At 57.2% G+C, this 44,602-nt stretch carries 36 protein-coding genes and 3 tRNA genes; 21 read left to right on the forward strand and 18 right to left on the reverse strand.

What is annotated here, in order from left to right; genetic code table 11:
* Positions 1-265: 265 nt before the first annotated feature.
* Positions 266-1,870 carry an Asp-tRNA(Asn)/Glu-tRNA(Gln) amidotransferase subunit GatA gene (gatA, locus tag P8Z34_08100; GenBank protein ID MEJ2550630.1) on the reverse strand — a complete coding sequence of 535 codons (1,605 nt, stop codon included), beginning with the start codon at positions 1,868-1,870 and terminating at the stop codon, positions 266-268.
* Positions 1,867-2,211, reverse strand: a complete 345-nt coding sequence (locus P8Z34_08105) for an aspartyl/glutamyl-tRNA amidotransferase subunit C (GenBank protein ID MEJ2550631.1) — start codon at positions 2,209-2,211, stop codon at positions 1,867-1,869. Before P8Z34_08105 ends, gatA begins: the two co-directional genes overlap by 4 nt.
* A 107-nt stretch (positions 2,212-2,318) precedes the next feature.
* Here P8Z34_08105 and P8Z34_08110 point away from each other — a divergent pair, with 107 nt between their 5' ends.
* The 13 genes from P8Z34_08110 (at position 2,319) to P8Z34_08170 (ending at position 18,840) form a co-directional block, all read left to right on the forward strand.
* A complete protein-coding gene (locus P8Z34_08110) occupies positions 2,319-3,506 on the forward strand; it encodes an acyl-CoA dehydrogenase (protein ID MEJ2550632.1) in 1,188 nt (395 codons plus the stop codon).
* A 227-nt stretch (positions 3,507-3,733) separates the two neighbouring features.
* Positions 3,734-5,713, forward strand: coding sequence for a glycosyltransferase family 39 protein (locus tag P8Z34_08115; GenBank protein MEJ2550633.1), 1,980 nt, complete (start codon positions 3,734-3,736; stop codon positions 5,711-5,713).
* Between the two features lie 60 nt (positions 5,714-5,773).
* The gene (locus P8Z34_08120; GenBank protein MEJ2550634.1) at positions 5,774-7,867 is read left to right on the forward strand and encodes a glycosyltransferase family 39 protein; all 2,094 of its coding nucleotides are present in this window, start codon (positions 5,774-5,776) and stop codon (positions 7,865-7,867) included.
* Between the two features lie 146 nt (positions 7,868-8,013).
* Positions 8,014-9,045, forward strand: a complete 1,032-nt coding sequence (locus tag P8Z34_08125; protein MEJ2550635.1) for a zinc-binding dehydrogenase — start codon at positions 8,014-8,016, stop codon at positions 9,043-9,045.
* A 37-nt stretch (positions 9,046-9,082) separates the two neighbouring features.
* Positions 9,083-9,442 carry a hypothetical protein gene (locus P8Z34_08130; GenBank protein ID MEJ2550636.1) on the forward strand — a complete coding sequence of 120 codons (360 nt, stop codon included), beginning with the start codon at positions 9,083-9,085 and terminating at the stop codon, positions 9,440-9,442.
* Positions 9,439-10,989, forward strand: coding sequence for an acyl-CoA carboxylase subunit beta (locus P8Z34_08135; protein ID MEJ2550637.1), 1,551 nt, complete (start codon positions 9,439-9,441; stop codon positions 10,987-10,989). Before P8Z34_08130 ends, P8Z34_08135 begins: the two co-directional genes overlap by 4 nt.
* A 90-nt stretch (positions 10,990-11,079) precedes the next feature.
* On the forward strand, positions 11,080-12,588 hold the full coding sequence (gene accC / locus P8Z34_08140) for an acetyl-CoA carboxylase biotin carboxylase subunit (protein MEJ2550638.1): 1,509 nt from the start codon (positions 11,080-11,082) through the stop codon (positions 12,586-12,588).
* A gap of 58 nt (positions 12,589-12,646) precedes the next feature.
* Complete coding sequence (locus P8Z34_08145; protein ID MEJ2550639.1) at positions 12,647-13,144, forward strand: biotin/lipoyl-binding protein; 498 nt, start codon at positions 12,647-12,649, stop codon at positions 13,142-13,144.
* A gap of 109 nt (positions 13,145-13,253) precedes the next feature.
* A complete protein-coding gene (locus P8Z34_08150; GenBank protein MEJ2550640.1) occupies positions 13,254-13,856 on the forward strand; it encodes a class IV adenylate cyclase in 603 nt (200 codons plus the stop codon).
* Positions 13,857-13,871: 15 nt separating this feature from the next.
* Positions 13,872-15,533, forward strand: a complete 1,662-nt coding sequence (locus tag P8Z34_08155) for a methylmalonyl-CoA mutase family protein (protein MEJ2550641.1) — start codon at positions 13,872-13,874, stop codon at positions 15,531-15,533.
* A 340-nt stretch (positions 15,534-15,873) separates the two neighbouring features.
* A complete protein-coding gene (gene mce, locus P8Z34_08160; GenBank protein MEJ2550642.1) occupies positions 15,874-16,428 on the forward strand; it encodes a methylmalonyl-CoA epimerase in 555 nt (184 codons plus the stop codon).
* 181 nt (positions 16,429-16,609) lie between these two features.
* Positions 16,610-18,070, forward strand: coding sequence for a methylmalonyl-CoA mutase family protein (locus tag P8Z34_08165; protein MEJ2550643.1), 1,461 nt, complete (start codon positions 16,610-16,612; stop codon positions 18,068-18,070).
* 38 nt (positions 18,071-18,108) lie between these two features.
* Positions 18,109-18,840 carry a hypothetical protein gene (locus P8Z34_08170; GenBank protein MEJ2550644.1) on the forward strand — a complete coding sequence of 244 codons (732 nt, stop codon included), beginning with the start codon at positions 18,109-18,111 and terminating at the stop codon, positions 18,838-18,840.
* Positions 18,841-18,913: 73 nt separating this feature from the next.
* Here the strand turns inward: P8Z34_08170 and P8Z34_08175 are convergent, their stop codons facing one another.
* Positions 18,914-19,222 (reverse strand): hypothetical protein, encoded by a 309-nt coding sequence (locus P8Z34_08175; protein ID MEJ2550645.1) that lies wholly within the window; start codon positions 19,220-19,222, stop codon positions 18,914-18,916.
* A 268-nt stretch (positions 19,223-19,490) separates the two neighbouring features.
* Here P8Z34_08175 and P8Z34_08180 point away from each other — a divergent pair, with 268 nt between their 5' ends.
* Positions 19,491-20,693 carry a 6-phosphofructokinase gene (locus P8Z34_08180; GenBank protein MEJ2550646.1) on the forward strand — a complete coding sequence of 401 codons (1,203 nt, stop codon included), beginning with the start codon at positions 19,491-19,493 and terminating at the stop codon, positions 20,691-20,693.
* Between the two features lie 34 nt (positions 20,694-20,727).
* A complete protein-coding gene (locus P8Z34_08185) occupies positions 20,728-21,663 on the forward strand; it encodes a radical SAM protein (GenBank protein MEJ2550647.1) in 936 nt (311 codons plus the stop codon).
* Between the two features lie 95 nt (positions 21,664-21,758).
* On the opposite strand, the gene pfkA is transcribed toward P8Z34_08185, so the two are convergent.
* The 7 genes from pfkA to P8Z34_08220 form a co-directional block, all read right to left on the reverse strand.
* Positions 21,759-22,739 carry a 6-phosphofructokinase gene (pfkA, locus tag P8Z34_08190; GenBank protein ID MEJ2550648.1) on the reverse strand — a complete coding sequence of 327 codons (981 nt, stop codon included), beginning with the start codon at positions 22,737-22,739 and terminating at the stop codon, positions 21,759-21,761.
* On the reverse strand, positions 22,736-26,572 hold the full coding sequence (locus P8Z34_08195) for a DNA polymerase III subunit alpha (protein ID MEJ2550649.1): 3,837 nt from the start codon (positions 26,570-26,572) through the stop codon (positions 22,736-22,738). Before P8Z34_08195 ends, pfkA begins: the two co-directional genes overlap by 4 nt.
* A 277-nt stretch (positions 26,573-26,849) precedes the next feature.
* Positions 26,850-27,893, reverse strand: coding sequence for a hypothetical protein (locus P8Z34_08200; protein ID MEJ2550650.1), 1,044 nt, complete (start codon positions 27,891-27,893; stop codon positions 26,850-26,852).
* Between the two features lies 1 nt (position 27,894).
* Positions 27,895-28,440, reverse strand: coding sequence for a zf-HC2 domain-containing protein (locus P8Z34_08205; protein ID MEJ2550651.1), 546 nt, complete (start codon positions 28,438-28,440; stop codon positions 27,895-27,897).
* Positions 28,418-29,020, reverse strand: a complete 603-nt coding sequence (locus tag P8Z34_08210; GenBank protein MEJ2550652.1) for a sigma-70 family RNA polymerase sigma factor — start codon at positions 29,018-29,020, stop codon at positions 28,418-28,420. The genes P8Z34_08205 and P8Z34_08210 overlap by 23 nt, the downstream gene beginning before the upstream one ends.
* Before the next feature lie 140 nt (positions 29,021-29,160).
* Positions 29,161-31,092: an ABC transporter ATP-binding protein gene (locus P8Z34_08215; protein ID MEJ2550653.1), complete on the reverse strand. Its 1,932-nt coding sequence runs from the start codon at positions 31,090-31,092 to the stop codon at positions 29,161-29,163.
* 173 nt (positions 31,093-31,265) lie between these two features.
* Positions 31,266-32,573, reverse strand: coding sequence for a CapA family protein (locus P8Z34_08220; GenBank protein ID MEJ2550654.1), 1,308 nt, complete (start codon positions 32,571-32,573; stop codon positions 31,266-31,268).
* A 400-nt stretch (positions 32,574-32,973) separates the two neighbouring features.
* Between P8Z34_08220 and P8Z34_08225 the strand changes: the two genes are divergently transcribed.
* A complete protein-coding gene (locus P8Z34_08225) occupies positions 32,974-33,513 on the forward strand; it encodes a GIY-YIG nuclease family protein (GenBank protein MEJ2550655.1) in 540 nt (179 codons plus the stop codon).
* A gap of 12 nt (positions 33,514-33,525) precedes the next feature.
* Positions 33,526-33,912: a cyclophilin-like fold protein gene (locus P8Z34_08230; protein ID MEJ2550656.1), complete on the forward strand. Its 387-nt coding sequence runs from the start codon at positions 33,526-33,528 to the stop codon at positions 33,910-33,912.
* Between the two features lie 41 nt (positions 33,913-33,953).
* Here the strand turns inward: P8Z34_08230 and P8Z34_08235 are convergent, their stop codons facing one another.
* The 7 genes from P8Z34_08235 to P8Z34_08265 all read right to left on the reverse strand — a co-directional run bounded on the left by P8Z34_08235 (position 33,954) and on the right by P8Z34_08265 (position 41,742).
* Positions 33,954-34,688: a hypothetical protein gene (locus P8Z34_08235; GenBank protein ID MEJ2550657.1), complete on the reverse strand. Its 735-nt coding sequence runs from the start codon at positions 34,686-34,688 to the stop codon at positions 33,954-33,956.
* Positions 34,685-35,962, reverse strand: a complete 1,278-nt coding sequence (locus P8Z34_08240) for an FAD-dependent oxidoreductase (GenBank protein ID MEJ2550658.1) — start codon at positions 35,960-35,962, stop codon at positions 34,685-34,687. Before P8Z34_08240 ends, P8Z34_08235 begins: the two co-directional genes overlap by 4 nt.
* A complete protein-coding gene (locus P8Z34_08245; GenBank protein ID MEJ2550659.1) occupies positions 35,959-36,408 on the reverse strand; it encodes a 4Fe-4S dicluster domain-containing protein in 450 nt (149 codons plus the stop codon). The genes P8Z34_08240 and P8Z34_08245 overlap by 4 nt, the downstream gene beginning before the upstream one ends.
* Positions 36,409-36,431: 23 nt before the next feature.
* A complete protein-coding gene (locus tag P8Z34_08250) occupies positions 36,432-37,952 on the reverse strand; it encodes a glutamate synthase-related protein (protein ID MEJ2550660.1) in 1,521 nt (506 codons plus the stop codon).
* A 24-nt stretch (positions 37,953-37,976) separates the two neighbouring features.
* On the reverse strand, positions 37,977-39,113 hold the full coding sequence (locus tag P8Z34_08255; protein ID MEJ2550661.1) for a glutamine amidotransferase family protein: 1,137 nt from the start codon (positions 39,111-39,113) through the stop codon (positions 37,977-37,979).
* Positions 39,114-39,314: 201 nt separating this feature from the next.
* Entirely contained in the window at positions 39,315-39,926 is a 612-nt protein-coding gene (locus P8Z34_08260; GenBank protein ID MEJ2550662.1) for a GAF and ANTAR domain-containing protein, read from the reverse strand.
* Between the two features lie 214 nt (positions 39,927-40,140).
* A complete protein-coding gene (locus P8Z34_08265; protein ID MEJ2550663.1) occupies positions 40,141-41,742 on the reverse strand; it encodes a tRNA uridine(34) 5-carboxymethylaminomethyl modification radical SAM/GNAT enzyme Elp3 in 1,602 nt (533 codons plus the stop codon).
* Positions 41,743-41,758: 16 nt separating this feature from the next.
* Here P8Z34_08265 and P8Z34_08270 point away from each other — a divergent pair, with 16 nt between their 5' ends.
* From P8Z34_08270 to P8Z34_08285, 4 genes are all read left to right on the forward strand, one after another.
* A complete protein-coding gene (locus P8Z34_08270) occupies positions 41,759-42,472 on the forward strand; it encodes a methyltransferase domain-containing protein (GenBank protein ID MEJ2550664.1) in 714 nt (237 codons plus the stop codon).
* A 111-nt stretch (positions 42,473-42,583) separates the two neighbouring features.
* A tRNA-Ser gene (locus tag P8Z34_08275) sits at positions 42,584-42,668 on the forward strand.
* Positions 42,669-42,679: 11 nt separating this feature from the next.
* Positions 42,680-42,773: transfer RNA gene (locus P8Z34_08280), tRNA-Ser, on the forward strand.
* Positions 42,774-42,799: 26 nt separating this feature from the next.
* Positions 42,800-42,876, forward strand: a tRNA-Arg gene (locus tag P8Z34_08285).
* Between the two features lie 90 nt (positions 42,877-42,966).
* Here the strand turns inward: P8Z34_08285 and P8Z34_08290 are convergent.
* Entirely contained in the window at positions 42,967-43,785 is an 819-nt protein-coding gene (locus P8Z34_08290; protein ID MEJ2550665.1) for a hypothetical protein, read from the reverse strand.
* Between the last annotated feature and the right edge of the window lie 817 nt (positions 43,786-44,602).

A 44,602-nucleotide genomic window follows, 5' to 3' on the forward strand; every position in this document is an offset into this window, starting at 1 on the left:
GATCCCACTGCGTCGTCTTCTGCCCAACGAGCGCACAAGCTGTCAGTGTAAGGGCGAAAATCCCGGCAATCACAAGCCTTCTGACCATCATTATCCTTTCCATCTTTTTCAATATCACGATACCCTCCAAAGGAAAATCGTTTTGATTGGTTAACAAATGGCCTCCAGAGAACTCCGAAAGTCTACTTGTTTGAGTCAAACTATCCGAAGCAGCTAAAAATAATCGTCCACGCAACGAATTGCAGCATGGCTGCCGAATTTATGATTAATTGACTTCGGATTTCATTAGAGTCGGCCTAACTTTACGCCAAGCCGATTCCGCCGTCGCCACCTCGAACGCCCGACCGATACGCAGCAGTTTTGCCTCGTCGAAATCCGCGCCGAGGAATTGGACGCCGATCGGCAATCCCTGGGAATCGAAACCGGCCGGGACGGATAGCCCGGGGATGCCCGCAAGGTTCGCCGGGACGGTCAGCAAATCCGCGTACTGCATCAACACCGAATCCCCATATACGGCGCCCAATTCGAACGCCGTCGTCGGAGTAGTGGCCGTAAGCAAAGCGTCCAGGGCATATTCACCCTGCGGATCGAAAATGCCGTCGAAATCGCTGCGGATCAGCGTACGCACCCGCAGCGCTTTGTCGTAATATCCCTTTTCGTACTGTTCTGCAGACACGTACATGCCCATGAGGATGCGCAATTTGGGCTGAGATCCAAACCCGCGACCCCGGCTGCGTCGATACAATTCGCGTAAATCTGCGACGGGCTGTGAATAGCGGTAGCCGTACTTCACGCCGTCGTAGCGATGAAGATTGGAGGCGGCCTCCACGCGCGACACCACGAAGTACACGGGAATCCCGTAGCGGGTGTTCGGCAGCGGAACGTCCTCGACGATCTCCGCGCCCATTTTAGCCAGAGTCTCGGCCGCATTTCGAACGCTTTGCTCGATTTCCGGAGCGACCGGCTGCTCCCGTAATTCTCCGGATTGTGGATCGGGATACTTGAGCCGGAAGTAATCGGGAGAAAGCCCGATGCGCATACCTTTCACGCCGTCCTCGAGTGCCACCAGATGGTCCGCCACCGGGGTGGCGACCGCCGTGGCATCATGAGCGTCCTTGCCGGCGATGACGTTCATCATTAACGCCGCGTCCCGAACGTCTCGCGTGACCGGGCCGGGGCAATCGAGGGAAGAGGCAAAAGCGATCAAACCGTAGCGCGAAACGCGTCCGTAAGTGGGTTTCAAACCCACAACGCCACAAAAAGCGGCCGGCTGCCGAATCGAACCGGCCGTGTCGGTGCCCAACGAGATTACGGCTTCGCCCGCAGCGACAGCCGCCGCGCTTCCACCCGAAGAGCCGCCGGGCACCCGCCCGGGATTCCACGGGTTTCTCGGCGAAGGTTGGAATGCGGATGATTCATTCGACGATCCGAAGGTAAATTCATCCAGATTGACCTTGCCCAAGGTAACCGCGCCCGCAGCCTCCAGCCGCTCCACCGGTGTAGCGCTGTAGGGAGCCACGAAGTTTTCCAAAATCTTCGAACCTGCCGTCGAAGGTGTGCCCTTCACGCAAAATATATCTTTCACGGCAAGGGGAATCCCGGCCAGCGGGCCGGGGTCATCACCGTTCCTCAGGGCGCGATCGACGCGCTCTGCCTGCGAACGAGCGCGCGCTTCCGTCAACGTAATGTAAGCGTGAATTTTCTCGCCATCGTGTGGTTCCTGCGCCTCCAGGCTCGTCGTCGGAGGGGAGCCTTCCACGCTGCGGATGCGATTCAACGCAGCTTCCAAAATGTCTGCGGCGGTGCATTCACCCTCTTTCAACTTGCGCACGAGTTGATGCGCCGTTAAATCGCAGAGTGAAACGGTCATGTTATGTCCTCGTGCGGGATGTCCGGTACGACGATCGATCGCCCCTCAACTTCCGGAGCCTGCGTCAATATATCGTCGGCCGCAGCGGACGGCTCGATACGATCCTGGCGCAGCGGCAAGCGCATGGCCGGAGAATAAGGAACGCCGTGGGATGTGATCGGAACTTCCGCAGCGACGTCGATGGCGTCGAGTTCCCGAATGGCTCTGAGTTGGCCGTTCAATTCTCGGCGCAGGTAGGCAGCCTCCTCGTCCTCCAGGTGGAACGCTGCCAAATCGACGAGATGGCGGAATATCGCTTCGCTGATCTCATCCAGGGCTTGGCTTTCAGATTCCTGTGACAAAATGACCTCCCCGTGTAGCCTGCGAACATTGTACCCGCTGGTTAAACCACGGTCAAAGCACCATGCTATAATCGCTGCGCATACGATCCGATCAAGGAGAGCAACGAATGGCAGCTGCTGAATCACCGGAACAATATATGAGCCTCTCACTCACAGCCGAACACCAGATGATTCGCCAGGCTGCACGTGATTTTGCCCAAAACGAGATCGCGCCTATCGCGGCCGAGTTCGACGAGAGCGGCGAATTCCCGTACGAAACCATCCGCAAGATGGGTGAAATGGGTTTCATGGGCATCGAAATCGCCGAGGAGTACGGCGGCACGGGCATGGATACCATCGCCTACGTGCTGGCGCTGGAAGAAATTTGCAAAGCCGACGCGGCGCACGGAACGATCATGTCGGTCAACAACTCATTGTATTGTTACGGCATCGAACGCTTCGGGACGGAAGAACAGAAGCAGAAATTTCTCGTTCCCGTCGCCTCCGGTGCGGCGATCGGCGCCTACTCGCTCACCGAACCCATGTCCGGCTCGGACGCGGCGACGATGCGCTCGCGCGCCGTCCGCCAGGGGGACGTGTACCTGCTCAATGGGAGAAAGTCGTGGGTCAGCAGCGCACCCAAGGCAAATTTCTTCGTCGTCTTCATGATGACCGAACCGGAAAAAGGTCACAAAGGAATTAGCGCTTTTCTCGTCGATCCCCGGGATGACGGATTCAGCCTGGGAAAGACCGAACCCAAATTGGGCATACGCGCCTCCGCCACCAGTGAAATCCTCTTCGAAAACTACCGCTGTCCGCTGGCGAACCGCCTCGGGGAAGAAGGGGATGGATTCAAAATCGCCATGGCCGTCCTCGATGCGGGACGCATCGGCATCGCCGCACAAGCGTTGGGCATCGCTGAAGCCGCATATGCAGCCAGCGTCGAATATGCCAGAGAACGTGAAGCCTTCGGGAAGAAGATCGGCCAGTTCGAGGGAATCAGCTTCAAGATCGCCGACATGAAGACACGCATCGAAGCCAGCAGGCTGTTGATCTATCAGGCCGCGCTGGCCAAACAACTCGCCAAGGAAACGGGGAAGCGCTACACGCTGGAAGCCTCGATGGCGAAACTGTTCGCCTCGGAGACGGCCATGTTCTGCGCCCACGCCGCGGTGCAAATCCACGCCGGCATGGGGTATTCGAAGGAATTGCCCGTCGAGCGCTATTTCCGCGACGCCAAGATCACCGAAATATACGAAGGCACCAGTGAAATCCAACGCCTGGTCATCTCGAGGAACGAGCTGCAGCTGCGCTGAAGCCGTTACGCGGCGCGAAACGGTCCATTCGCGAGACGGCCATTCGGAAGAGGTTACCCCACACTCCAGCCAAACTCATCCCCCCACGCAACGAGCAGCCCCTGAAGGAAGTTGGGGAGCTTTCAACGAAATCGAGAAAACCGTACAATATCCAGCGAATTGAGGCCTCTACACCGGCGAGCAGCGTTGCCTGCATCCACGATTTCATCGATTCTCTGGAGGGAGACATGACGGAAAATCTCGACCAAAATCATCCCGAGCGAGAATCATCCGCCTCCCTGGAAAGCACGCTGCTGATGATCGGCGGATTGCTGATCGTCTTCCTGGGCCAATACCTGGCGCAGCTCAGCCCGCACAAGCTCATCACCACAACCTTACTGGTCGTCGGGGCTTGCGCCTTTCTCATTGGCGTCCTCGCCTCCAACTCCACAGCCATTGCAGCGATGCTGCAGCAATCACTCGGAAAACCTGCGTCACGCCTGGGCGTCTCGAAGACTCAGGTGCTCCTGTTGGTCTTCGGTTTTTCACTCTCCCTGGCATCCCGGGCGGCGGCCGGCAATTCCCTCCAGGCGCACTCGCCCTGGCACGTTTTAATCTGGATCGCTGGCTGTCTCGTAGTCATTGCGGGCTGCTGGCGAGGTTCGTTGAAGGAATCCTTGCGGGGCATCGACCGCTGGGATTGGGTCCTGATCGGCGTTCTGGCAGCGATCGCCCTCGCCGCGCGGCTCATCCAGCTCGACCAGCTGCCTTATACGGTCAGCGGCGACGAAGGCTCGGTCGGGCTGATGGCCTGGGATTATAAAACCGGCGTGCGAAACAACTACTTCATCATGGGCTGGTTTTCGTTCCCCGCGCTCCAGTTCTGGCCGGCGTCGTTCATGCAAGAGATATTGGGACGCAGCGTGCTGGCCATGCGGATTCCCTCCGCAATCGGAGGCGCGCTTGCGATCTTGGCCGTGTATTGGAGCGCGCGTTTGATGTTTGGCCGTCTCACCGCCGTCATCGCCGCGCTGTTCCTCACCTTCTTCCATTATCACCTGCTTTTCAGCCGCATCGCACTCACCAACGTCTGGGACGGATTCTTTCTCATGCTGATGATCGCTTCGCTTTACGCTGCCTGGCAGGAAAACCGGCGCCTCGCTTTTCTCAGCGCCGGCCTCGCCATCGGCCTGGGGCAGTTCTTTTATACGACCGCGCACTTGCTGCCCATTTACGCGCTCCTCTGGCTCTTGATCCTGTACAAATCCCGACCGAAAGCAGATCGCCTGCCCGGAATCGCTTGCACGATACTGGTCGCAGCGGTCATCGTTCTCCCACTCGCCCTTTTCTATTTCGAGAATCCCAACGAACTATCGGCGCCGCTCAACCGCGTCTCAATCCTGAAAGGGGATTGGATCCGGGACACATCGCTGACCACGGGCGATTCGGTTTTCATGATCTTTGCCAAGCAGTTCTGGCAAACCGTTCGGGGATTTACAGCCAGTCCGATACTGGGTGTATATAGTCCGGGACGGCCGATGCTGCTTCCGCTGCCGGCCACCCTGTTCATCGCCGGCTTGATCCTCACCCTGCTGCGCATCAAGCAGCCGCAGTACAACATTCTCCTCATTGCCCTCATCGGACCCGTTCTCGCTTCGACGTTCAGCGTCGGGCCGCCCAACGCACAGCGGCTGCTGCTCGCCGCGCCCATCGTTGCCACCATCGCCGCCTTGCCGCTCCACGAGATCTATACACAGATTAACGCAACCCGAGCGCAGTACAGATCCGTCTTCGCCGCAGCGGCGATCTTGTTCGTGCTGCTCATCGGCTACTCCGAAGTACGCTTTTTCCGTCAAGCGATGCAGGAAGGACGATACTCCGATTCAAAGAGCCTCGTCGCACGCAAAATCGGTGAAACGCTCCGCCAACAAGGAGCGGGTCTGGAAGTATATTTCCTCGGTCAGCCCGTGATGAGCTACAACACACTTCCCTGCCTGCCCTATATCGCCGACAACACTATTGGCCACGACATGTCCTGGCCGATCGATTGGAATCAATACCCAGACTTGGGTGGAAAACCGACCGCATTCGTGATTCTGGCGCAAAACGCCGAGGCGCTTCCGGAAATCGAGGGTAAATTCCCGCAGGGCACGACGATCGTCGGACGGGATGAGTCTGGCCAGCCGTCGTACTACATCCGGCTGCTTCAAACCACGGGCGGCAATTGATGCCCATTCATGCGAGGTTAAGTCGATCAACTTCGGGAGTGTCCTGGATTGTGTACTCGAATGATCGTTCAGAATTCAAAATTCACTGAAAGCGTTCGACGTTTCGGCGCACGTTTGAAAGAAATCCCGCATGCACGCCTCTTCAGGCCGCACAAATGGCAGTGGGACAGCAGACTCTTCGCCATCGCGCTGCTCCTCTATGCGCTCACGCGCCTGATCGCAATAGAGGACTTCCCTATCTACTTCTTCACGGATGAAGCGGCGCAAACCGTTCTCGCCGAAGATCTGGTGAACAACGATTTTCGCGACGCCGATGGGACGCTGCTGCCTACCTATTTCGAAAACAACTACCTTTACAATCTCAGCCTTTCGGTATATGTGCAGGTGATTCCCTACATGCTTTTCGGCAAGTCGGTGTTCGTCACCCGGGCCACGTCTGCACTGATTTCGATACTGGCCGCTGTCGCCGTCGCGCTGATGCTGCGCGATGTCTTCCGCACCCGCTTTTGGTGGGCAGGCGTCCTTATACTCTCGATAACGCCGGCGTGGTTCTTACACTCGCGTACGGCGTTCGAAACGGTCATATTCGTCAGCATGTACGCGCTGATGCTGCTCTTTTACATGCGCTATCGCAACGATTCGCCCGCCAACTTGTACCTGACCATCCTCTTCGCCGGATTGGCTTTCTACAGCTACAGCGGCGGGCAGTTGATCATCGCCGGCACCGCGATGCTGCTCTTCGTCTCCGACTTCCGCTACCACTTCGAGCACAAACGCACGCTGCTGTTCGCCTTCATATTCGCGGTCGTCATTGCGCTGCCGTACGTTCGATTTCAACTCGATTACGAGGGCGAAACCTATTTCCATCTGCGCATGCTCGGCACTTACTGGCTGGAAGACCTGCCGTTTCGAGAGAAATTAAGCACTTTCATCAAGACCTACCTTCAAGGGCTGAACCCCGCATACTGGTATATCCCCCAGGAGACCGATCTCAGGCGTCACATCATGCGGGGATACGGACACATCCTCATTCCCACCCTGCCCATCATGTTGATCGGCTTGATCGAAGCGCTGCGTAAGTTGCGCCAGAGTCACAATCGCACGCTGCTGATCGCCGCGATCTGCGCGCCGCTGGGCGCATCCATCGTGGGGATCGGTATCACTCGCATCCTCTCGTTCGTGATCCCGGCCGCGATGCTGACGACGCTGGGGATCTCCCGTCTGGCAGATTGGCTTTCCCCACGCATTTCACAAAAAGCGTTCGCACTCGCAGCGATCCTGCTGCTCGGTGGCACGAATCTCTTCATGCTCTACGATTCAGTCACACACGGGTACACCTGGTACGATGATTACGGGCTCTACGGCGCCCAGTACGGCGCCCAACAGGTTTTCGATGCCGTTGAGGAACTTGCCCTCGCCCACCCCGAATACCGAATCTTCGTCTCCCCCACCTGGTCCAACGGCACTCACATACTGGAGCGCTTCTTCCTCCCCGAGTGGCTCAACGTCCATCTGGGCAATGCGGATTATTTCCTGCTGGAAAAGCGAGACCTCGACGAGCACACCCTCCTGGTACTCACCGCGGAAGAATACGCGGACGTATTGAACGAGGAGAAAGTCACGGACATCCGCGTGGAAAAGATGTTGAAGTACCCGGATGGCTCCGATGGTTTCTTTTTCATCCGCATGAATTACGCCCCGGACATCGACGAACGCCTCGCTGCGGAGAAGGCCGCCCGGCAGCAGCCCGTTACCGATTACGTGGAAATTGGCGGACATCTGGTCGAAATCGAACACTCCCAGATCGACCTGGGAAAAATCGAGTACATCTTCGACGACGATCCATTTACACTGATCCGCACCTTCGACATCAATCCTTTTACCATCAACTTCAATTTTCCCCGGCCCATCTCTCTCAACGGGATCGTAGCCACAACCGGCAGTATGGACATCGTTTTCAGCGCCCGCCTATACGGAGATTGGGGACCGGAGCCGATCGACATTTCCGAGACCTTCACGAATCTGGAGGACGATCCCACCGTGGAACTGGCCGTTCCAGACGGACCCAAAGAAGTGACGCGCATCGAAATCACCATTCTGGGGCAGGGGCTCAGCGACGAAAAAGTCCACATCCGCGATATTTCCCTCTACTGAATGCAAGCGCGTGCACGATCGTCGAGCGCTGATCTCGTAGGTCCGTAACCTGAAACCCACGATATAATTCCCGAGACCGGTCAATTGCCGCAGCTTTGCTTTATGCGGAATAATCGTCCGGAAGGCACGCCGCGAGGAGGGTGTCCTTGAAAGCCATTCTGTTCGACGAGCACGGAGGCCCCGAGGTTCTCCGATACGGCGAAATCGATGCGCCGCAGCCCGGTCCTGGGGAAGTTCAAATCCGTCTGCGCGCGGCGGCGTTGAATCACCTGGATTTATGGGTCCGCCAGGGCTGGCCCGGTTTGAAACTGGAATTTCCACACATACCGGGCGCAGACGGCGCGGGCGAGATCGCCGCGCGCGGAGAAAATGTCACCGATATCGAACTCGGTACACGCGTGGTGATCAACGCCAATCTGAGCTGCGGTCACTGCGACTACTGCCTTGCGGGGAAAGAAAACCTGTGCCGGGAATGGCAGCTGCTCGGGGAAACCGTCCGGGGCACCTATGCCGAGTACGTCGTCGTACCTGACACGAACGTAACGCCTCTGCCAGACTCCGTCGACGATCACACCGCTGCCGCAGCAGGCTTGGTCTTTCACACCGCCTGGCACTCTTTGATCCGGCGCGGCGACCTGCAGCCCGGCGAAAGCGTCCTCATCGTGGGCGCCTCCGGCGGTGTGAACACCGCCAGCATCCAGATCGCCAAATACAGCGGCGCCAAGGTCTTCGTCATCGGATCGAACTCAGAAAAATTGGCGCTGGCAGAATCGTTGGGCGCCGATGTGTGCATCGACCGCTCCAAAGTGGATGACTGGTCGAAAGCCGCGTTTCAGGCGAACGGCCGCCGGGGAGTCGACGTCGTGGTGGACAACGTAGGCGCCGGAAGCATGCCCCTCAGCCTGCGCGCCGCCCGTAAAGGCGGTCGTATTCTCATCGTCGGCAGCACTTCCGGGCCGAAACTCGAGCTCGACGACCGGTTGATTTTTCTCAAACATCTCTCGATTTTGGGCTCGACGATGGGCACGCTGCGCGATTTCGCAGAAGTCATGCAATTGATCATCAACGGGAACCTCAAGCCCGCGCTCGACCGCCGTTTCCCCCTCGAAGATGCGGCCGCAGCGCAAGCCCGCATGGCGGCCGGTGAACAAATGGGGAAGATTACCCTTGCCATCTAAACGACGCCCTCGGCTCGTAACTTGTCTGAGCCTGATAGTGTTAACCTATTCAGCCATCCAACTCATGGGACTGAAGGCAGGATTGTCGCTTCCCGACCTCAAACTCTCCGTTCCCAGAGGGTATCTGTTCCTCAAAAACGGTGTTTGGGGATTGGCCGGTGTATTCACTGCCGCAGCACTTTTCTTTGGATGGTCTCGAGCCCTGCAGTGGACGCGGGGCGTTGTGTTGCTGATCGGCATGTGGTATTGGATCGATAGAGTGACGTGGATGCATTCGGACTTCACACACCGATCGTGGCCGGTGGCAGCGTTGATCACTCTTTTGATGATTTCCGTGACCTTCTGGGTCACGAGCAGGAAGTCGGTGCAAGCGTATTATCGGGAGACGAATGTATGAGTCATTCTTCGAGAATCGAGCATCTTCAGAATTTGCGCAAGGACGCGCGAATGGGCGGCGGCCAGGAACGCATCGACGCCCACCACGAACGTGGCCGCCTGACCGCGCGCGAACGCCTCGAGATTCTGCTCGACACCGGATCGTTCCGCGAGACCGACATGTTCGTCACCCACCGCACGTACGATTTCGCCCTGGACCAACAGCGCTACCTGTCCGACAGCGTCGTCACCGGCTGGGGGACGATCGATGGACGGCTCGTGTACGTCTTCTCCCAGGACTTCACCGTCTTCGGCGGCAGCCTGGGGGAAGTTCATGCCGAGAAAATTTGCAAGATCATGGACATGGCGCTCAAGAACGGCGCACCGCTGATCGGCTTGAACGACTCGGGCGGTGCGCGCATCCAGGAGGGCGTCGTCTCGCTCGGTGCGTATGCCGATATCTTCCTGCGCAACACGCTCGCTTCCGGCGTCATTCCACAAATCAGCGCCATCATGGGACCGTGTGCGGGCGGCGCAGTCTACTCCCCGGCCATCACGGATTTTATCTTCATGGTTCAAAACTCATCCTACATGTTCATCACCGGTCCGGACGTAGTCAAGGCCGTCACCCACGAAGAGGTATCTTTCGAAGACCTCGGCGGTGCGGAAGTACACGCTTCTGAATCCGGCGTGTGTCATTTCATGGCGCCCAGCGAAGCGGACTGCCTCTACATGATCCGCCTGCTGTTCTCCTACCTTCCTCAAAACAACATGGAAGATCCACCCACGGTGGTTTCCAGCGACGACAGACTGCGCACTGAAGAAGCGCTCGACACCATCGTCCCCGACGATCCCAGCAAGCCGTACAACATGCGCGACATCATCCGTCTGGTCGTCGATGACGGTGCATTTTTCGAGATCCACGAGAACTACGCCCAGAGCATCGTAGTCGGCTTCGCCCGTTTGGGCGGCCACAGCGTGGGCATCGTCGCCAACCAGCCCGAAGTCCTGGCCGGCGTCCTGGACATCGATTCGTCCGTCAAGGGTGCACGTTTCGTGCGTTTCTGCGATTCGTTCAACATCCCCATCATCACCTTTGTGGACGTGCCCGGTTTCTTGCCCGGGACAAGCCAGGAACACGGTGGAATCATCCGCCACGGCGCCAAGCTGCTCTTCGCCTACTGCGAGGCCACGGTTCCCAAGATCACCGTCATCACCCGCAAGGCGTACGGCGGCGCGTACGTCGTCATGTCTTCGAAGCACATTCGCGGGGACCTGAACCTGGCCTGGCCCAGCGCCGAATTGGCCGTCATGGGACCGGAAGGCGCGGTGAAGATCATCCACCGCAAACAAATCACGGAATCGAAAAAGCCGGATAAGGAAGAAGCCGAACTGGTGGCGGACTACCGCGAGAAATTTTCCAATCCTTACGTCGCCGCAGCCCGCGGCTACGTCGACGACATCATCGAACCGCGCTACACACGCGCGCGCTTGATCAATGCGCTCGAAATGCTGTCCAACAAGCGTGATTCCAATCCGCCGAAGAAACATGGCAACATCCCGCTGTAAGCGTCTCATACCATTCCGCCTGATCGATGCGCACCCAAAAGGAAACTGGTTCGGATTTATACTTGAAGCACAACCTGTCTGAGGGAAACGATGTTCAAAAAGGTTCTCATCGCCAATCGAGGTGAAATCGCAGTGCGCATCATCCGAGCCTGCCGCGAGCTGGGGTTGAGCACGGTGGCGGTGTATTCGGAAGCCGATCGGCCTGCGCTGCACGTCCGCTATGCTGACGAGGCCTATCTGCTGGGCCCGTCCGCAGCCCGAGAATCCTATCTGCGCGCCGACAAGCTCATCGACATCGCCAAACGCACCAACGCCGGCGCCATCCATCCAGGCTACGGATTCCTGGCCGAACGCGAAGACTTCGCCCTCGCCGTCCAGGATGCAGGACTCAATTTCATCGGTCCGCGCCCGAGCGCCATCGCCGCCATGGGCGACAAAGCCGTGGCACGTGCCACCGTCACCGCAGCGGGTGTACCTGTCGTCCCGGGAACCGAAGGCGAGGGCAATTTGCGCGACGATGAACTCATCGCCATCGCACCGAAAATTGGCTTCCCACTGCTGATCAAAGCCACCGCCGGCGGCGGCGGAAAAGGCATGCGCGAGGTCAACGACCCGAAAGACCTCCCGGGGTTGATCACGGCCGCCCGCCGTGAGGCCGAATCTGCCTTCGGGGACGACAACGTGTATCTCGAAAAGTTGATCGTCGATGCGCGCCACATCGAGTTCCAAATTCTGGCCGACGATCACGGCAACGTGATCCACCTCGGAGAGCGGGAATGCTCCCTGCAAAGACGTCATCAAAAATTACTGGAAGAGTCACCTTCGACCTTCCTGGACGACGAAATGCGCATGCGCATGGGCGAATTGGCCTGCACCGCAGCCCGCTCGGTCGATTATCTCAATGCCGGAACGATCGAATTTCTGGTCGACAAAGAGAAAAATTTCTATTTCCTGGAGATGAACACCCGCCTGCAGGTCGAACATCCGGTCACCGAACTCGTCACCGGACTGGACATCGTCACGGAGCAAATCCGCATCGCCCGCGGCAGGAAGATGCGCTATGCCCAGGAAGACGTCCACCTGAACGGCTGGGCGATCGAATGCCGCATCAACGCCGAGGATCCCTACAACCAGTTCCTGCCCTCCACCGGCCTGCTGACGCAGGTCATTCCCCCAACCGGACCCGGCGTGCGCGTCGATACCGGCGTGTATTCGGGCTTCGAGATTTCCCCGTATTACGATTCTCTGATTTCGAAATTGATCGTCTGGGGGGAGACGCGCGGGGCCGCGATACTGCGCATGCGCAGAGCGCTCGAGGAATACCGCATCACCGGCGTGAAGACCAACATCCCCTTCCATCAGAACATCATGGATTCGCATCGTTTCATCGCCGGCAATTACGACACCCGTTTCGTCGAAGAGCGTTTTTCGATGGACGAAGCCCAGGAGGGCAAGGAAGCCGAAGCGCACATCGCGGCGATCATGGCCGTGCTCGTCGCCCACCGCCAGACTCAGGAGGCTTCCCAGATCGTCCGCCGCGGAGAGCGGGACGCCAGCAACTGGAAGTGGGTCGGACGTTGGGAGAGGATGCAGCGTTGAGCTCGGCACCGGCATTGAAGATCACGATCGACCACCCGCAGCCGAGACCGGAGGCTTGATGAAATATTTCGCAACCATCGAAGACCAGAATTTTGAAATCGAGATCAGCAGCGATCGCGAATTGATCGCCGATGGTGTACGACTGTCGGTGGATTTTCAGTCGGTGATGGGCCGTCCGGTGTACTCCTTGCTGCTCAACGGTCGTTCCTACGAAGCCTACGTCTATCCAACGGAGAGCGGCATGGAAGTACTCCTGCAGGGCGACCTCCATCAAGTCGACATCGAAGACGAGCGGCAGCGGCGCCTGCGCAAGGCGTCGACCTCGGTGAAGGTCCAGAGTGGAGAATTTCAACTCAAAGCGCCGATGCCGGGGCTGGTCATCAGTGTGCCCATCGAAGAGGGACAGGAAATCGAGGAAGGCCAGAATCTCATCGTTCTCGAATCGATGAAAATGCAGAACGAACTCAAGTCACCGTGCACCGGGACGGTCACGCGCATCCGCGTCGAGCCAGGGGACAGCGTGGAGAAAAATGAGGTCCTGGTGATTCTCGGCTGATGAAATTGTCCACGCAGAAACACCCGCCCTGCGAGCCATGGAAGGTTTCCGTACAATCCCACGGTCGAAAGCCAACGATGAACCACAATACGACGATTGGAACGATTCTGTGTCCGGCGTAAAGGTAGAAATCGAAGCAAAATTTTACCTGCCAAGCCTCGACGACATCCGCGAGGCGATCGAGGCATTGGATGGACACTTGTGTTCAGCGCGCGTCCTCGAACGCAACCTGCGCTTCGACACTGCGAACCGGACCCTGTCCTCCAATCACTCACTGCTGCGCCTGCGTCAGGACCGCTCTGCACTGCTCACCTTCAAACATGCCGTGAGCGTCGAGGAACGCACGGAAATCGAAGTCGGCGTCGAGGATTTCGACACGACCCGGGCGCTGCTCGAGAGGCTGGGCTATGAAGTCTACTTTATTTACGAAAAATATCGGGAAACCTACGCACTCGGACCCTGCAGCATCATGCTCGACGAGCTGCCCTTTGGGCATTTCATCGAGATTGAGGGAAATTCGCTCGACGAGGTGAAAAAGACGGCTGCGAAACTCAACCTGCCGTGGAAGAAGCGGGTGAGGATGAACTACCTTTCTCTGTTTCACTCGCTCAAGCAAAAGCTGCAACTGCGTTTTCGCGATGCAACCTTCGATAATTTCTCCAGGTTGCCGGCGGTCCAGCCCGATGACCTGGATTTGAAATACGCACAATAATACAAGGAAATCGCAATGACAAAGTCTGTCGAAGAATCGTTGGAAGAATGGCAAGAAAACACGCTCCGTCCCACGTTGGAACGCTATCCGGAACGCAAGGATCGCTTCGAAACTTCTTCGGGGATTCCCCTCGAACGTTTTTACACTGAATCCCTGAGCGAAGCGGATTACCTGCAGAAGCTGGGATTTCCGGGCGATTATCCCTATACCCGCGGCGTGCAACCCACCATGTACCGCGGCCGGTTGTGGACCATGCGGCAGTACGCCGGGTACGCCAGCGCAGAGGAAACCAACCGGCGCTTCCGTTACCTGCTGGAACAGGGCCAGACCGGCCTATCGATCGCCTTCGACCTGCCCACGCAAATCGGCTACGACGCGGACGATCCCATCGCCTCCGGCGAGGTCGGCAAAGTGGGGGTTTCGATTTCCTGCCTGGACGACATGGAGCAATTGTTCGCCGAAATCCCGCTCGACAAAGTATCCACCAGCATGACCATCAACGCCCCGGCGACGATCCTGCTGGCGATGTACATCGCCATCGCCAAACGCCAGGGAGTCGATATTGCCAGCCTGCGGGGAACCGTACAGAACGACATTCTCAAGGAGTACGTCGCCCGGGGAACGTACATCTTCCCGCCGGGTCCCTCGATGCGCCTGATTACCGACGTGTTCCGCTACTGCCGCGAAGACGTACCGCGTTGGAACACGATCTCCATCTCCGGCTATCACATTCGCGAGGCAGGTTCGACGGCCGTTCAGGAACTGGCCTTCACGCTCGCTAACGCTATCGCCTACGTGCAGGCAGCGCTGGATGCCGGGCTAGAAATCGATGAATTCGCCCCGCGTCTTACCTTCTTCTTCAACGCCCACAATCAGTTTTTGGAGGAAATCGCCAAATTCCGCGCCGCACGGCGCCTGTGGGCGCGCATCATGCGCGAGCGCTTCAAAGCGGAAAACCCGCGCTCCTGGTGCCTGCGCTTCCACACCCAGACTGCTGGCTGCACGCTCACCGCACAGCAGCCGCACAACAACGTGGTGCGCGTTACACTGCAGGCGCTTTCCGCCGTTCTGGGCGGCACCCAATCATTGCACACCAACAGCATGGACGAAGCGCTGAGCCTACCCACAGAACAGGCCGTTCAGGTGGCGCTGCGTACGCAGCAGATCATCGCGCACGAATCCGGGGTGAGCGATTCGATCGACCCCCTGGCCGGTTCCTACCTGATCGAGCATCTGACGGACGAAATCGAATCCGGGGTGATGGACTACATCCGGAAAATCGATGATCTCGGCGGCGCGTTGGCGGCCATCGAGCAGGGCTACATCCAGCGCGAGATTCAGGACGCCGCCTATCGCACGCAGCGCGAGATCGAACTCGGTGAATCCGTCGTCGTGGGAGTCAACAAATACGAGACAGACGAGGCGCTCGACATGGCGCGGCTCGTCGTCGATCCCGCCATCGAAACGGCGCAGCGGGAGCGCCTGGCTGCGGTTCGCCAGCGCCGGGACGCCGCACGTGCCGCCGAGCTGCTTGACCGCCTCGAGGCGATCGCCGTGGGAGAAGAGAACCTGATGCCGCATCTGATCGAGTGCGTGGAAGCCGATTTGACCCTGGGCGAGATCTGCGGGCGGCTGCGGCAGGTGTGGGGGGAATACCGTCCGCCGACGGGGATTTAATCTATTTGCGCTGGTGCCGGGACGTATCGGCAGCCGCCGCTTATTCCTGCTGGCACCGGATGTGTATCCGGTGCCGATGATCAGCGGATTATTATCCGCTGACGCTTATCTTCAGGAATATTGACCCGGTTTTATGGTTCCCGCAACATGAAGATCGGCAGATAAATATCTGCCCAAGATGGGTTGCGGATGAATATCCGCAACCAGCAAGTCAGGTCTGCTGGCGCCGGTACGTATCCGGTCAGCGGATTTCGATCCCCAGCCGGCAGACTCGACCCGCCCCCGGTTTCACTCTTTCAATTCCCGTGTAGAATAGAATCAACGAGAGGCAGGGTAGCCTATGCCGTCCATTATTCGCATCGATCACGTCGCCATCGTCGTCGAGGACATCGACCGGGCATTGCATTTCTGGCGCGACGCCCTCGGACTCGACGTCACCCACGTGGAAGATGTCGCCGGGCAAGACGCCATCGTCGCCTTTCTCCCCATGGGCTGTTCTGAAGTCGAACTGGTGAAACCGACCAGCGAGCAAACCGGCGTTGCCCGCTATCTCAAGCGGCGCGGGCCGGGAATCCACCACATTTGTTTCGAAGTCGACGACATCGAAGCCACACTCGGCAAACTGGCGCAGCACGACATCCAGTTGATCAACCAGGAACCTGTCGTCGGCACCGGCGGCAAGAAGATCGCCTTCATCCACCCCAAAAGCACCCACGGGGTTCTGGTCGAATTGTACGAGCTCACGGACCAGGAACCGGTGATTCGCCTGGCACGCGCCCGTGAACTCGCCGATCGAGCGATGCTGCAGGGTCAGGCCGTCGCCTCTGGAATCCTGGCATTTCTGCGCGGGTTACGCAGCGGCGCCGAAACGATGCTCGGTGACGACCCAGATTAGGCCCAAATTATTCCCCCAACTCAACCGACGTCCGGTATCCGCGCTCGCGCCGTGCTATAATCACGAACTACTCGGTGGAGGTCTTCATGTTGGATTCGAAGAAGCGTGAAGCGCTGAAAAAAGCGCTGGACGACTGGCGAACGAAGACTCTCGACCCGATCCTCGAACGATTCCCCGAGGGATTCATCCAACGATGTACCGCGGCAGGCCGTGGACGATGCGCATGTTCGCCGGTTTCGGCACCGCGGAAGATACCAACCAGCGCTTCCACTACCTGCTCGATCAGGGACAAACCGGATTGTCGATCGCTTTCGATTTACCCACCCTGATGGGCTACGACAGCGACGCGGCCGAAGCCGCAGGCGAATTCGGTAAGTGCGGGGTTGCCGTCTCCTCGCTCGAAGACATGGAAACCCTGCTTAAAGACATACCTCTGGACAAGATTTCCACCAGCATGACGATCAACTCCCCCGCCGCTGTGATCTGGGCGATGTATATCGCCGCGGCGGAAAATCAAGGCGTCCCTCCGGAACGACTGCGCGGCACGATTCAAAACGATATTCTCAAAGAATACATCGCCCAGAAGGAATACATCTTCCCGCCCCAACCCTCGATGCGCCTCGTCACGGACACCGTCGAATATGGCACGAGATGTCTGCCGGAATGGAACACCGTCTCGATTTCCGGCTATCACATCCGTGAGGCCGGCGCGACTGCGGTACAGGAATTGGCCTTTACGCTGGCGGACGGCATGGAATACGTTCGCTGGGCGCTGAAGCGAGGACTGGACGTCGACGAGTTCGCGCCGCGCCTGTCCTTCTTCTTCAACGCACACAACGATTTCTTCGAGGAGATCGCCAAGTACCGCGCAGCGAGACGCGTTTGGGCCAGGGAAATGCGAGACGCATTTCGGGCAAGAAACCCTCGCTCCTGGCTGCTGCGTTTCCACACCCAGACCGCCGGCGTCAGCCTCACAGCCCAGCAGCCCGAGATCAACGCCGTCCGCGTGGCGATTCAAGCATTGGCCGCCGTCCTGGGCGGCACCCAATCGCTGCACACCAATTCGATGGACGAGGCTTTGGCCCTGCCGTCACAGCCGGCCGTCAAGCTCGCCCTGCGTACGCAGCAAATTCTGGCCCAGGAATCCGGCGTTGTAAACACCGTCGACCCACTCGGCGGGTCGTATTTCGTCGAAAGTATGACGAATCGGATCGAAAATCAGGTCCGCAGGTATCTGCAGCGCATCGACGAACTCGGCGGCGTGCTGCCTGCGATCGAGATGGGTTTCTTCCAGCGCGAGATCCAGGAGTCTGCATACCGATACCAGCGGGAGATCGACGAAAAACGGCGCCTGATCGTTGGTGTCAACGCCTACGAAGACGAACAACCGCTGCGCATCCCGCTGCTCAAGATCGATCCGCAAGGTTATCAACGGCAAATCGACCGTCTCCGGGATCTGCGCCGGCGGCGCGATAATGGAGCCGTCGGCCAGGCCCTGGACCGGCTGCGACTCGCCTGCCAGGGCGCGCAAAACACCATGCCCTTGATTCTCGAAGCCGTGCACGCCTATGCTACGCTGGGAGAAATCATCGAAGTGATGCGCGATGTCTTCGGAACCTATGTCGAACCGAGCTGGCTGTGAATTCGGCTCGTCGGAGATCGACGCCCCAGGGAGGAACGATGAGAACACGGAAATTCACAGCACTCTGCCTGGTCATTCTGCTTAACGTCAGCGCTGTTTTGGCCTGTTCGTTTCCCTTTGCGGACTCGGGCAATGAAACCGATGAATCCGGCACGACGGCTACAGTCACCCAGGCAGCTCCAACGGCGACCGAAACGGAGTTCGCCATCGAAACTGAAACCGCTGCGAGCACCGCGGAAGCATCCGCAACCCAGACACCCACGCTGACGGCTACGCCACCGACAGGCGGTGTCAGCTTGAACTGCGACGGCACGTACCAGCGGGTGCGCATTACGGATCACGGCAGCGCCGGCAAAACGATCTCCGTGGATAACAGGAGCGGTGGCGCGTGGGTGAACGTCTGGAACATGGCCAGCGGGGATCCCAACCAGCGCCAACTGATGCCCGAGGCAGGAACGTACGAATTCGGAGAATGCCGGCTGATGGTGGTCGTGCCCATGCGTTCATCCGGACCCCATCTATGGTATGAGTTGGGCATCTACGCCTGGAACGGCGTCGGGCTCTCCCAGGTGTATTACAACGAGGGCTATTACGGTGAGTGGTCGAAGATCGGCGACGTAATCACCTTTCGCGAGGCCAGCACGCTGGGCGGATCGCCCCTGGGCCCATGCGAATGGATGACCCTGGAACATGAATGGGACGGAACGGATTTCGTCCAGATCGGATCCGTGCTCGAGCCCGTAGCAGGATGCACCCCCATTGTCCCCTGAGCGGCCTGGTTAATACGAGCAAGCCAAATCAAGCAACTCGCCTTGCCTCACGACGGGCTGTATCGGTTCGCGTCTATCGGTGAAAGATGGAAACCGAGTGCATCATCTCGTCGAAGCACTCATGCCTGGAGCTGCAGTCTTGCGTTTCCCCATCGCCAAAATGTGACACCGCAAGATCCAAAACGGAGAGGGTGTCCTTGATGAAGAAATCGCGCACGAAAGGATCTTGCTCCTCCAAGAATTGATCCAGATCAAGCTGAAGGTTGGACAACGGACGCTGCGTACGTTGGCACAGCCATTCGATCGCATTCTCACGAAATGGTTCTCGGAGGTTTTCGACCCGGTCGACGATTCTCGCAACACTCGCGCCTCGAATTTTCATCGCTCAACTCCATGTTCCGACCTGCGGAGATTTTTGGATGCGTTCATGAATGAGATTGCAAGGTTCGTACCATTCGCGAATCAGGCGACACGTTCGAAGCGCATCAGGGTTTAACTTCTCGAAACCCGGTTTACCTTGATGAAACATCCACCCTTCTGCTAAGATTGGCGGAAGATACAAGAATGTGAATCATCGATATCAATTTGCGTTCCATGAAAAAACACATTCTCATGGCCGCGCATCGAAATCTCATATTGGAGTTGAAGACATGGCAAATGTAAACAAGAAAAAAGGAGTCCTCGGTATTCTGACGGGAGGCGGCGACGTGCCGGGGCTCAATCCGGCAATTCGGGCGGTCACGATTCGCGCCCTGCGCGAAGGATATGAAGTCATCGGCTTCCGCCGCGGCTGGGCAGGGACGATCAACGTCCTTCGCGATAAAAAAGCCGACAACAGCAAGAGTTACATGACGCTCACGGAAGAAATCGTCAACAAAGCCGGCAGGACCGGCGGCACCTTCATCCACACTTCGCGCACGAATCCAAGCCGTGTCGTCAAGGATAAGGTGCCTGTCCACCTCCAGGATACGTACAACGAGGAGACAAACGATCTCACTCCCGAGGTGCTCAAGAACCTCGATTTTCTCGGTATCGACTATTTGATCCCCATCGGTGGTGACGACACCTTGAGCTATGCGGTCCGGCTGTTCCAAGAAGGCGTCAAATGCGTGGCCATCCCGAAGACCATGGACAACGACGTTCCAGGCACGGATTACTGTATCGGCTTTAGCACCGCCGTAACCCGGACGATCAGCCTGACCAATTTACTTCGAACCTCCGCGGGCTCCCACGAGCGCTTCCTGATCATCGAGGTGTTCGGACGCTACGCAGGTTTTACGGCGATGCTTCCCACCATGGCCGGCGCGGCTAATCGCTGCGTGATCCCGGAATACACATTCAAGATCGACAGGCTGGCGCAGCTGCTGGTCGAAGATCGCAACAAGAACCCAAGCAGATATTCCGTGGTGCTGGTCTCGGAAGGCGCGATGTTCGAGGGCGGCGAGATGATCATCAAAGACACCAATAAGGATGCTTTCGGCCACATGAAATTGGGCGGTGTCGGGGACCTGGTTTCCGCCAAACTGAAGGAAATCTCGGGCAAATACAACAACGGTAGACAGATCAGTACGATCACCCAACGCCTGGCCTACCTGGTGCGTGGCGGCGATCCGGATGCGATCGACTCGATCGTACCCATGGCCTACGGAAACCTGGCGCTGGACCTGATCCTGGCCGGCGTACACGGCCGTCTCGTCGTTCTGAAAAACGGCCGCTACGATAACGTGCCGATCGACGTCGTGACCAGCACATCGAAATTGGTCGACGTCGATAAATTTTACAACACGGATCGCTTGCGCCCGCATTACAAGAGCTTCGAAATGAAACCGCTCTTCATCATGACTAGTGAGTGATTGACCGTTCGAGACAGGAGAGATGAATCAGCGCATGAACGCTGTGCGCCCTCGCTATCTTCGTCTGCACAAGGAAGGTGAACTGCAACGCCGCGCGCACGTTGCGCGCCAACATGAACGGGCATGCGACCTGTGTGCGCGCTACTGTCGTGTCGATCGATCGCAGCGCGTGGGCGCCTGCCGCACGAAATTGAAGGCGCTCGTCGCCTCTTACGGTCCGCACCACGGAGAAGAAGATCCCCTGCGCGGTTGGCGAGGTTCCGGAACGATCTTCTTCTCGTGGTGCAACTTACGCTGCCAGTACTGCCAGAACGCAGACATCAGCCAGAGTCCCGCCGGCCGGGAAGTGGATTCCCGGGAACTGGCCGCGATCATGCTCAGCCTGCAGGAATCGGGCTGCCACAATTTGAATTTCGTCTCGCCCTCCCACGTCGTTGCCGAAATCCTTGAAGCGCTGGTGATCGCCGTCGATCATGGGCTGCATCTCCCGCTTGTCTACAATACCGGTGGATTCGATTCCGTCGAAGCGCTGGCACTGCTCGAGGACGTCGTCGATATCTACATGCCGGACATGAAATACAGCGACCGCCTCACCGCCCGCCGCCTGTCGAAAGTCGGCAACTACCCGGAAGTCAACCGCAGCGCGGTAAAGGAAATGCATCGCCAGGTGGGAGACCTTCGACTCGACCCGGCGGGCATCGCCCAGCGGGGCCTGTTGGTGCGGCACCTCGTCCTGCCGCACGATCTCGCGGGCACGGAAGGCGTGGTGCAGTTTATCGCAGACGAGATTTCCAAAGAAACCTATTTGAACGTCATGGGACAATACCGTCCGGCCTTCAAGGCACATCGAATCGAGCACCTCGACCGAAATCTGCGCCCAGAGGAATACCAGCGCGGCGTCGAGTTGGCCCGGGCGGCCGGACTGACCCGCCTGGACAAACGTACACGAACGCCACGCCTGATCTTCTGACGCATGTCAGGAAAACCGGCTGGCGGCAGCGAAGCGAAACGCCCGGTACTCAATGCAGCCGGGCGTTGGTTTGTTTCCGGATTTTTGGGCGTGAATCAGCGGCTGATCATGCGCGCAATCTCAAAGTAACGCGGATTTGGGGACTGCTTGCGTGAGATCACTTTTTCCAACGGAGTGCCCACGATCGCTCCATCCTGCAAGCCGACCATTATGTCGGTTTTCCCGTCCAATAACAATTCGACCGCCCGGACGCCCAAGCGGGAAGCCAGCATGCGGTCGAACGCAGTCGGACTGCCGCCTCGCGGCACGTGACCCAGGATGGTCACCCGGGTTTCAAACCCGATGTCCCGCGCATTGAGTTCCGCGGCGATTTCGCTGCACTTGAGCTTCGCACCTTCCGCAACGACCACGATGGCGGAGTTCTTGCCGCGCGCGTAGGCGTTTTCGAGCACCTCGGCGACCTCGTCAATCGTGGCTTCCTCCTCGGGCACGATGATCATCTCCGCGCCGCACACGATTCCGACCTGCAAGGCCAGATAGCCGCATCCCCTGCCCATCGTCTCGACCAGAAAGGCGCGTTGATGGGAAGAGGCCGTGTCGCGTAGCTTGTCCACGGCTTCCATGATGGTGTTCAAGGCCGTATCGACGCCAATGGACATCTCCGTGCCGTAGATGTCGTTGTCGATCGACGCCGGAGCGCCCACGACCGGGAATTCGTACCCCGCCAAAGCATGGGCGCCGTGCATCGAACCATCGCCGCCGATCACGATCAGACCGTCAATTTCGGATTCATTCAACTCGCGCAGCGCCTCGCGCTGCCCCTTCTTGGTTTTGAATTCGGGGCAGCGAGCCGTTCGCAGGAACGTTCCGCCGCGCTGCAGGATTCCGCCCACATCCCGGGCGCGAAGTTCTTCCATTTCCCCGCGAATCAGGCCGTCGAAGCCCTCGTAGATTCCCATGACCTCAACGTTCTTCGTGATTGCAGTGCGCACAGCGGCGCGAATACAGGGATTGATTCCAGAGGCATCACCGCCGGAAGATAGTATTCCCATACGTTTGATTTTTGTCGCTGTCATTGCATCCTCAACGGTTCTACTCGAATTGTACCTTCTCCCAGCAAAGATAATAACTGCGAATGTAACTCGGGGCAATAGCCTGTCGTCGAGTTCGGAAATTCAAGATGATATCTGCGGGAAGCTTCAAACACGTGAAACACGTATTTATCGTTGCCCGGATACGAGGTCAGCAAACCATGCACTCGCCGCATGCGCAGGGTGTCCTTGTTGCGGTCGCCGGAAGATTTCAGCAGGATCGTCAATATCTGTGGGTTCGAACTTCCCCCACGCGAAGATTCCACATCGGGCCCGTAATTCGAAGCCCGAGCGGTGGGCTCCTCGACCGAAGGACGATTTTTGCCGTTGCCGGAAGGCGGGCTTTCCTCCTTCTTCTCCGCTTGTGACTCGGCGAGTTCCCCTGGAGTCTGCTGCGCATCTCCCTGCGTTGCTTCGGGCTGCAGCGTCGCATCGACGGATTCCATCGGCGGCTCACTTTCGGCGATGGACAGATGAACTTCCTCAACGGCCGTCTCGAAATCTTCGGGGAAGGATTCGACCGGCGCTGGTTCTTCAATCATCGCGTCGACGACGTTCGTTTCGGGGATCCCTTCCAGCTTCGTCTCGCGGAATTTGTCGGATTTTCCCTCGGGCAGCTCGGCGGTGATATGGTCGACCAGGATCTTGGGTTCCCCTCGCTCCAGGTCGACCTTGCCTTTCACGATCACGATCATGTCCTCGTGGAGCCAGTCCGTGACCCTGCTCCAAACCCGGCTGAAGACGACCAGTTCGATGTTTCCCTGCAGATCCTCGAGCGTCACGAAACCCATCGGTTTTCCGCTGCGAGTCTGATAGGGGCGAACGTGACTGACTTCACCGGCCACGACGACCGTTTGCCCGTGAATGGCGTCTTCCAATTCTGCGCTGTAGTGCGTGACGGTTTCCGAGAGTGTATCGATGTACGGCGTCAATGGGTGGTCAGAAACATAAACACCGAGGAGTTCCTTTTCCCAACGAAGCTGACGGCGTCGCGGTATTCCTACCGCAGCGGCGTCGAACTGCGGGCTTTCCGCTGCAGCAGAAGACGAGTCGAAAAACGTCATTTGCCCGACTTCGACGGCGCGGAAATGCGAAGCCGATACCGCCATCAAACGATCGGTCGATTCGAGCACGGCGGCGCGATCGGCCAACGAATCGATGGCGCCCACGCGGGCGAGGCTTTCGATGGCGCGCCGCCCGACCTGGCGTAAGTCCACGCGTTGAGCGAAGTCCGTGAGTGATTTAAATACTCCGCCCGTTTCCCGGGCGTCCAGGATTTTTTCGATGGCGCCTTCTCCAACGTTTTTAATCGCACCCAATCCAAAGCGAATCGCCCCCGGAGATTCTTCATCCGTCCTGGGTTCGATTTGGAAATCGAGCCCGCTGTGATTGATATCCGGCGGCAGGACGTCGAATCCCCGGCGCCGGCAGTCTGCAATGTAAATTGCCACCTTGTCGCTGTCGTGTTTGAAAACGGAAAGCAAAGCCGTCATGTACTCCAGTGCGTAGTGTGCCTTGAGATATGCCGTTTCCACGCAGATCACGGCATAGTCGGCGGCGTGACCTTTGGGAAAACCGTAGCGGGCGAAGGTCTCCCACTGATCGAAAATCGTGTTGGCCGCACTCTCCGGGATGTCGTTCTCGACGGCGCCTTTGACGAAGGTGCTGCGGTGCTTGCGTAAGACTGCCGCTTTCTTCTTCGCCACGGCCTTGCGTAGATTATCCGCATCGGAGGCCGAATAGCCGGCCAAATTCATGGCCGTATACATTATTTGCTCTTGATAAACGGTAATGCCGAATGTCTCTTTCAGGATCGGTTCCAAAGCCGGGTGCAGGTACTCGATGCGCTCCTGGCCATGCATTCGGCGGATGTAATCGGGGATCTTCTCGATCGGGCCGGGTCGATACAGCGCGACCATGGCAACCACGTTCGCAAGTTCGCGCGGTTTCATCTCGATCAGATTGCGGCGCATTCCCGCGCCTTCAACCTGGAAGACTCCCAAGACGTCTCCGCGGCCCAGCAGCTCGAACGTATCGGGATCGTCGAGAGGAATGGAATGAATATCCAGATCGATCCCGTGGTTCTCGCGGATCAGGCGGCAGGCTCTGGCCATCACCGTGAGCGTCGAGAGACCCAGGAAATCGACCTTGAGCAGTCCGAGCGAATCGAGCACGTTCATTTCAAACTGCGTGACGGCACCGACGGGATTGTCGTCCTGATGACCGCCAGTAGGGCGATGTAAGGGAATGTATTCCGTGATGGGCAAATCTGTGATGATCACGCCCGCGGCGTGCGTACCAGCGTTGCGCGCGACGCCTTCCAGTTGAGCCGCCGTGTCGATCAGTTCCCGCAGGTAAGACGTCTCGCTGCAGGCTTCCCGCAGCGCATCGACGGTCTTGAGCGCCTCGGGAATGCTGACCGGCTTTCCGGGGATGTTGGGCACCATTTTAGCGATACGGTCGACTTCGGGAAGCGGGATGTCCAACACCCGGCCGACGTCCCGAATCGCCGCACGCGCGCCCAGGGTGCCGAACGTGATGATCTGCGCCACGCGATCCCGGCCGTACTTGTTGGCCGTATACTCCAGCATTTTACAGCGCAAATCGTCCTGGAAATCGAGGTCGATATCCGGCATGGAGACACGTCCCGGATTAAGGAAGCGCTCGAAAATCAGCCCGTGATCGATGGGATCGACGAGAGTGATACCGAGACAGTAGGCCACGATCGAACCGGCCGCCGAACCGCGCGCGTTGTACCAGATGCCCTGTTCACGCGCATAGCGGCACAAATCCCAGACGATGAGGAAGTAGGTGTCGAATCCCATGTTGTGGATGATGGAGAGTTCGTATTCGAGCCGTTGCTGATAAACCGCATCCGAAGCGTGATCGCCGTAGCGCCCGCGCAGCCCGGCGTCGCACAACTCGCGAAGATACGACTGCGGTGTATACCCCTCCGGCACTTCGAAATTGGGCAGATGATAACCCTTGAAATCGAGATCCACATTACAGCGTTCGGCGATGAGCAGCGTGTTCTCCAGCGCGCCGGGCACATGGCCGAAGAGCTGCGCCATTTCTTCTGCCGGGCGTAGATAATACGATGGATCCGTCATGCGCATGCGATCCGGATCGCTTCGCACGGCTCCCGTTTGGATGCAGAGCAGGATGTCCTGCAAGGCAGCGTCTTGTGGATTTACATAATGCACGTCGTTCGTGGCGATGAAGTTCGCTTGATAGTGTTTTCCGAGGTCGATCAACTGCTGGTTTACCGCAGGCAGTTCGGGGATGTCGTGATGCTGTAATTCGAAGAAAAAGCGATCGCGCCCGAAAACATCGTAATACCAATCGAGACGTTCGCGAGCGTGATCCGGGCGGCCCTGCAGCAGCGCACGCGGGATCTCCCCCGACATGCAGCCGGTCGTGCAGATCAACCCCTCGCTGTGCTCGGCGAGAAATTCGCGATCGATGCGAGGCCGGTAATAAAAGCCATCCAGCTGAGCTGCAGTGGCAATCTTCAGCAGATTCTTGTAACCCGTTTGATTCTCGGCGAGAAGTAGAAGATGAAAGGATCGCCCGTCCATTTTCGGATCGCGATCCTTCATGCCGCGGGCGGCGAGGTACGTTTCCATGCCGATGATCGGCTTGATACCTGCTTTGCGCGCCTGTTGATAGAAAGAGACGATCCCAAACATGGCGCCGTGATCCGTCAGGGCGATGGCCGGCATATCGAGTTCAGCCGCGCGTCGCACCAGTTTCGGAATCCGGCTCAGGCCATCCAGCAAGGAATACTCAGAATGTACGTGCAAGTGGACAAATGACATCTGCAACCTGAGTCCTTGAGGATGTGAGGCATTATAGCGCATCCCCCAACCCTCGCGCTAGTCTTCAGACCGCAATTTATAAAATTTTAAGGTTCCCCACAGGTCGATCGTCACGAAAAGTAAATTATGGCGTCCGCTAAATAGGACATAAAGGAATCACAAGGGAGTGATTTGCCATCACTCCCTTGCGTTCGTTCCTCACGAACGGACCTTTATCAAGAGGGATCCAATGTCGAAGGAGTTCCGTCCGCACTTTTCTTCGCTGAATGTTCCGGCCTCACTGATCCTTGCCCTCCTCGGATTCGTCCGGACTCTTTTTGGACGAGGATTCCGCTTCTGCGGCCATACTGGGAGGGCTGAATTCGGGCTCAATGTATGGGTAGGTTCGTGTACCGAAACGGGTCAGCAAGACCGCCCCCAGACCGAAAGCCCCGACCAACAGGGAGAAGAGAAAACCGAAACACGGGATGAACACGATCCCACCGACGACCAGGCTGAGCACGAGCGTGCCCAACCCCGCGGACAACACCGGCTGGAAATCCTGATTGAGCGCCTTTTCGAGCCGGTTCCCCACTTCATAACCGAGCACGACGATGCCGAAGACCCAGGCCACCCCAAATACCAGGAACCCGACGAGTGAGACCGGGATCAAGCAGACCGTGACGATGAGAAGGGTCAACACGGGCATGACCACGAAAAGGGTCAGCAAACCCAATCCTCCGGCTGCGGCGGGCTTGGTGATCACGACTTGCGCCGCCGTTCGAGTGGGTTTCGGCCAGAACAGCACCACCATCACCGCGATCGCCGTCATCAGGAAACTCATGAATAGGTACGAGATCACTCGCGCCTCGATACTCATTCCGAAGCCCGGCAGGGGTGGTACGGAGAGACGATCGAATTCGAACTCGAAATTCTCAAAATCGTAAGGGATCGCAAAATCCGTGCCGCTGATGATATCACCCTGGATCTGTGCCGCATCCGCGTTCAGATTCCCACCCAGCGTAGCCACGTCACCTTGGATCAACGCAGCAGGACCGAGATTGGTATTCCCTCCGACGATGATCACATCGCCATCGATCTGGCCGTAAACCTCGAGATTGCCGCCCAGCACGAGCACTGAGCCCGTGACGCGTGATTCTTCCTCCAGGTAGGCCGCCCCACCGATAACCGCCAGATCCCCATCGAGGATTTCTCCGCTTTCGAGGCGATAGGTGCCGCCAAGAACGACGCGGCCATCCGAGGATTCACTGGCAAATGCGGGCGTGGGAATGGCAAGAGTCAGCAGGACAATCAAACCCACAACTGCAGATAAACGTTTCATCTTATAACCTCCTACGAAACGGCAAAATGCCGAGACGATACATCGATGTAAACCATAAGGCAAACATCGTGAACAATACGAAAGGAATGGCAATACGATACCCCAGCGGAATGCTGGTGATCGTGCTCTCCAAGATCGTGCCCAGAATTTCCCGGGCCAGGTTCAGATGTACGAGCATGGCGGAAATGTTTTCGAACCAGGCGATGAATTGAGGAGCTACCAGTTGAAGCAGCGGCAAAAGCCGGGCACCAAGAACGAGCAGCAGCACAAACAAACCCGCCGTGAGCGTCGCCACGGATGATGTAGTCTCCCGCTGGCGTTCGATTCTTCGTTGACGTGCCAGGCGCGCGCGCCAGCGCTGCGTGAAACCCGGGCGAGGCGACAGCGTTGCCGCATTGAAAAACCGGCTTTCTACGGCATGCAGCGCTTCTGCATACGCAGCACACCGCGCACAAGAGGCAAGATGATCCTGCAGCAAGCGCGCCTCACTTCCGGAGAGCGCATCCTGCTCGAACAACCATTTCTCAAAGGGCTGATGCTTCATCATGTCTACCTCGCGTCGTCAAAAGACTGGTTTCCTGTTCCATCCACTGCTGTGCTACTTCACGCCGGGCCCGGTGCAACCGGCTTTTCACGGCCGAAACGGTAAGGGAAAGCGTTTGCGATATCTCCTCGTACGACATCTCATACCAGTAACGTAAAACGATCGCGGCACGGTCTTTCTCCGCCAATTGATGCAGCACGTTACGAACCGATTCCTCGGTCTCGGAACGGGCGACCATGGCTTCCGGACCCGGTTTGTCATCGGGCTTCTCCTGACTCGGAAGCAGGTCCTCCAAAGACAGGGCCAGAATGCGTTTCTTCCGCAGACGATCGATACAGTGATGCGAAGCGATGGAAAGCAGCCAGGTCGTGAACGAACGATTCAAATCGTAGCTGCCGAGTCCCTGATAGGCCTTGAGGAAGGATTCCTGCGCTGCGTCTTCCGCTTCCGCCCCGTCACCCAACATACGGTAGCAAAGGTTGTAGACGGGCGACTGATACGCTTCGACCAAACGAGCGAATGCATCATCATCGCCAAGCACGGCGAGGCCTATCCATTCCTGTTCCTGTGTCCGATCAGGCATACCCGTCTCTTTGTCCGCGAGCGTTTCTACTTCCTATACGCAGAGATTGTCCTCAGGTTGCACGTATTTTACAAGGATTTGAAATAATGAAGCGAGCAGGAGCACCGTACGCAATGACGGGATGAGGCGCGGCGCAGCGCTTACACCGCGACCCTGAACTGCGTTTCGTACAATTGGGCGTACATCCCGCCCATGGTCAGCAATTCATCGTGACGGCCCTGTTCGACCAGTCGGCCCTCATCGAGCACCAGAATCTGATCCGCACCGATGACCGTGCTCAGCCGGTGGGCGATCACGAATGAAGTTCTGCCCTGCATCACGACCTCCATCGCTTGTTGAATAAGCGCTTCGGATTGAGAATCGAGATGGCTGGTGGCTTCGTCCAGAATCAACACTTTCGGGTCTTTCAATAGAACGCGGGCGATGGCCACGCGCTGTTTCTCGCCACCAGAAAGTCGATAGCCGCGTTCGCCAACGACCGTATCGTAGCCGCGCGGCAAGGAGTCAATGAAACCGTGGATATTCGCGGCGCGGCAAGCGCGCTCGAGTTCCGCTTGCGTCGCATCGGGTTTGGCGTAGCGAAGGTTTTCCGCCAATGTCGTGTGGAACAGAAAAGTTTCTTGCGTGACCATGCCGACATTTTCGGCCAGCGAATCGATGGCCAGATCGCGGATATCATGGCCATCGAGTAGAACGCGGCCTTGCGTGGGGTCATACAGCCTGGGAATCAGGTACGTGATCGTCGTTTTTCCGGCTCCGCTCGGCCCGACGAGCGCTGCGATCTCGCCCGCGTTCACCTCAAAACTGACCTCTCGAAGTGCGTAGCGAATTTCGTCGTCGCCTTCAGGCGCGGTTCCACCGCCTTCCCTGGCCGGCGTTTCCGATATCACGTACGCGGCATGGCGTCCCCATCGAAAGCGGCGCACTTCCTCCAGGCCGACGATCGCTTCTTGGGAGCCTCTGTAACTGAAGGACACGTCATCAAAGCGGATGTGGCCTTGCGCATTCTTGAGGTAAATTGCATTCGGACGATCTTGGATCTCGATGGGCAAATCCATGACCTCGAAGACCCGTTCGAAACTGACCATCGAAGTGGCGAACTCAACCCGCGCATTGGTCATTGCCATGAGCGGGCCATACAGGTCACTCAGATATGCAGTGAATGCGACGATGGTGCCGATGGTGAAAGCGCCGCGCAGCACCAATTGACCACCCACCCAGAAGACCAGAGCCGTGCCGATGGCGCCGGACAAGCTCAGGGCGAGATTGAACCAACGGCCTACCACAGCCTGGCGCACGCCAATATCTCGCACGCCTGCAGCTCGTTCTTCGAATCGTGCAATCTCGGATTTATGACGCCCGAAAATCTTGATCAACAGCGCGCCGCTGATGTTGAGCGTCTCATTCATCAGGGCATTCATGCGTGCGTTGAGATCCATCGATTCTCTTGCGATCCTGCGCAGCACCTTGCCAACCCGGCGTGCGGGCAGGACAAACAGCGGCAGAATGGCGATTCCGATCAGCGTCAAGCGCCACTCGAGTGACAACATCAATACCAACGTCGCGATCAAAGAGAAGATGTTGCTGACAATCGTAACCAGAGTTCCGGTTATGGCTCGCTGTGCGCCGATCACATCGTTGTTCAAGCGGGACATCATCTCACCCACTTGTGTATTCGTGTAGAACCGCAGACTCATGCTTTGCAAATGCGCATAAACGGAACGGCGCAGGTCGAATATGATGCCCTCACCGATGCGCGCACTGGTGTAGCGCTGGATCACTCCGAGCAGTCCGTTTGCCAGGGGCACTGCGACCATGCCCAACGCCAGCAGGTTGAGCCGTGTGAGATTCTTTTGTGGAATAGCGTGATCGATCAAATCCCGAATGAGCAGCGGCGGGATCAGCGCGAGCAACGAGATTGCCAGCATCGTGATCAATACAACGACGACGCCCTTCCAGTATGGGAAAGCATAATCGGACACTCGGCGCAGCAGCGCACGGCTTACTTCCGGTCGATCCTGATCCTCATCGTAGCGGATGTACGACCACCAACCCCCACTGTGCATACCCATCGGTGCTTACCTCAGATAGCCCTGGATTTTCAGTCAGGAACATTATATCGCAGCGTAGAAGCTCGTTAGCCGGAGCACACGAAAGCCAGGACGCTGGGTGCGATTGGGATTTCAACAAAGTCGGAGCATCTACAGCCGCAGGGACGATCGTGTGGCGTACCGGGGCGGCCGCATCAATCTACGAGGTTGTCTGCGGCATCTTCGCTTCCGAGATCGTCGGTGGCCAGATTGGAGAGAACAGGGAAATCCTCCATGAAGAGGATATTCTCGAAGGCATAGATTACCTCGGCCTGAATCGCCGAGGTTGCGATGCTGGGGACCATGCACTTCGCAGAGTAGAAAACGTGATCGTGGACGGAGATCAACTCGGTTTTCCGAATTTCGACTTCCAGCCACACATTCTTCCGCACGTCGTTGGTGTAAAAGGCGTAATCATCCGGAAAACATTGATCCATCATCCCGTTCCCCAGGCCAAAAAAGATGGGGGTATCTTCGATCTGGAGAACGCCTTGCGGTACGTGCGCGCCGTGACCGATGACGAGATCCGCACCGTATTGAACGGCTGCAAGAGCGAATTGCACTTGATTTTCTGTAACCGCTCGCTCGAATTCCTTTCCACTGTGAAACGTGACGATGAGGAAGTCGACCGCCGGTCTCAGTTTCTCCATGTCCTCTTTAAACACCTCCGCATCCATCGGCATGACGCCCGCGTGGTCTGAGTCGGCGACCCATGCATCGATGATCACGTTGGTATCGGCGTACGCCAGGATCCCGATCACCGTTCCGTCGAGCTCGAGGACGTATGGCGCCCGAGCCGTCGAGAGATCTTTGCCGGCGCCGAGAACGCTGATTCCGGCATCCGAAAGAGTCTTGATCCCATGGCGCATGCACGCTTCACCCAGATTCATCGTATGGTTGTTGGCTTGATCGATCGCCAACGCCGTCTCCCCCAGTTCGGTCTGCAAACCAATCAGGGAAGCAGGAGTCACCCAAAGGATGTTACTCCCGCGGGGCTTCAGATCGAAACCGGCTTCGACGGGATCACACAGCCCGCCTTCTGCGTTGAAGAACACGAGGTCCATACCCTGCATCAACGGCAGCAGGTTTACGAAGGAATCGACCAGGGGAACATGCCAATCCGGATTGTCTCCCCAACGTCCTTCGTTTACATCGCCGCCAAAGAGTAAATGTACGGAATCCTGAGGGGTGTCTGCGGCTTTCGGCTCCGGTTCGGAAACGATGGAAGACAGCTTTCCCGTAAGCGGTGCCGGGGTAGGACTCACGATCGACTCGACTTCCTGGAACGCATCAGAGGGATGTAGTTGGGTTTGTGGGAGCACGACTTCTTCAACCGATTCAAGGGCAACCGGATTGATTATGGGGAAGAACGATATCACCAGGGCGAATGAAACCATGAGGCTCAAACCGAAGCCCATGGCCAAGTAGAGACTGTGCTGTGGCCTGATGAGACCATTCTCCACGTTATCAACCTATCGAGTTCGCGATTTTGGCGATCGAGGTGGCCTGCCGGCGCAGGCAGGACATGATCGTAAAACGTCGCTGTACGAGCTTGGATACTTATTGAACCATTGCTTAATGTGTTTTTCATAGGGGAAATATCTCCCAATACCCGCTTCTATTATTTATGTCGAGTTCGATTCAGAATTCCATAGAATCAAGTTGCCCCAGACCGGTTGGATGGACCACGCATCATCGATCGCTGCACTCCTCTCAAAAGCAAGCGTTCAGCCGAAGTTTTCACCCACCGAATCGAAGTGTTATACTGCGACAAGCAAGCGCACACTGTTCTTACATCACCGAGTCGACGACGCAGCCCAAAGGAACTCTCGGAAACGATTGCGCCAATGCGGGGAAGAAAAGGTGAAAAAATCGCTAAACAAGGAAGACATTTTCCCTGCCAGTGAGAGGAATGAGAACTCCAAACTCGCGGAACTCCTGGCAACCGATGCACCAGGCGCGTATGCGATCGTCATCCTACTGAAGCGGCGCTGCGATCTGCCCGTAGGACGGTTGGGAATCCACTCATTTGCACCCGGTTATTCCATCTATCTCGGCAGCGCGCTCGGTCCCGGAGGGGTGCGGGCAAGAGTCCAGCGTCATCTGCGCTGCACGACGATGAAACCGGCGCATTGGCAAGTTGACCGTCTCCTGGCTGTGGGCGAGATCGTCGAAGTGTGGTGGAGATACGGAAAAGAACGTATGGAGTGCCTTTGGTCCGCAAGGCTGAGCAAGATCGGCAGCATTCAAGTTCCAGGATTTGGCGCCTCGGACTGCCGCTGCCCCGGCCATCTCGTACGCTTCGAAGATCGAAACCGCGTATCGATCGCTTACAAACATCTCGGAGTCGATCTTCATCGGCAGAAAATCGTCGAAACTCATCCGCTCGCGCCGCCCGGTTAGGAGGGAAACATCATGGATCGAGAAATTCTCATCTCTGCGGGGGACGTTGCCGCGTTCGCACGCCTGTTTGAAAACGAGACCGCCAGAGTCATTTGGGAAGCACTTCCGCTGAACGGGATCGCTCACCGCTGGGGTGAGGAAATATACTTCGATATTCCGGTCGTGATTCCAGAATCAGATGATGCCCGCCAAGAAATGCGGATTGGGGAACTGGCGTACTGGCCGGCCGGGAACGCGTTCTGCATCTTCTTCGGCCGCACACCGATCAGCGAGGGTCAAACGCCAAAAGCGTACGCCAACGTCAACCCCTTCGGGATCATCGAACAGAACGCAGGCGTCTTCACCGCGATCAACGACGGTGCACAAATTACGATATCCAGAAGAGGTAAAACTTCATAGATCGAGCCAGTACGCGCGAGTGTATCGACGTTGAGATGATCTCAGTAGGCGTACAGATTGCCGAACGGCCGGGACGAAAACGGGATGAGTTTGGTGTAGTGATCCTTGAGCAAATCTTTCACCTTCAAGCGCACGTCGCCGCAGTATTCGCGTAGATGCTCCTCGACCGCAGCCATGTCCTCATCCGTCGGGTCGCGGATGCCGACTTCCTTCCCGACCTGGTACTCCTGCACTTCCCCACGGATGTAGATCGTTCCACCGTGCATTCCGGTGCCGACGTAATTTCCCACGCACGAACGCCCGTTCAGTTGATCGATGCCCAAAACGATAATGAGACCTCCCGCCATGTACTCCCCCAGAAAATCGCCTGCACCGCCGCCGATAACGATCACAGGTTGTTTATCCTCATAGGATTTCATGTGGATTCCCACACGGTAACCGACATTTCCCCGCACGAAGAGCTTTCCGCCTCGCATGGCGTATCCCAGGATGTCGCCCGCATCTCCCCTGACGATCACCTTGCCGGCGTTCATCGTGTTGCCCACGCCATCTTGTGCGTTCTCGCTGACTTCGATCGTCGGCCCGTCCATAAACGAAGCCAGGGCGTTGCCCGGCACGCCGTTTACCTCGAGGTGCACCTGGGCTTTCAACCCCCCGCCGATGTAGCGTTGGCCGTTCACGTCATCCAGACGAATGTCCCGCTCTCCTGCGGCCACTGCCTGGCGAATCTTTCGGTTGAGTTCTTGATAATGAACGCCTTTGGCGTTGATTTTCATAGGTACACCCCTTCGCCCTCCACAAGATGCTTGCGATAATCCTTCGGCAGGGAAATCAACCCAAAGTCCTCACTCAGGAGCACGTCACGGAAGCTGCTCACGTCCATCTGCTCTCGAATCAACCCTGTGTAGATGCCCGCCCGGTCGATGTCGCGCACCAGGATCGCGCCTACGATGACGCCGTCACGAAGCACGACTTTCTTATACGCATCCCGCTTTCGATCGAAATGCTTGAGCACTTCAAGACCGTTCTCTTCCGCCTGCATTATGCCGACGGATATCGTGGGGACGTCGAAAAGTTGGATGGAATTCATGGCGAAACTGCCGGGGTACGCTTTACAGCCGCCCGCCATGTTGCACCCCGCAACCCAACCCTGTTTGTACGCATTCGGCCAGATGGCAATCGGACGCACCTTGTTGAGCAGAATGTCACGCACTTCGACGACGTCGCCGGCAGCATAGACATCCTCGACTGCCGTCTGCATATGCTCGTCGACCTGAATGCCCTGTGCGGTCTGAATCGGCGTGTTTTCGACCAGCGAAATGTTGGGCCGGACGCCGATGCCAAACACCACCATTTGACACTCGATGCGGCGGTGGTCTTTAAGCACGACACCGCCGATGCGATTCTTGTACTGCAAGATTCGTTCGACGGTGTTACCGGTCACCAGCGCAATTCCCTTTTGCGCCAGCCGTCGTTGGACGATTTCGGAGGCCTTTTGGTCGAAATTCGCGCTCATGATTCGATCCATGAGTTCGATGATGGTCACTTCGAGTCCGAGTTCGTCGAAGGCCTCAGCGGCCTTGAGTCCGATCAAACCGCCGCCGATCACCACCACCCGCGACACGGAATACGTCTCGAGATATTCTTGAATCGCCCTGGCGTCGTCCCATCCCATGAGGGTGAAAACCCCCTTCAATTGGGAACCATCTACCTGCGGCACGACCGCCGACCCGCCCGTGGCGATGAGCAGCTTTTCGAAATTCAACTGCGAACCGTCATCTATTACGAGACGCCGTTCCAGGACATCCAGCTCGCATACTTCCCTGCCCAGGATCGTGCGAACCCCTTTGCGCTCGTAAAAACCGTCATCTCGATAATACATGCGAGATTCGTCTACGTGGCCGGCGAGCAGGTAGGTGATCAAGGGCCGGGAGTAGGCTCGATATTTTTCACGGGAGACGATCACGATTTCGCCCGTGTCGTCTTGCGAGCGGATCGCCTCCACGGCACCGATTGCCGCGGCAGAATTGCCGATGATCGTGTAACTCATGCGACGACCCTTTCTTCGAAGGTGATCGCCTCATTGGGACAGTTCCGAACGCAGACCGGGATTTCCTCCCCCAAACACAGGTCACATTTCGAAGCCACCTTCTTCACTTCCAAATCCCGCTTGATCACCCCAAAGGGGCACACCATGATGCACATCCAACAGCCCACGCATTTTTCTTCATCGCACAGAACGGCATTCGTCTCTTCATCCCGCTGCATGGCGCCGGTGATACACGCCTCCACACACGGCGCTTCTTCGCAGTGGCGGCACTGCAGTGCAAACGACAGGTACCCCTGTTCTTCCACCACGAGCATGGCCATGGCGCGCGGAAATTCTTCCTTGAAGGCTTTTACGATTTTCTTCGACTCCGAATGGCGCACGAGGCAGTGAATTTCACACAACCGGCATCCGATGCAGTACTCCTCGTGAATGTAAATTCGCTTCATATACGTCTCCCGAGTTGCTCCGCCTACCAAGCTTCGCCGGCCGCTTTGATACCCAGGATATCCAATTCGCTCTGGGTCATTCCGACGCCGCGCAAGTGTTCCCGATTGCCGCGCAGACTCTCGATGGCGTTGATCCCCATGCCTCCCAGCATTTCTTTGATCTCCAACGACCAACCCCGCAGCAGATTGACCAGACGCCGCTGGGCGATGTTGGGATTGAGGCGTTTGGTGAGATACGGATCCTGGGTGGCGATGCCCCAATTACACTTGCCCGTGTAGCATTTCTGGCACAGATGGCAGCCCATCGCCACCAGTGCAGAAGTAGCGATGTAAACCGCATCGGCACCGAGCGCGATCGCCTTGACGATGTCGGCGCTGTTGCGGAAACCTCCACCGGCGATGATCGAAGCACGATGGCGAATCCCCTCTTCCCGCAGCCGCTGGTCGACCGCCGCGATGGCCAGCTCGATGGGAAGCCCCACATGGTCACGGATCATGGTCGGTGCAGCGCCGGTACCACCGCGCAAACCGTCGATGGCCACGATGTCCGCACCGGCCCGGATGATCCCGCTGGCGATCGGCGCCACGTTGTGAACCGCAGCGATCTTCACGCTCACCGGTTTGCTATAGCCGGTGGCTTCTTTCAAGGCGAATATCAGTTGGCGCAGGTCTTCGATGGAGTAAATGTCGTGATGCGGTGCCGGCGAAAGGGCATCCGTCCCGGCCGGGATCATGCGCGTCTTGGAGATTTCCTCGCTCACTTTCTCGCCGGGCAGATGGCCGCCGATGCCCGGTTTCGCGCCCTGGCCGATCTTGATTTCGATCGCCGCAGCCACATCCAGATATTCCGCGTGAACGCCGAATCGCCCGGATGCGACCTGTGCGATCGTGTTTCCGCCGAAACGATAGAAATCCTTATGCAGCCCGCCTTCACCGGTGTTGTAGAAGGTGCCCGCTTTCTGCGCCGCCGCCGCCAGCGCCAAACAGGCGTTGTAGCTGATCGAGCCGTACGACATGGCGGAGAACAGAATGGGCGTTTCGAGCATCAACTGCGGGCTCAATTCGGTCGTAAGGTCGTAGCCCGCGTTCGTGCGTGCGAGCGTGACGCGCTCGGGTTTGCTTCCCAGGAAGGTGCGCAGTTCCATGGGCTCCCGCAGAGGATCGATGGAGGGATTGGTGACTTGCGAGGCGTTGAGCAGCATGCGGTCGAAATACGAAGGCAGCTGCCGGTCACAACCCATTCCGGTCAGAAGGACGCCGCCCGATTCCGCTTGCTTGTAGATGTTCTTGATCGTCTGGGCCGTCCAATTGGCGTTGGACTTGTAATGATTCGGATTCTGCATGATCGTGATCGCATTCGTCGGGCACAGCGTGGCGCAGCGGTGGCAACCGACGCAGTTGCGTTCGTCGCTGATCACGCAGTCATCGTCCGCATCGTAGACGTGACAATCGTTTGCACATTGACGCACACAGACCTGGCAGGCAATGCAGCGGTCCATGTCGCGCGCTATTCGAAATTCGGAGGGATAAAGGGATAATGTCACCGTTTCAGACCTTCTCTTCTGTGTCTAGTGCGATAACTGCATCTGGAACAATTCCAGGCGCCGCATTGAAGCCGGCGTTTCCACATGCGGTGATTTCAACAGGCCGATCACCGGTTCGCCTGCTCTCGGCATCCAGACCTGCGCCGGCTTCGGACAGATTTCACGAATGGCGGAATCCTCACTGGCGATGTAGAGCATGTCGCCGTCGCGTGCCGCAATCAGCGGCCTCAGCTTCATGCGATCGCTCAGTCCCACGATGCCGTTCGCATGACCGATAACCACGGCAAAAGGACCATTGACGAGCGCACTTGCATACACCGTCCGGAGCGTGCGAAAAATTTCACGCTGCTTTTCGTCCATGCGCTCGATTTCATCCCAAAAATGCGCACAAACGATCTTCGCGGCGATCTCGATGGGCATGCGATGTTTGCGGATGAGCAAATCGAACAGGTATGCGAGGACTTCCGTATCCGTGAAACAGGTACATTGATAGCCGAAGTGTTCCAGATAACGTTTATTTATGCCGTAGGAGGAAATCTCGCCGTTGTGGATCACGCTCCAATCGAGCAAACTGAAGGGATGCGCGCCGCCCCACCATCCCTGGCTGTTGGTGGGAAATCTGCCGTGGCCCGTCCAGATGTAAGCCTGATACTCATCCAGGCGATAATACGCCCCGATGTCTTCGGGGTAGCCCACGCCTTTGAAGACTCCCATGTTCTTGCCGCAAGAAGCGACGAAGGCGCCCTCGATTTTGGCGTTGATGTCCATCACCATCCGCACGATGGTATCTTCTTCCTCGCCGTCCTGCGCCGACTCCGGCTTAAGCTTCAAAAAATAGCGCCAGAGAATGGGAGGATTCGACACGAGTTCATTGCGCCGCGTGGGAATAGGCTCGTCCATTTCGATGGAGCATCTCAACTTGAGATAGGCCTCCGTCTCCGACTTCGCATTCGGATGGTCGAGCAGCATGTGAAAGGCGTAGCAGTCGGCGCGTTCGGGATAGATACCGTAAGCGGCAAAACCACCGCCCAGGCCGTTTCCACGCTCGTGCATGGAAGCCATGGCCGTGATCACGCGATCGCCGGGAATTACCTTTCCGCGCTCGTTCATAAAACCCACGATGCCGCACCCGCTCATATCTTTTTCGTACAATTGACCCATTCCCGTCTCCCACGACACCAGGTGATATTAAAAAAGACACCCCGGCGATCCTTCTTGCCGTTGGGCGTCCTTGCCGAACTCAACGTCTTCGTCGAAGAGAGTCGAGGTCCCCTTACTCATGACCTCGGCCAAACACGTCATCGTGTTAGCCGTATGATAAATGAAAAAATCGGCTTGTCAAGTGATACCGGGGAAGGCAGGCTAAGATTTCAGTTCATTGGCCAAAATAATCGCTTCGGCGATCTCGCGCATCGAACGACGGGAATTCATGCTTTTCTTACGCATCATTTGAAAGGCATCATCTTCCTGCAGGCCCAAATCCTTCATCAGCATCCCCTTCGCCCGTTCGATTAGTTTGCGCGATTCCAGTTCCTCCCGGATAACTTTCGAGCGCACCATTAATTCCGTATTTTCGATACAGATCGCGGCCTGGTTGGCCACGGTGGTCAACAAATCCAGCTCGGTGTCCGAGAAGTCGTGCTCGTAGGAAGTGTAGCAGTTGATCACGCCGATGACACGATCGCGAACTTTCATGGGCACGCTGAGCATGGAGCGCAAGCCCATTTTCTTTGCAAGATCTTTTTCCTTGTAGCGCGGCTCTTTCAAGACGTCGGGTATGATCGCCGGCTCATCCCGCTGCGCCACGAAACCGACGACGCCTTCGCCCAGGCCGAGGCTCCGTTCCTTCAGGTAATCCTTGTTCATCGTCTGGGCAGCCCGCACGCGCAGGCACTTTTCATCCTCTTCGATCAACCAGAGCGAACACACCTTGGAGTTCATCGCCTGCGCGGTCACCGTCACGATGAGGCGCAATACGTCCTCGATGTAGCGGTCAGATGAGATTGCCGCGCTGAACTCCTACAACGCTTGAATTTGTTCCGCATACGAGATGTCGTGCTCTTCGGACAAACGAGACTCCTTCGCCATGGTTTTGTTTGTATTTACTGGATTATGGCGGGAAAGTCAACTTGGTGGAAGATGTGTGCAGATCATAAAACGGTGATGCTGCAGGGAGAGTACGTACTCGTCAGGGCAATACCTTCAGCATATACGTTCCCACCAACTTATAACCCAGCTTCTGATAATAACCGCGTGTTCCCAACGCCGAAATTACCGCCAGATTTTCGTAGCCCGACGTACGGGCAATCGTTTCCGCACGCCTCATCAGGTCCGTTCCCAGCCCGGCATGTTGGGCGGCGCCGTCCGCATTTTCGCCGACTTCGAGGGATTGCCCGTAAATATGCAGTTCACGCACGAGCGCACTGTGGGCCAATTCGGCCAATCCGCTCTCCGGTGATGCAGGACCGGGCAGCGAAAGTCGCACATAGCCCGCCAGGCGATCCTGCGAAGTTACGATGGAAAGGAAATGCTCCTCCGCGCCGCCGGCCTGATAGACCTCGTCCTGAATCTCGACCCGCTCCGCATCGATCGGACGTCCGCGCACCTCACGACAGCGGATGCATTCACATCGTTCGCCGCGCCGTTTCAACTCCCGCTGCACGTCCTGCCGCAGGCTCGTGCGTTTGTTGCCCGCGACGACGTTGTCGGAGGGGATGTCGCGCACGACGCGATTGACACGGCAGTAGTGCGGGATCAGCGGTTTGATGTCGGCGATCAAATCCACGAGTTCTTTCGTGGTGTACGGGGTGTACTCGCCCCGTTCCCAATACGCGTACAATTCGGTGTCCTCGAGCAATTGGCAGGGATAGATTTTTATTTCATCCGGGCGCAATCCGGGATCGTCCCAGAGACGAGCGAAATCCTCGGCATCTGATTCGAGTGTTGCCCCGAGCAGATTGGGCATCCAATGCAGCACCGTCTTGAAACCCGCCGCTCGCAGCAAACTCGTCGCCTTACGGGTTGCATCGACGGTATGTCCACGTTTGTTGAGCGCCAGGATGCGGTCGTCCTGGCTCTGGCTGCCCATCTGCACCTTGGTCACGCCCAGCGCGCGCAAGCGGGCGAGTTCCTCGTCGTCGATCCGATCGGGACGCGTTTCGACGACCAGGCCGACGTTGCGGTGGGCAGCCACGGCGTTGGCGCTCTGGGCCTCCGCCAATGAGGCGGATTCGAAACCGTTCATCACGTCCAGGCAGCGTTTCAGGAACCATTCTTGATAATCTGCTTTGTAAGCGCTCCACGTACCGCCCAGGATGAGAAGCTCGATCTTGTCCGTGGGATGGCCGATGGCTTCCAGCGCCTCGATACGAGCCCGGGTCTGATCGTAAGGATCGAAGGCATGATGCACGGCGCGCATGGCGCCGGGTTCGTCCGGCAGGTAGGACTTGGGCACGCGGCTGTCCGTCGGGCAGAAGATACATTCACCGGGACAGGGATACGGCTTGGTCATCACGGTGACCGTCGTGACGCCGGAAAGCGTACGCCCCGGCTTCATGCGAATGCGGGACAACAAGGACGGTTCTTCGTCGATCTCCCCCTGCTCGACGAGCCGGCGGTAGACCTGCACGACGATCGGCTTTCCCACGTAACCGCCCGAAGGCAGCGGATTTCCCCGGATCGCCTCCAGTATGGCGCGCCCTTCGATGACTTCGTCCAGGATCTTGCGAGCCTGTCGAAGCTGCTCGCGAGAATATTCGCGAGCCTCAAGCCAAGCCTGATCGCCTTCCATCGCGTATAATCCCAGTATGCGAGACGAGATAATCGACCGTTTGATACGTCTCAACCGAGGATTCTACCAGACCTTCGCCGCCTCCTTCGCCGAGACTCGGGCGCGGTTACAGCCCGGGGTGCTGCGAATCCTGGACGACGTCAACGCCAGCGATTCCATCCTCGACCTGGGATGCGGCAACGGTGAATTGGCGCGCACGCTTGCCCGCCGCGGTCACCGAGGCGTTTACTATGGGCTCGACAGCAGCCAAGCGCTGCTCGAAATCGCCCGTACTGATCGTTCGCATTCCAGGGCACATTTCATCGACTCCGATCTTACCGAATCCGGATGGTCCAGAGACCTGCCTTCGCCCTTCGATCGGGTTTTTGCATTTGCCGTGCTGCATCATATCCCCGGCGACGCCTTGCGAAAGCGGATTCTGAGCGATGTGCACGACCTGCTGACAAGTGACGGCAAATTAATCATGTCCAACTGGAATTTTCCCGAGAGCCAACGCCTTCGAAAACGCGTGCTCCCGTGGTCGACGATTGGGATCGCAAAAGCCGACGTGGACCCAGGAGATGCATTGCTGGATTGGAAGCGCGGCGGACGCGGACTGCGCTACGTGCATCACTTCAGCGAAGAGGAATTGAACCAACTGGCACAGGCAGCGGGATTTCGGATTCTGGACACGTTTTACAGCGACGGCGAAGGTGGCCGGCTGGGGCTTTATCAGGTGTGGGAAAAGTAGTAAAAACGCATCAACCGATGACGATTGAAGGCTTAAAATGACAGTTCTTTGACACCCCCATAGCCGCATGATACAATGCGGGCGCTCGGGAAGGGAGACCCTTTAAAGCCCGGAGGGATGGCCGAGTGGACGAAGGCGGCGGTCTTGAAAACCGCTGTGGGGCAACCCACCGGGGGTTCGAATCCCTCTCCCTCCGCCTTAACAACCGGGGAGGTGCCGGAGTGGTTGAACGGGGGCGCCTGCTAAGCGCTTGTAGGGGTTAAAGCCTCTACCGTGGGTTCGAATCCCACCCTCCCCGCCATCGGGGTATAATAGAACCGATAACATGCGCCCGTAGCTCAGTGGATTAGAGCACTTGCTTGCGGAGTAAGGGGCCGCAGGTTCGAGTCCTGCCGGGCGCGCCAAAAATGGGCTGCGGAATTCGCAGCCCATTTCGATTTTCAGAACGGATTCGATACTTCCCGCTCTCTATTTCATATCTATTCCGATTGTTGTCATTCAAAATCTCCACAAGGCTCTGGCTTGGGATAGCCATTGCGAGCGCAGCACCAGGCGTGGAAAGTGCCTTGTCCAGCACTACCCCGCAGTTGATTCCAGTTGTCCAGTAAATACCAGACTAAGTAATCGTCCGAAATGTAATCGGGATTGGGACACGCACCGTATGCACGCATGTAATCCTCATCCAGGGTAACGTCGTAGACACATTCCGCATCCCTGTAATTTATGGGCGTATAAACCGTCATATGATCCCCATTCTGGACGACAGTGACTTGGACAGGATTAACAGGAAACGTGTCATCCGCCCAGCACGTCCAGGTTCCATTCCAATCGGGCAGCAAAGGCGGCGGTTCCATCACGGGCAGCATGCTGATGTCGCAGGACACCTGCGCATACATGTCCCAGATCCAACACTGTTCGCCAGGATTGTCGGGATTGTCGATGATCATGAAATCCGGCACGCTGCTCTGCCCCACGACCTGTGCTTCCTCCCCCACGACGAGCGCACCCAGGTAAAGATAGGGTTCTCCCGGTCCTGAACGGCAGTTGGTATTCGTGGTCACGCTGACCAGTGGAACGCAGGTCGTCGAAGTTGCCGTCGCGGCGTCCGCAGACTCTGGTACGGATGCCGAATCATCCGCCGAACCGGCAACAACTTGTCCGCTTTCCACGGCCGCAACGAACGTGGCCAGGGCTTGCATCGTCTGGGTAGCTTCTGGGTAAATCGAAGTCGATCCCATCAGGTCGCAGGAAAGAAGAGCGAGAAGCAAAAACAGTGCAGGAAAAAACGCAAAGCGAATGTGGGATGATCGCATGGTAGTTCTCCTCCATAACGGATGGGCGGGACCCCCAAATCTCTTGCGGACCTATCCCTGAAACGAACAGGTAGCTGAATTTGTGACGCCGCGGGCGATGGATCGGCAACGGGTTAACATTAGCACATTTCCGCCCTGACGTATAAGCTATGGCACATTCAGCCACTGACTTAATATACAAGCCGTTACCAACAAGGATATATTTTAAGGACTTGAAAATCAATCGATCAACTCGTGCGGCTGCACACAATATCGAGTATAACGATATTTGTCTTGATAAATGGAATTTGTCTTTGTACTCCATAATGGAAAACGTCATGTTTCCCAATCAAGAAACTATGTGAAACAATCTACCATCAACCGGCAACATCACTCCGAATCATCACCTCGTAGACAAGTAATAACATTAAGTAGATCGATTCATTTTCTCTTGGTTTTAGCAAACTTAGTGGACTTTACGTCACAGAAAAGCGAGGATTTTAACAGAAAGAATATTACATCAGTAGTAATTCACAAGCTGCAATTACACGCAAAGCTTATACTCATTGTTAAAATACAGGTCATCAATCAACAATTCCGGATGATAACAGATCTATAAGGTTCCAATGATATTCAGCGATTACTGGTTTGTACCCCATGATGCATCTAGTGATCGAATCTCTTCTTTACAACTGCAAAAATGGTTGAATCCTTAGTTACCTCGTAGATCGTTTCATAATCTGGATAAAAATCCTCACTAAGATAGACATTTCTGCATCCGATCACATAATCGGGTTGCGTTTCTTCCCAAGGACCACCTTCTAATCCGAATATCAAC

This window comes from Anaerolineales bacterium (genome assembly GCA_037382465.1).
Taxonomy (GTDB): Bacteria; Chloroflexota; Anaerolineae; order Anaerolineales; family E44-bin32; genus WVZH01.

Coding starts and splice junctions, on each gene's coding strand:
- P8Z34_08255 (MEJ2550661.1), bottom strand. CDS start 39,113: ATGGGTCAATTGTACGAAAAAGATATGAGCGGGTGCGGCATCGTGGGT.
- P8Z34_08195 (MEJ2550649.1), bottom strand. CDS start 26,572: ATGTCATTTGTCCACTTGCACGTACATTCTGAGTATTCCTTGCTGGAT.
- P8Z34_08200 (MEJ2550650.1), bottom strand. CDS start 27,893: ATGAAACGTTTATCTGCAGTTGTGGGTTTGATTGTCCTGCTGACTCTT.
- P8Z34_08290 (MEJ2550665.1), bottom strand. CDS start 43,785: ATGCGATCATCCCACATTCGCTTTGCGTTTTTTCCTGCACTGTTTTTG.
- pfkA (MEJ2550648.1), bottom strand. CDS start 22,739: ATGACAGCGACAAAAATCAAACGTATGGGAATACTATCTTCCGGCGGT.
- P8Z34_08185 (MEJ2550647.1), top strand. CDS start 20,728: ATGAACGCTGTGCGCCCTCGCTATCTTCGTCTGCACAAGGAAGGTGAA.
- P8Z34_08265 (MEJ2550663.1), bottom strand. CDS start 41,742: ATGGAAGGCGATCAGGCTTGGCTTGAGGCTCGCGAATATTCTCGCGAG.
- P8Z34_08270 (MEJ2550664.1), top strand. CDS start 41,759: ATGCGAGACGAGATAATCGACCGTTTGATACGTCTCAACCGAGGATTC.
- P8Z34_08110 (MEJ2550632.1), top strand. CDS start 2,319: ATGGCAGCTGCTGAATCACCGGAACAATATATGAGCCTCTCACTCACA.
- P8Z34_08235 (MEJ2550657.1), bottom strand. CDS start 34,688: ATGAAAATCAACGCCAAAGGCGTTCATTATCAAGAACTCAACCGAAAG.
- P8Z34_08240 (MEJ2550658.1), bottom strand. CDS start 35,962: ATGAGTTACACGATCATCGGCAATTCTGCCGCGGCAATCGGTGCCGTG.
- P8Z34_08205 (MEJ2550651.1), bottom strand. CDS start 28,440: ATGATGAAGCATCAGCCCTTTGAGAAATGGTTGTTCGAGCAGGATGCG.
- P8Z34_08120 (MEJ2550634.1), top strand. CDS start 5,774: ATGATCGTTCAGAATTCAAAATTCACTGAAAGCGTTCGACGTTTCGGC.
- P8Z34_08215 (MEJ2550653.1), bottom strand. CDS start 31,092: ATGGGTATGCACAGTGGGGGTTGGTGGTCGTACATCCGCTACGATGAG.
- gatA (MEJ2550630.1), bottom strand. CDS start 1,870: ATGACCGTTTCACTCTGCGATTTAACGGCGCATCAACTCGTGCGCAAG.
- P8Z34_08115 (MEJ2550633.1), top strand. CDS start 3,734: ATGACGGAAAATCTCGACCAAAATCATCCCGAGCGAGAATCATCCGCC.
- P8Z34_08155 (MEJ2550641.1), top strand. CDS start 13,872: ATGACAAAGTCTGTCGAAGAATCGTTGGAAGAATGGCAAGAAAACACG.
- P8Z34_08180 (MEJ2550646.1), top strand. CDS start 19,491: ATGGCAAATGTAAACAAGAAAAAAGGAGTCCTCGGTATTCTGACGGGA.
- accC (MEJ2550638.1), top strand. CDS start 11,080: ATGTTCAAAAAGGTTCTCATCGCCAATCGAGGTGAAATCGCAGTGCGC.
- P8Z34_08170 (MEJ2550644.1), top strand. CDS start 18,109: ATGAGAACACGGAAATTCACAGCACTCTGCCTGGTCATTCTGCTTAAC.
- P8Z34_08145 (MEJ2550639.1), top strand. CDS start 12,647: ATGAAATATTTCGCAACCATCGAAGACCAGAATTTTGAAATCGAGATC.
- mce (MEJ2550642.1), top strand. CDS start 15,874: ATGCCGTCCATTATTCGCATCGATCACGTCGCCATCGTCGTCGAGGAC.
- P8Z34_08245 (MEJ2550659.1), bottom strand. CDS start 36,408: ATGAAGCGAATTTACATTCACGAGGAGTACTGCATCGGATGCCGGTTG.
- P8Z34_08175 (MEJ2550645.1), bottom strand. CDS start 19,222: ATGAAAATTCGAGGCGCGAGTGTTGCGAGAATCGTCGACCGGGTCGAA.
- P8Z34_08210 (MEJ2550652.1), bottom strand. CDS start 29,020: ATGCCTGATCGGACACAGGAACAGGAATGGATAGGCCTCGCCGTGCTT.
- P8Z34_08230 (MEJ2550656.1), top strand. CDS start 33,526: ATGGATCGAGAAATTCTCATCTCTGCGGGGGACGTTGCCGCGTTCGCA.
- P8Z34_08135 (MEJ2550637.1), top strand. CDS start 9,439: ATGAGTCATTCTTCGAGAATCGAGCATCTTCAGAATTTGCGCAAGGAC.